At 66.6% G+C, this 51,653-nt stretch carries 55 protein-coding genes and 1 pseudogene (1 of these 56 running past the window's edge); 22 read left to right on the plus strand and 34 right to left on the minus strand.

The window, feature by feature from the left end:
* From ACMHYJ_RS13425 to ACMHYJ_RS13445, 5 genes and pseudogenes are all read right to left on the minus strand, one after another.
* On the minus strand, positions 1–302 hold the 5' portion of the coding sequence (locus ACMHYJ_RS13425) for a TOBE domain-containing protein (RefSeq protein WP_414246687.1). Its footprint begins 124 nt before the window's first position; 302 of the gene's 426 nt are visible here — the first part of the coding sequence; the start codon lies at positions 300–302; the stop codon falls past the left edge of the window.
* Positions 299–487 (minus strand): hypothetical protein, encoded by a 189-nt coding sequence (locus tag ACMHYJ_RS13430; RefSeq protein WP_414246688.1) that lies wholly within the window; start codon positions 485–487, stop codon positions 299–301. The genes ACMHYJ_RS13425 and ACMHYJ_RS13430 overlap by 4 nt, the downstream gene beginning before the upstream one ends.
* A gap of 214 nt (positions 488–701) precedes the next feature.
* Positions 702–1,310 carry a DUF2478 domain-containing protein gene (locus ACMHYJ_RS13435; protein ID WP_414246689.1) on the minus strand — a complete coding sequence of 203 codons (609 nt, stop codon included), beginning with the start codon at positions 1,308–1,310 and terminating at the stop codon, positions 702–704.
* 19 nt (positions 1,311–1,329) lie between these two features.
* The gene (locus tag ACMHYJ_RS13440) at positions 1,330–1,755 is read right to left on the minus strand and encodes a TonB-dependent receptor domain-containing protein (protein WP_414246690.1); all 426 of its coding nucleotides are present in this window, start codon (positions 1,753–1,755) and stop codon (positions 1,330–1,332) included.
* Positions 1,756–1,792: 37 nt separating this feature from the next.
* Positions 1,793–2,140 (minus strand): annotated as a pseudogene (locus ACMHYJ_RS13445) (TonB-dependent receptor domain-containing protein); the annotation flags it as partial.
* A 125-nt stretch (positions 2,141–2,265) separates the two neighbouring features.
* Here ACMHYJ_RS13445 and ACMHYJ_RS13450 point away from each other — a divergent pair.
* The 6 genes from ACMHYJ_RS13450 to hslU all read left to right on the plus strand — a co-directional run bounded on the left by ACMHYJ_RS13450 (position 2,266) and on the right by hslU (position 6,734).
* The gene (locus ACMHYJ_RS13450) at positions 2,266–3,381 is read left to right on the plus strand and encodes a CobW family GTP-binding protein (protein ID WP_414246691.1); all 1,116 of its coding nucleotides are present in this window, start codon (positions 2,266–2,268) and stop codon (positions 3,379–3,381) included.
* 78 nt (positions 3,382–3,459) lie between these two features.
* Positions 3,460–3,900: an RNA polymerase-binding protein DksA gene (dksA, locus tag ACMHYJ_RS13455; RefSeq protein WP_414246692.1), complete on the plus strand. Its 441-nt coding sequence runs from the start codon at positions 3,460–3,462 to the stop codon at positions 3,898–3,900.
* A gap of 291 nt (positions 3,901–4,191) precedes the next feature.
* The gene (locus ACMHYJ_RS13460; RefSeq protein WP_414246693.1) at positions 4,192–4,416 is read left to right on the plus strand and encodes an antitoxin MazE family protein; all 225 of its coding nucleotides are present in this window, start codon (positions 4,192–4,194) and stop codon (positions 4,414–4,416) included.
* Positions 4,416–4,754 (plus strand): type II toxin-antitoxin system PemK/MazF family toxin, encoded by a 339-nt coding sequence (locus ACMHYJ_RS13465; RefSeq protein ID WP_414246694.1) that lies wholly within the window; start codon positions 4,416–4,418, stop codon positions 4,752–4,754. Before ACMHYJ_RS13460 ends, ACMHYJ_RS13465 begins: the two co-directional genes overlap by 1 nt.
* A 106-nt stretch (positions 4,755–4,860) precedes the next feature.
* Positions 4,861–5,394 (plus strand): ATP-dependent protease subunit HslV, encoded by a 534-nt coding sequence (gene hslV, locus ACMHYJ_RS13470; RefSeq protein WP_414246695.1) that lies wholly within the window; start codon positions 4,861–4,863, stop codon positions 5,392–5,394.
* A gap of 8 nt (positions 5,395–5,402) precedes the next feature.
* Positions 5,403–6,734 carry an ATP-dependent protease ATPase subunit HslU gene (gene hslU, locus ACMHYJ_RS13475; RefSeq protein WP_414246696.1) on the plus strand — a complete coding sequence of 444 codons (1,332 nt, stop codon included), beginning with the start codon at positions 5,403–5,405 and terminating at the stop codon, positions 6,732–6,734.
* Positions 6,735–6,755: 21 nt separating this feature from the next.
* Here the strand turns inward: hslU and ACMHYJ_RS13480 are convergent, their stop codons facing one another.
* Entirely contained in the window at positions 6,756–7,115 is a 360-nt protein-coding gene (locus ACMHYJ_RS13480) for a copper-binding protein (protein WP_414246697.1), read from the minus strand.
* 177 nt (positions 7,116–7,292) lie between these two features.
* On the opposite strand from ACMHYJ_RS13480, the gene ACMHYJ_RS13485 reads away from it, so the two are divergent.
* Entirely contained in the window at positions 7,293–7,727 is a 435-nt protein-coding gene (locus tag ACMHYJ_RS13485; protein ID WP_414246741.1) for an N-acetyltransferase family protein, read from the plus strand.
* Between the two features lie 53 nt (positions 7,728–7,780).
* A complete protein-coding gene (locus tag ACMHYJ_RS13490; protein ID WP_414246698.1) occupies positions 7,781–8,320 on the plus strand; it encodes a cob(I)yrinic acid a,c-diamide adenosyltransferase in 540 nt (179 codons plus the stop codon).
* Positions 8,321–8,359: 39 nt separating this feature from the next.
* Here ACMHYJ_RS13490 and ACMHYJ_RS13495 read toward each other — a convergent pair whose 3' ends face one another.
* Both ACMHYJ_RS13495 and ACMHYJ_RS13500 read right to left on the minus strand, forming a co-directional pair.
* Complete coding sequence (locus ACMHYJ_RS13495) at positions 8,360–8,887, minus strand: carboxymuconolactone decarboxylase family protein (RefSeq protein ID WP_414246699.1); 528 nt, start codon at positions 8,885–8,887, stop codon at positions 8,360–8,362.
* A 38-nt stretch (positions 8,888–8,925) separates the two neighbouring features.
* On the minus strand, positions 8,926–10,251 hold the full coding sequence (locus tag ACMHYJ_RS13500) for an aspartate aminotransferase family protein (RefSeq protein WP_414246700.1): 1,326 nt from the start codon (positions 10,249–10,251) through the stop codon (positions 8,926–8,928).
* Between the two features lie 113 nt (positions 10,252–10,364).
* On the opposite strand from ACMHYJ_RS13500, the gene ACMHYJ_RS13505 reads away from it, so the two are divergent.
* Together ACMHYJ_RS13505 and ACMHYJ_RS13510 are read left to right on the plus strand one after the other, a co-directional pair.
* Positions 10,365–11,231, plus strand: a complete 867-nt coding sequence (locus tag ACMHYJ_RS13505; RefSeq protein WP_414246701.1) for a MurR/RpiR family transcriptional regulator — start codon at positions 10,365–10,367, stop codon at positions 11,229–11,231.
* 8 nt (positions 11,232–11,239) lie between these two features.
* Positions 11,240–12,277, plus strand: coding sequence for a C45 family autoproteolytic acyltransferase/hydolase (locus ACMHYJ_RS13510; protein ID WP_414246702.1), 1,038 nt, complete (start codon positions 11,240–11,242; stop codon positions 12,275–12,277).
* 27 nt (positions 12,278–12,304) lie between these two features.
* On the opposite strand, the gene ACMHYJ_RS13515 is transcribed toward ACMHYJ_RS13510, so the two are convergent.
* The 7 genes from ACMHYJ_RS13515 to ACMHYJ_RS13545 form a co-directional block, all read right to left on the minus strand.
* The gene (locus ACMHYJ_RS13515; RefSeq protein ID WP_414246703.1) at positions 12,305–12,622 is read right to left on the minus strand and encodes a c-type cytochrome; all 318 of its coding nucleotides are present in this window, start codon (positions 12,620–12,622) and stop codon (positions 12,305–12,307) included.
* 132 nt (positions 12,623–12,754) lie between these two features.
* Complete coding sequence (nirK, locus tag ACMHYJ_RS13520; protein ID WP_414246704.1) at positions 12,755–13,849, minus strand: copper-containing nitrite reductase; 1,095 nt, start codon at positions 13,847–13,849, stop codon at positions 12,755–12,757.
* A gap of 200 nt (positions 13,850–14,049) precedes the next feature.
* Positions 14,050–14,868, minus strand: coding sequence for a formylglycine-generating enzyme family protein (locus ACMHYJ_RS13525; protein ID WP_414246705.1), 819 nt, complete (start codon positions 14,866–14,868; stop codon positions 14,050–14,052).
* A gap of 63 nt (positions 14,869–14,931) precedes the next feature.
* A complete protein-coding gene (gene lipB / locus ACMHYJ_RS13530; protein WP_414246742.1) occupies positions 14,932–15,573 on the minus strand; it encodes a lipoyl(octanoyl) transferase LipB in 642 nt (213 codons plus the stop codon).
* Between the two features lie 11 nt (positions 15,574–15,584).
* A complete protein-coding gene (locus tag ACMHYJ_RS13535) occupies positions 15,585–15,860 on the minus strand; it encodes a DUF493 family protein (RefSeq protein ID WP_414246706.1) in 276 nt (91 codons plus the stop codon).
* Positions 15,861–15,867: 7 nt separating this feature from the next.
* On the minus strand, positions 15,868–17,103 hold the full coding sequence (locus ACMHYJ_RS13540) for a D-alanyl-D-alanine carboxypeptidase family protein (protein ID WP_414246707.1): 1,236 nt from the start codon (positions 17,101–17,103) through the stop codon (positions 15,868–15,870).
* 42 nt (positions 17,104–17,145) lie between these two features.
* A complete protein-coding gene (locus ACMHYJ_RS13545) occupies positions 17,146–17,805 on the minus strand; it encodes an alpha/beta hydrolase (RefSeq protein WP_414246708.1) in 660 nt (219 codons plus the stop codon).
* Positions 17,806–17,848: 43 nt separating this feature from the next.
* On the opposite strand from ACMHYJ_RS13545, the gene ACMHYJ_RS13550 reads away from it, so the two are divergent.
* From ACMHYJ_RS13550 to galU, 4 genes are read left to right on the plus strand one after another with little or no spacing between them, the layout of a single operon-like run.
* Positions 17,849–18,730, plus strand: a complete 882-nt coding sequence (locus ACMHYJ_RS13550; RefSeq protein WP_414246709.1) for a biotin--[acetyl-CoA-carboxylase] ligase — start codon at positions 17,849–17,851, stop codon at positions 18,728–18,730.
* A complete protein-coding gene (locus tag ACMHYJ_RS13555) occupies positions 18,727–19,542 on the plus strand; it encodes a type III pantothenate kinase (protein WP_414246710.1) in 816 nt (271 codons plus the stop codon). The genes ACMHYJ_RS13550 and ACMHYJ_RS13555 overlap by 4 nt, the downstream gene beginning before the upstream one ends.
* Before the next feature lie 55 nt (positions 19,543–19,597).
* Positions 19,598–19,774, plus strand: coding sequence for a hypothetical protein (locus tag ACMHYJ_RS13560; protein ID WP_414246711.1), 177 nt, complete (start codon positions 19,598–19,600; stop codon positions 19,772–19,774).
* A complete protein-coding gene (gene galU / locus ACMHYJ_RS13565) occupies positions 19,771–20,613 on the plus strand; it encodes a UTP--glucose-1-phosphate uridylyltransferase GalU (RefSeq protein WP_414246712.1) in 843 nt (280 codons plus the stop codon). Before ACMHYJ_RS13560 ends, galU begins: the two co-directional genes overlap by 4 nt.
* Before the next feature lie 11 nt (positions 20,614–20,624).
* Here galU and ACMHYJ_RS13570 read toward each other — a convergent pair whose 3' ends face one another.
* Both ACMHYJ_RS13570 and waaC read right to left on the minus strand, forming a co-directional pair.
* Positions 20,625–21,953 carry a 3-deoxy-D-manno-octulosonic acid transferase gene (locus tag ACMHYJ_RS13570; RefSeq protein WP_414246713.1) on the minus strand — a complete coding sequence of 443 codons (1,329 nt, stop codon included), beginning with the start codon at positions 21,951–21,953 and terminating at the stop codon, positions 20,625–20,627.
* Complete coding sequence (waaC, locus tag ACMHYJ_RS13575) at positions 21,950–22,942, minus strand: lipopolysaccharide heptosyltransferase I (RefSeq protein WP_414246743.1); 993 nt, start codon at positions 22,940–22,942, stop codon at positions 21,950–21,952. Before waaC ends, ACMHYJ_RS13570 begins: the two co-directional genes overlap by 4 nt.
* A 42-nt stretch (positions 22,943–22,984) precedes the next feature.
* Between waaC and ACMHYJ_RS13580 the strand changes: the two genes are divergently transcribed.
* On the plus strand, positions 22,985–23,506 hold the full coding sequence (locus tag ACMHYJ_RS13580) for a gamma carbonic anhydrase family protein (protein WP_414246714.1): 522 nt from the start codon (positions 22,985–22,987) through the stop codon (positions 23,504–23,506).
* An 83-nt stretch (positions 23,507–23,589) separates the two neighbouring features.
* Here the strand turns inward: ACMHYJ_RS13580 and ACMHYJ_RS13585 are convergent, their stop codons facing one another.
* The 4 genes from ACMHYJ_RS13585 to ACMHYJ_RS13600 form a co-directional block, all read right to left on the minus strand.
* The gene (locus ACMHYJ_RS13585) at positions 23,590–24,705 is read right to left on the minus strand and encodes a glycosyltransferase family 4 protein (protein WP_414246715.1); all 1,116 of its coding nucleotides are present in this window, start codon (positions 24,703–24,705) and stop codon (positions 23,590–23,592) included.
* A 10-nt stretch (positions 24,706–24,715) separates the two neighbouring features.
* Positions 24,716–26,086 (minus strand): bifunctional UDP-N-acetylglucosamine diphosphorylase/glucosamine-1-phosphate N-acetyltransferase GlmU, encoded by a 1,371-nt coding sequence (gene glmU / locus ACMHYJ_RS13590; RefSeq protein ID WP_414246716.1) that lies wholly within the window; start codon positions 26,084–26,086, stop codon positions 24,716–24,718.
* A gap of 34 nt (positions 26,087–26,120) precedes the next feature.
* Positions 26,121–26,753, minus strand: a complete 633-nt coding sequence (locus ACMHYJ_RS13595; protein WP_414246717.1) for a PhaM family polyhydroxyalkanoate granule multifunctional regulatory protein — start codon at positions 26,751–26,753, stop codon at positions 26,121–26,123.
* A 61-nt stretch (positions 26,754–26,814) separates the two neighbouring features.
* Positions 26,815–27,639, minus strand: a complete 825-nt coding sequence (locus ACMHYJ_RS13600; protein ID WP_414246718.1) for an NUDIX domain-containing protein — start codon at positions 27,637–27,639, stop codon at positions 26,815–26,817.
* Between the two features lie 181 nt (positions 27,640–27,820).
* Between ACMHYJ_RS13600 and ACMHYJ_RS13605 the strand changes: the two genes are divergently transcribed.
* Positions 27,821–28,432, plus strand: coding sequence for an SCO family protein (locus ACMHYJ_RS13605; protein WP_414246719.1), 612 nt, complete (start codon positions 27,821–27,823; stop codon positions 28,430–28,432).
* A gap of 65 nt (positions 28,433–28,497) precedes the next feature.
* Here ACMHYJ_RS13605 and ACMHYJ_RS13610 read toward each other — a convergent pair whose 3' ends face one another.
* From ACMHYJ_RS13610 to lldR, 13 genes are all read right to left on the minus strand, one after another.
* Complete coding sequence (locus tag ACMHYJ_RS13610; protein ID WP_414246720.1) at positions 28,498–31,068, minus strand: cation:proton antiporter; 2,571 nt, start codon at positions 31,066–31,068, stop codon at positions 28,498–28,500.
* A gap of 70 nt (positions 31,069–31,138) precedes the next feature.
* On the minus strand, positions 31,139–31,975 hold the full coding sequence (locus tag ACMHYJ_RS13615; protein ID WP_414246721.1) for a universal stress protein: 837 nt from the start codon (positions 31,973–31,975) through the stop codon (positions 31,139–31,141).
* A 426-nt stretch (positions 31,976–32,401) separates the two neighbouring features.
* Positions 32,402–33,307, minus strand: coding sequence for an RNA polymerase sigma factor RpoH (rpoH, locus tag ACMHYJ_RS13620; protein ID WP_414246722.1), 906 nt, complete (start codon positions 33,305–33,307; stop codon positions 32,402–32,404).
* 189 nt (positions 33,308–33,496) lie between these two features.
* Positions 33,497–34,351 (minus strand): endonuclease/exonuclease/phosphatase family protein, encoded by an 855-nt coding sequence (locus ACMHYJ_RS13625; RefSeq protein WP_414246723.1) that lies wholly within the window; start codon positions 34,349–34,351, stop codon positions 33,497–33,499.
* Positions 34,352–34,361: 10 nt separating this feature from the next.
* On the minus strand, positions 34,362–36,155 hold the full coding sequence (gene aspS, locus ACMHYJ_RS13630; protein WP_414246724.1) for an aspartate--tRNA ligase: 1,794 nt from the start codon (positions 36,153–36,155) through the stop codon (positions 34,362–34,364).
* Between the two features lie 50 nt (positions 36,156–36,205).
* Entirely contained in the window at positions 36,206–36,850 is a 645-nt protein-coding gene (locus ACMHYJ_RS13635; protein ID WP_414246725.1) for a DUF502 domain-containing protein, read from the minus strand.
* 17 nt (positions 36,851–36,867) lie between these two features.
* Positions 36,868–37,182: an FmdB family zinc ribbon protein gene (locus ACMHYJ_RS13640; protein WP_414246726.1), complete on the minus strand. Its 315-nt coding sequence runs from the start codon at positions 37,180–37,182 to the stop codon at positions 36,868–36,870.
* 44 nt (positions 37,183–37,226) lie between these two features.
* A complete protein-coding gene (locus tag ACMHYJ_RS13645; protein ID WP_414246727.1) occupies positions 37,227–38,498 on the minus strand; it encodes a putative Na+/H+ antiporter in 1,272 nt (423 codons plus the stop codon).
* 119 nt (positions 38,499–38,617) lie between these two features.
* Positions 38,618–40,231 (minus strand): GMC family oxidoreductase, encoded by a 1,614-nt coding sequence (locus ACMHYJ_RS13650; protein WP_414246728.1) that lies wholly within the window; start codon positions 40,229–40,231, stop codon positions 38,618–38,620.
* Between the two features lie 103 nt (positions 40,232–40,334).
* Positions 40,335–41,285, minus strand: coding sequence for a 4-hydroxybenzoate octaprenyltransferase (gene ubiA / locus ACMHYJ_RS13655; RefSeq protein WP_414246729.1), 951 nt, complete (start codon positions 41,283–41,285; stop codon positions 40,335–40,337).
* Positions 41,285–42,493, minus strand: a complete 1,209-nt coding sequence (locus tag ACMHYJ_RS13660; protein ID WP_414246730.1) for a PLP-dependent aminotransferase family protein — start codon at positions 42,491–42,493, stop codon at positions 41,285–41,287. The genes ubiA and ACMHYJ_RS13660 overlap by 1 nt, the downstream gene beginning before the upstream one ends.
* A gap of 320 nt (positions 42,494–42,813) precedes the next feature.
* Complete coding sequence (lldD, locus tag ACMHYJ_RS13665; protein ID WP_414246731.1) at positions 42,814–43,950, minus strand: FMN-dependent L-lactate dehydrogenase LldD; 1,137 nt, start codon at positions 43,948–43,950, stop codon at positions 42,814–42,816.
* 13 nt (positions 43,951–43,963) lie between these two features.
* Positions 43,964–44,716, minus strand: coding sequence for a transcriptional regulator LldR (gene lldR / locus ACMHYJ_RS13670; protein WP_414246732.1), 753 nt, complete (start codon positions 44,714–44,716; stop codon positions 43,964–43,966).
* Positions 44,717–45,365: 649 nt separating this feature from the next.
* Here lldR and ACMHYJ_RS13675 point away from each other — a divergent pair.
* The 6 genes from ACMHYJ_RS13675 (at position 45,366) to ACMHYJ_RS13700 (ending at position 51,506) form a co-directional block, all read left to right on the plus strand.
* Positions 45,366–45,932 carry an anthranilate synthase component II gene (locus ACMHYJ_RS13675; RefSeq protein WP_414246733.1) on the plus strand — a complete coding sequence of 189 codons (567 nt, stop codon included), beginning with the start codon at positions 45,366–45,368 and terminating at the stop codon, positions 45,930–45,932.
* Between the two features lie 18 nt (positions 45,933–45,950).
* Entirely contained in the window at positions 45,951–46,985 is a 1,035-nt protein-coding gene (trpD, locus tag ACMHYJ_RS13680; RefSeq protein ID WP_414246734.1) for an anthranilate phosphoribosyltransferase, read from the plus strand.
* Positions 46,982–47,791 (plus strand): indole-3-glycerol phosphate synthase TrpC, encoded by an 810-nt coding sequence (gene trpC, locus ACMHYJ_RS13685; protein ID WP_414246735.1) that lies wholly within the window; start codon positions 46,982–46,984, stop codon positions 47,789–47,791. Before trpD ends, trpC begins: the two co-directional genes overlap by 4 nt.
* A 13-nt stretch (positions 47,792–47,804) precedes the next feature.
* Complete coding sequence (locus tag ACMHYJ_RS13690; RefSeq protein ID WP_414246736.1) at positions 47,805–48,272, plus strand: HIT family protein; 468 nt, start codon at positions 47,805–47,807, stop codon at positions 48,270–48,272.
* A 345-nt stretch (positions 48,273–48,617) separates the two neighbouring features.
* Positions 48,618–50,285: a methyl-accepting chemotaxis protein gene (locus tag ACMHYJ_RS13695; RefSeq protein ID WP_414246737.1), complete on the plus strand. Its 1,668-nt coding sequence runs from the start codon at positions 48,618–48,620 to the stop codon at positions 50,283–50,285.
* Positions 50,286–50,471: 186 nt separating this feature from the next.
* Entirely contained in the window at positions 50,472–51,506 is a 1,035-nt protein-coding gene (locus ACMHYJ_RS13700; protein ID WP_414246738.1) for an Rpn family recombination-promoting nuclease/putative transposase, read from the plus strand.
* The last annotated feature ends 147 nt before the right edge of the window (positions 51,507–51,653 follow it).

Genomic DNA, 51,653 nt, shown 5'->3' on the forward strand with positions numbered 1-51,653 from the left:
GAATCGAGCACGACCTCGGTGTTGACCGCGCCGGTTTCCAGGCGCGTGATGCGGCCGCTCAGGCAGTTGCGCGCCGAAAACCGCGTGGGGCCGTCCTCGGCCACCAGGATGACGGAAGAAGATTTCACCAGAGCGAACACCTCGCCGCCGGTTTTGAGCGCCAAGGTCTGGGCACTGCCGCATGTGATGATCGCATGCAGTTGCTGCCCGCCGGCCAGCTGGATGCTGACCGCATCATTGACCACCCCTCGCTGCAGATCGGTGACGACGCCGGAAAAAAAATTGCGGGCACTTGTTTTCATGATATGGGTTTTTCCCAGTAGATATAGGCCCAGCGCATCGCGGCGCCGCCGGATGCGGCCTGGGCCGGGTTGACATCATACCAAGCGCGCAGGCGATCCAGCTCGTCAACGGCCAGGTCTGGATACGTCCATGACACCCGGGCGGCAAACACCTCGAAGGACGCCGCGCCGGCTATGTCGGCCACGTTGGACGCCCGCGACGCCACGGCAATATCGCAGACGGGGACTTGCGCCCAGTCGTCCTCCCAGGCCAGGTGCAGGGTTGGCGGCCGAATCGGATCCGCGCATCCCAGTCGCTGGCCTGTTTGGGCGACTGCCCGGCACGGGCCATGTGGTTGCGGTACAAGCTGGCGAAATCCAGATCCTCGATGGTCGGCGGCAACGCCTCGGCGGGGCCTGTCACAATCCACATCGACCAACGCATAAGGCACGCCGGTCTGCCGCCGCGCCCCGCCAGACGCCCCAGGAGCGGCAGCGTCCGCACCTGGGGGACGAGCCAGTCCAGCGCCCGGCCCAGGCGCGCAAGCCCGGTTCGCTGGCGGGCAATTCTTCGCCCAATCCACCGGTAAAGCGGCGCCAATCGGCGAGGAATTCCCCCGCCACGATGGTCAGCACGGGAATGTCCGCCTCGATCAGGCCCAGGATTTCCTGCACGAAGCCGCCGCCGGATGCCTCCTGGCGGCCAAAGCGGTTGACCACGGCCAACGCCGGGCGGGCCTGAATCGCCGCGCGCAGAACCCCGCTGGCCGCGGCCAGGCGCGTGATGTCCAGACAGCACGCCTGCGAACCCGCCCCCAAGTCCTGGAAAATCAAGAAGCGCTCGCCGGTGTGGACGTCCTGCAGACAGCGGCGCACCCGGCCATGGCCGGCTCCGTGCTTCACCATGGCCAGCCCCCGTACGTCCAGGCCCTGGCGGCGCAGATCCGCCACCAAGCCTTGCAGGAGTTGGTCGGCCTCATCCTCGTGATCGTGCACGATCGCGGCAATCGGTAGTGTGATGGAATCCATGACAGTGTCTCCAAGCGGGTCAGAAGCGGTAGATACCATTCACGAACCAGGTTCGGCCGGGCATGGGATAACCATCCGAAAGCTCATAATACTTGTCCAGGGCGTTGCGCACACCAGCGCTCACGCTCACGTCCTTGCGCGGTTCGTAGGTCGCCTTCAGGCCCAGAATCGCGTAGCCCGCCAGATCCATATGGGTCTTGTCGTAGGCGACCGTCCGGCCGGATTCCGCCTCGACCGTCGCTTGAGCGCTCCAGCGGGCGGCGGGCTTCCAGTCCAGGTGGGCAAAGACCCGGTGGCGCGGCACATCGGTCAACGGGACATTGGGATCGCTCAGGTTGTCGCGCTGCATCCAGGTATAGGCCACGCCGGCCGCCCAGCGCTCGCCGAAGGCTTGCGTGAAATCCAGTTCGACACCTCGGATGCGCGCGGCCGATATTGTTCGCATGGCTGCACAGCCCCGGCACGCCCTTGTTGTCGACGCAAGGCCCGGGGATCAGCTCGTTCTGGATGGGATCTTTGACATCGCTGTAGAACAAGGCGATTTCGGCCTGCGCCCGGGGCCAGGGCGTCCCGCGCCAACCCAGTTCCACATGGCGGGCGACCTCGGGGCGCAAATCCGGGTTGGGCAGCGCCGTCCCCATGCCGGCGGAATAGCGGTTCTTGATCGTCGGAAAGCGCGTCTTGTGGGCGACACTGCCATAAACTTCACTGACATCGGACCAGTCATAGACCAATTCGGCCAGCCCAACGGGCGCTAGTCCCGGGCAGCATAAAGCAGGCCCTGTTTGCCCTAAGCCACAGCCTATGATGTAATCGCAGGCTGGCATCATGGCCCGAAATTGTTTGCCCTAGCGCGCGGCCTATGATGTAATCGAACGCTTGTCGCACGGCCCCCTGGCAAGGCCCAAAACCCCTAAGCCTTTTGGCAGCTCGTCGCATCGCACAGAGAAAACCCATGAACGCCGCAACCCCCGACAAATCCACTGACGCCATGATCCCCGTCACCGTCCTGACCGGGTTCCTGGGGGCGGGCAAGACCACCTTGCTGCGCCGCATCCTGACCGAATTCCACGGCCAGCGCATCGCGGTCATCGAGAATGAATTCGGCGAAGAAAACATCGACAACGATGTGCTGGTGCAAGACCGTGACGAACAGATCATCGAACTCTCCAACGGCTGCGTCTGCTGCACGGTGCGCGGCGACCTGATCCGCACGCTCAACGACCTGGCCGACCGCCGCCGGAGCGGCGCCATCCAGTTCGACCGGGTCATCATCGAGACCACCGGCATGGCCAACCCCGGCCCCGTGTGCCAGACCTTCTTCATGGACGACGACATCGCCGAAACCTACCGGCTGGATGCCGTCATCACCGTGGTGGACGCCAAGCACGGCATGGCCACGCTGGATCGCCAGGAAGAAGCCCAGCGCCAGGTCGGTTTCGCCGACCGCATCCTGATCTCCAAGAAAGACCTGGTCAACGAGGCCGACTACGACGCCCTGCGCGCCCGCCTGGTGCGCATCAATCCGCGCGCGTCCATCACCCCGGCGCACTTCGGCGAGACCGATCTGAATACCTTGCTGGATGTCAGCGGCTTCGACCTGGACGCCATCCTGGACATCGACCCGGAATTCCTGGCCGAAGAAGACGCCCACGGCCACGCGCACCACGACCATCATGATCATGGCCACCACGACCATGACCACGACGACGAGGACGGCTACCACGAATGCGGCCCCAGCTGCGGTCACGACCATCATCACGCCCACCACAGCGACGAGATCGGCGCCTTCGTGTTCCGCTCCAACAAGGCATTCGACCCCGAACGCCTGGAAGACTTCCTGGGCGGCATCGTCCAGGTCTACGGGCCCGACCTGCTGCGCTACAAGGGCATTCTCTACATCAAGGGCATCAACCGCCGCATGATCTTCCAGGGCGTGCACATGATGATGGGGGCCGAACCCGGCAGCCCCTGGAAAGCCAGTGAAAAGCCGAATACCCGCCTGGTGTTCATTGGCCGTAAACTGCCTCAAGACATCTTTACCCAGGGGCTTGAACAATGCCTGGCCTGACCGCCCCCCCGCCCCGCGCTGCCCCGCTGTATCCACGGGATGCGGACGACCGGCCTCGGCACATAAAAAGGACACCACATGGCTAACAAATCCAGCACCAAACCATCGGCCAAGATACTGACCGAAAAGGAACTGTTGGCGATGCCCGAACAGGACTACATGAACGACGCCCAGCTGGCTTTCTTCCGCGAACGCCTGCACCAGCTCGAACACGAAATCCTGACCAACGCAGGCGCCACCACCGAAAACCTGCGCGAAACCCAATACGTGCCCGACCCGGCAGACCGCGCCACCATCGAGGAAGAACACGCGCTGGAACTCCGCACCCGCGACCGCGAGCGCAAGCTGCTCAAAAAAGTCCAGCAGTCCATCGCCCGCATCGACTCCGGCGAATACGGCTGGTGCGAAGAAACCGGCGAAGCCATCGGCATCCCGCGCCTGCTCGCCCGGCCCACCGCCACCTTGTCCCTGGAAGCCCAGGAACGCCGCGAAATGCGCCAGAAGCTGTACGGGGATTAACCAAGCGCTCCCCGGTGTCTGGCACGGACGGCCCCGTGCCAGACACGCACAAAAAGACCCTCACGCGGCACGGGCTGCGCCCGCTTGCTGCCCCCCGAGGGGGCCGTTTTTGCCTTGGGGCGGCCCGGCGGCAAAAAAGACCCCCACGCCGCGCGAGCGATGCCCTCGCCCTGCCCTGCGGCGACCGGCAGGCCCTGAACAAACGCACATCGCGGAACGGCACCAATCCGTTGCATGTAACGAACGGGCCAAGTAACATGTTTCATGTCACGCAATACAGGGAGTCAAACGATGGCGGCCGCACATGTCAACACGCGCGTGCAAAAGCACCGGAAGACCCTGCGCAGGGCCGGACTACGGCCGGTGCAACTCTGGGTTCCAGACACGCGACAACCCGGTTTTGCGGAAGAATGCCGTCGCCAATGCCGCTTGGCGGCTGAAGCAGACCGGGCCGACGCGCACTTGGACGAATTGATGAGTGAAGCCATTGCCGATATAGACGGCTGGGACGATTGATGGCGCATCAAAACCTGCGTGGCGCGCTCGTGACCATTGCGACGCAAGGCGATTTTGGCAAGCCAAGACCTGCCCTGGTGATCCAGGCCGATCTGTTCGCCGAGCACACCAGTGTGACCGTGCTGCCGATAAGCAGCACGCGAGTCTCCGCGCCACTGCTTCGCATCGACGTCGACCCGGATGCGGAGAACGGCTTGCAAAAGCCCTCGCAAGTCATGATTGACAAAGCGCTGACGGTACGACGCAAGAAAATAGGGACGGCCTTTGGCCATCTCGACACGGCCACGCTGGTTCAAGTCGAGCGCTGCCTGGCCGTTTTCCTGGGTATCGCCAAATAAGATTTCCCAAGAAAGCATCCAGGCCGCGCCCGCTTCGTCCAGCCGGCCACGCCTTGAATTTCCCCATTCCGCCCCCATGTCCATGGTCTTGGACCAAGAGAACACCATGGAACAATTTCACGCCACTACCATCGTCTGCGTCCGCCGCGGCAACGAGGTCGCCCTGGGCGGCGACGGCCAGGTCACCCTGGGCAATATCGTCATCAAGGGCACTGCCCGAAAAATCCGCCGCCTGTACCACGACAAGGTGCTGGCCGGCTTTGCCGGCGCCACCGCCGACGCCTTCACCCTGCAGGAACGCTTCGAGGCCAAGCTGGAAAAACACCAGGGCCACCTGATGCGCGCCGCCGTCGAGCTGACCCGCGACTGGCGCACCGACCGCGTGCTGCGCCGCCTGGAGGCCATGCTGATCGTGGCCGACCAAGAGCACACCTTGATCCTGACCGGCAACGGCGACGTGCTGGAACCGGAACACGGCATCGCCGCCATCGGCTCGGGCGGGGCCTATGCGCAGTCCGCCGCGCGCGCCCTGCTGGAGGCCACCGACATGACGCCCGCCGAGATCGTCAAGAAATCCCTGGAAATCGCCGGGGAGCTGTGCATCTACACCAACCTGAACCACACCGTCGAAACCCTATAAGGCCCGCCATGTCTGCCACCCCCATGACCCCAAAAGAAATCGTGTCGGAACTGGACAAGCACATCGTCGGCCAGGACAAGGCCAAGCGATCCGTGGCCGTGGCGCTGCGCAACCGCTGGCGCCGCCAGCAGGTGGCCGAGCCCCTGCGCCACGAAATCGTCCCCAAGAACATCCTGATGATCGGCCCCACCGGCGTGGGCAAGACTGAAATCGCCCGCCGTCTGGCGCGCCTGGCCAACGCGCCCTTCATCAAGATCGAAGCCACTAAATTCACCGAGGTCGGCTATGTGGGCCGCGACGTGGACACCATCGTGCGCGATCTGGTCGAAGTCGCCGTCAAGCAGACCCGTGAAACCGAGACTCGCCGCGTGCGCACCCAGGCCGAAGACGCCGCCGAGGATCGCATCCTGGACGCGCTGCTGCCGCCGCCGCGCAACGCCCACGGCGAACCCGAGCGCGAGGAAAACGACACCCGCCAGAAATTCCGCAAGCGCCTGCGCGAGGGCCGGCTGGATGACACAATGATCGACATCGAAGTGGCCCAGGCCCAACCGCACATGGAAATCATGGCCCCGCCGGGCATGGAGGAAATGACCGAGCAGCTGCGCGGCATGTTCGCCGGCTTGTCGCAGGGCAAGACCAAATCGCGCAAGCTGCCGGTCAAGGAAGCCTTCCGCCTGCTGGTCGAGGAAGAAGCCGCCCGACGCATCAACGAGGACGATCTGCGCACCCAGGCGGTGACACTGGTCGAACAGCACGGCATCGTGTTTTTGGATGAAATCGACAAGATCGCCGCCCGCCAGGAAACCGGCGGGGCGGACGTGTCGCGCCAAGGCGTGCAGCGCGACCTGCTGCCACTGGTGGAAGGCACCACCGTCAACACCAAATACGGTATGGTGCGCACCGATCACATCCTGTTCATTGCGTCGGGGGCGTTCCATTTGTCGCGGCCTTCGGATCTGATCCCGGAGCTGCAGGGCCGCTTTCCCATCCGCGTCGAGCTGGATTCCCTGAGCACGGATGATTTCGTGCGCATCCTGAGCAAGACGGACGCGTCCCTGACCAAGCAATACTGCGCCCTGATGGCCACCGAGGACGTGGCTCTGGAATTTACCGACAGCGGCATCCGCCGCCTGGCGGAACTGGCCTTCGAGGTCAACGAGCGCACCGAGAACATCGGTGCGCGGCGGCTGTACACCATCATGGAAAAACTGCTGGAAGACCTGTCTTTCGAAGCCGCCAACCCGGGCGAACAGGCCGTGGTGATCGACACCGAATACGTCAATGACAAGCTATCGGAAACCGCCGGCAGCCAGGATCTGGCGCGCTACGTGCTGTGAAAACACAGTGGCCGGCGCCGCCTATTTTTTCTTCAGGGCGATGATCCGGTACTGCTGATTGGCCCGCTGGGCGGTGAATTCGACTATATCGCCCACGACGATCCCGTCCAGCAGGACGACATCCAGGTGGTACACCAGCGTCATGGCGGGCAATTCCAGCTTGGGGATGGCCCCATGCCGGATGGCGATCTTGCCCGCCGTCGGCGTGATACGCACCACCTGGCCGCTGGCCCGGGCCTGCACGGGCTGGGCCTGGGCCACCTGGCCCAGCACCTGAAGGTTCGGCACGGACGGGGCGGCGGCCCGGGCCTGCGCGGCGGGGGCCGACAGTGCCAACGCCGCCAACGCCGGCAGGGCCATCGAAAAAAAACGAAGCATCATGGGATAAACTCTAGCCTCTTGGCACCGGGCGCCGCCACACGGCAGGCCACCCCGCCGGCCAACGGCCCCTTTGCCGCCAAGCATAACGTAAAACCGAGCCCGACCTTGCCCAACGCCATCCCTGGTTACACCCTGCGCCCCGCCACCGAAGCCGACATCCCCGCCATCCACGCGCTGATGATGGAAATGGCCACCTTCGAGAAACTGACGGACATTTTCAAAGCCACGCACGACAGCCTGCGGGCCAGCTTCTTCGGCCCCCAGGCGGCCGCCCACGCGCTGGTGATCACCCCCGACACGGCGCCCGGCGCCCCGGTCGCGTACATCATGTGGTTTCACAACTACTCCAGCTTCCTGGATCGCCGGGGCCTGTACCTGGAGGACGTGTATATCTCGCCCGCCCACCGGGGCCGCGGCCTGGGCGGCTGGGTGCTCAAACACCTGGCGGCCCTGGCGGTGGAACTCGGCTGCGGCCGCTTCGAGTGGGTGGTGCTGGACTGGAACCAGAACGCCATTGATTTCTACAAACACCACGGGGCCGAAATCCTGGACGACTGGCGCGTCGTGCGCGTCACGGGCGAGGCCCTGCAGCGCCTGGCCACGGACGACTGATCCACCGCCCCGGCGGCAAGCCCCGGGGCCGCCCCCTATCCAAGGAAGACACCATGTCGCTGCGCGTTTCCATCGTCGCCACCCGCACCGGGGATGACGGCACCACCGGCCTGGGAGACAAGACCCGGGTATCCAAGGACGCGCCGCGCATCGCGGCGCTGGGCGACGTGGATGAGCTGAACAGCGCCTTGGGCGTATGGCGCACCCATCCCCTGCCCGATGACGTGGACGCCCTGCTCAAGCGCATCCAGCACGATCTGTTCGATCTGGGCGGCGAACTGTGCATCCCCGGCTGGACGGCCCTGACGGACGCCCACACCCAGCGGCTGGATCAGGCCCTGCAGCATTACAACGCCGCGCTGGGGCCGCTGCAGGAATTCATCCTGCCCGGCGGCTGTCCGGCGGCGGCCCAGGCGCATGTGGCGCGCACCATCGCCCGCCGGGCCGAACGCGCCGTGGTCACCCTGTCCCGCCAGGACACGGTCAATCCGCCGGTGCTGCATTATTTGAACCGCCTGTCCGACCTGTGCTTCGTGCTGGCGCGCTACCTGAACCGCGCCGCCGGGGTCGGCGACGTGCTGTGGGAGCGATAGGCCCCTGCGCCGACAAAGCGGGCGCGGACGGCGCGGGGATCAGCGGGCGTCGTCCGAATGCACCTGCAGGGCTTCCAGAAACCGCGACACCATGTTGTAGGCGGCGACAGTGGCCGTCAGCTCGATCAATTCCTGGTCGGAAAACGCCTGCCTGACGGCGGCGAACACCTCATCGGGCACCTGCACCGCGAGGGTCATGGCATCGGCATAGGCCAGCACAGCGCGCTGGCGGCCATCGAACAGCGCCAGCGGCGGGCGCGCCGCCGCCAGCGCATCCAGCTGATCCTGGCGCAACCCTTCGCGCAGGGCGATGGGGGCGTGCTGGTCGGCTTCGTAGGGGGCGCGATTCAGGTGGGCGATGCGCATGATGACCAGTTCGCGCAGCGCGCCATCCAGGCTGCTTTTCTGGCGGATGGCGGTCAGGTAGGTCAGCCAGCCTTCGGCAACCGAAGGGCTGTGCAGCAGCATCTGGTACAGGTGCAGGACACTGCCGCGCTCGGCAGCGATGCGCTGCGCCAGGCCGGCCGCCGGGCCGTGCTTCAAATCTGCGTAGGAAAGTCGGGCCATGGAAGCATCCTGAAAACAAAGCGGTCTGGACAGCAAGACTACGCGGGCAGCACCTGGCGCACGGTGCGATCCAGCCGCACAACGATCTCGTCGATATCGGCGGGCGTGCAGATGAATGGCGGTGCCAACAGCACATGGTCACCATGCGCCCCATCTATCGTACCGCCCATGGGGTACATCATCAGGCCGTTTTCCATGGCCTGCCGCTTGAGCCGGGCGTGGGTCTTCAGGGCCGGATCCAGCACCGTCTTGGCGGCGCGATCCTGCACGAACTCGATGCCCACGAACAGGCCGCGCCCCCGGATGTCCCCCACGTTGGGATGATCGGCAAAGGCTGCCCGCAGGCTGGCGCGCAGTTGGTCGCCGCGCGCCAGCACATTGGCCAGCAGCCCGTCGCGCTCGATCACCCGCTGCACGGCCAGGGCGGCGGCGCACGCGGTGGCATGCCCCATATAGGTGTGACCATGCTGGAAAAACCCGCTGCCCCGCACGATGGCGTCGTAAATGCGGCGGCTGGCCAGCATGGCCCCGATGGGCTGATAGCCGGCCCCCAGGCCCTTGGCGACCGTCAGGATGTCGGGCGCGACCCCGTCTTCGGCGCAGGCGAACAAATGCCCCGTGCGCCCCATGCCCGCCATGACTTCATCCAGGATCAGCAGCACCCCGTGGCGGTCGCACACCTGGCGGATGCGCTGCAGATAGGTGCGCACCGGCGGCACGGCCCCCGCCGTGGCCCCCACCACGGTTTCGGCGACGAACGCCGCCACCCGGCCCGGGCCGACGGATTGAATCATGGCGTCCAGTTCGTCGGCCAGGCGCTGGGCATAGGCTTCCTCGGTTTCGCCGGGGCGCTGATCCCGATAGGCATAGCAGGGCGAGACATGGTGCGCCGGCACCAGCAAGGGCAGGAACGGTCTGCGCCGCCAGGCATTGCCGCCAATGGCCAAGGCCCCCAGGGTGTTGCCATGATAGCTTTGACGGCGGGCGATGAACTGGCTGCGTTCGGGCTCGCCCTGTTCCACGAAATACTGGCGCGCCAGCTTCAAGGCGGCCTCGACCGCTTCGGAGCCCCCGGAGACAAAATACACATGATCCAGGTCGCCCGGCGCCCGCTGCGCCAGGAAATCGGCCAGGTCTTCGCAGGCCTGGGTGGTAAAGAAGGACGAATGCGCATAAGCCACCTGATCCAGCTGGGCCTTGATGGCGGCGATCACGTCCGGGTGGCCATGTCCTAGGCAGGACACCGCCGCGCCGCCCGAGGCATCGAGGTAAGCGCGGCCATCCGCGTCGAACAGGGAAATCCCCTGCCCGCGCACCGCGCGTTTCAGCGTATGCTGGGGATTACGATGGAATACATGGGTCATTTCTGGTCTCTCTACTGGCGCACTCGCCAGGGACATCAACAGATGTTTCGTATATCATATATCAAGAAACATTCGATTCATATCCTTTTCAGTCAACCTGCGTGGTTTCTGTCATGTCCTCCCCACACTCCCCAGATGAACTGATCCAGCACATCCAGGCCCAGTACGCAACACTCAGCCCCCAGTTCAAGGCCAGCGCGCGCTACCTCATCGACCATCCCGCCCAGGTCTCCACCCTGTCCGCCCGCAAATTGGCCCTGCTGGCCGGCGTGCAGCCCGCCACGCTGGTGCGCCTGGCCCAGCATCTGGGCTTCGCCGGCTGGGACGCCCTGAAATCCGTGTTCACGCGCGACCTCCAACAGCGCCCCGGCGGCTATGCGGCGCGGGCGCAATCCCTGGTGGATCGCACCGAACCCGATCAAACCGCCTGGCACAACGCCATCCACCAGCAAACCCACAATCTGCACGCCCTGGAACCCGGCAACCGCCAGGCCATGCAACGGGCGGTCAGCCACCTGCTGCAGGCCGGCCGCGTACTGGTGGCCGGCTTTCGCTCCTGCCATGCCCCAGCCTTCAGCCTGTACTATCTATGCAGCCTGTTTCGCCGGGACATCGGCCTGCTGCACAACGCCGGGGGTACACTCAGCCTGGATCTGCACCACCTGCAGGCCGGCGACACCGTGCTGCTCATCAGCTTCGCCCCCTATTCACGCGAAATCCTGCAGGTCGCCGAAACCGCCCGGGCGCGAGACTGCACGGTCATGGCGCTCTGCGACAGCCAGGTCGCGCCCATCGCCCTGCAGGCCGACCACATCCTGACCTTCCCCACTCAGGGGCACTCTTTTTTTCCCTCCACGGTAGCCATCCAATCCCTGGTCGAAATGCTGGCCCAGCAATGGCTGGCGCGCAGCGGCGAGGCAGCCATCACGGCCTTGGCGCAAGCCGAAGACCACCTGCAGAAAACCGGGGCTTACCTTTAAAACCACTTATGTTCAACGCTGCACACTGCCCATTAGCCTGGGTCGACGCCCACGGCACCCACTACGAAATCGGCATGGCGCTGGGGCGCTGGGGCGCCGCCGCCTGCCAGCGGCACCTGGTGCATTCCCCCGCCTGGGCGCAAGTCATGCGGTTCCGGGGCGCCGCCGACATCCAGGCCGTCCAGGCGCTGGTGCATCAGCACTTCCCCTGGATTCAACGCGAGCTCGCCGGCCTGGCCGACGGCCTGGGTCTGCCCTACGAGGACGTCTTTCTCTGGAATTGCCGGGGGGATCTCTGGGCCATGGCCCCCGATGGCTGCACCACCGTGCTGGCGCCCCAGCGCCTCAGCCACAACGAAGACGGCGACCCGGGCTTCGCGGGGTTCTGCGGGCTGGGCTGGGTGCGGCCCATCGACGCCCCCAGCTTCATCTCGTTTCTCTATCCGGGGTCGCTGCCCGGACACACCCTGGCCGTCAACCAGGCGGGTCTGGGGGTGACCGTCAACAACATCCGCGCGCGGCGCGCGCGGGCCACAGGCCTGCCGCGCATGGTGCTGACGCGGGCCGTGCTGGCCACGCAAAGCCCCGCCCAGGCCATCGCCCTGCTGCACGCGCAGCCCCGCATGGGCGCCTTTCACCTGGGCCTGGGGCAGCCGGGCCCGGCGGGCATCTACAGTGTGGAATTCAGCCAGCAGGCCGTTTCGGTGCAGCGGGTGCGCCAGGCCCGGCTGCTGCATGCCAACCACGCCATCCACGACAGCCAGCAAGACTTGCCGCAGGTGGTCACGGCCTCGTCGAGCCGGCGCCAGGCGCGGGGGGACGAACTCCTGCGCCTGGACACGCCGGCCCTGGACATTCTGGCCGACACGGGCGACGCCCAGGAACCCATCCTGCGCCTGTCGGCTCACGACACCGACCAGGAAAACACCCTGGCCACCGCCGACATGGACTTCAGCGGCGACGCCGTGCGCTGGGACGTCTACGCCCCGGGCCAGCGCACCGCCGCCTTCAGCTTCCAGGGCCTGCACCGCCTGGCGGACGACTGATCCGCCTTAACTTAACTCAACTTAACTTTACTTGACGCGGCTGACCATGTATTCCACGGCTGCGCGCAAAGCGGCGTCGTCGGCCTTGGTGCCGCCCCGCGCGGGCATGGCGCCTTTGCCGTTGGTGGCCACCGACATCATCTCGTCCATGCCGCGGGCGATGATCGGATCCCAGGCCTTTTTATTGCCGAGCTTCGGGGCATTGGCCGCCCCGGTGCTGTGGCAGGCCACGCACGACGACTTGTACAGTTTTTCACCTTGCTTCAAGGTGCCGGCATCGCTGGCCATCGACAGGGCCGGGGCCAGCGCCAGGCTCAGGGCGGCAATACTCAGGGTTTTCAACATGGTTTCCTCCGGTAGGGGCGTCTTGCTTTTGTCCAGGCGCCCTGGGTCGGCCAATCGGCCGGCGGTTCGATCAAAAACAGCCCTTGCGGCGGCGCCCGGGGCCGCAAGCCATCGGACGCCGCCCTGGCCGGGCTACTGCTTGGCGGCCGGGATGGGGCCCGGGGCCTGCACCTGCTTCATCAGGTCGTTGTCCCACTTGCCGTCCACCTTGACGTGGCCCGCGGCGCCCAGTTCAAAGGCCTCGATCAGGTTGTGGTTCACATAGGCATACACACCGGGCTGTTTGAAGGTGTACATGGCCACGCCGGCCGCGCCGCCCGGGATGAACCAGGTTTCCAGGTTCTTCAGCGGCGCATTGGCGAACTTGCCGCCATCCCAGACATAATCCCCATGGCCGCCAATAAGGTGGGGGCGCGTGTCGCGGTTGGCCGACGAGTGGACAAACACGACGGTTTCACCCACCTTCGCGGGCAAAGCGCCTTCGCCCGTCAGGGCGCCGACCTTGCCGTTGAACACCACGTGCGAGGGCACCAGGCCGCGCATCACCTCCACCGTATCGCCGTAGCTTTCCAGCGGCGTGTCGTAGGATTTGAAGTTGCCGTCTTCGTCCTTGGGGATGTAGAGATCGAATTCACCGATGGTGTACATCTTGTCGTAGGCCAGCTTCTTGCCATGGCCATCGGTCAAGCCTTCGCGCGGCAGCACCACCAGGGTGCCGCTCATGCCCGAGACTACGTGCCAGGGCACCATGCCCTCGGGGGCGCAGTGATAGACGAAGGCCCCGGTGCGGTCGGCCTTGAAGCGCAGCACGGTCTGCTCGCCCGGTTTGATGACGGTCAGGCCGCCGCCGCCCAGCGCCCCGGTCGAGGCATGGAAGTCGATATTGTGTTCCAACGTATTGGACGTGGGATTGATCAGGGTCAGCTGCACATAGTCGCCTTCGTGCACCACCATGGTGGGGCCGGGCATCGTGCCGTTGAAGGTCATGGCCTGCAGCGTGGTGCCGTTTTCCTCGTCGATGACGATTTGTTTTTCTTCGATCGTCATGGTGAATTCGACGACACGCGGCTTGGCCGTGGTGGCCTGTTCGTGTTCCATCACATGAGGCGGCGCAACCAGCACGGGGCGGATGTGCTCCAGCTGGTCGGCGGGGTCGGCCACCGCCACGCCACCAGCCAACAAGGACGCCAGCGCCGAAGCAGCCAGACACAAACGAAATGCCTTCATAGATAACTCCCTTTGGTTACGTCGTTTTCTTCGACGATTCCATCTTGTCATGCCTGGGGTTAACCCTGGTTGCGCTAGATCAAACGCGTTCAGCCCAGATTCAGATGTCTTTGCAAAGACTTGATGTGGCGCAAACAAAAGGGCGTCCTGCGGCCTGGCGCGGGCCGATGCCGCCCGGCGGGCGGCCATGCGCAACGCGCCTATGCGTCGCGCACCAGGCGAAACCCCAGATTGGCCGGCGGCAGGCCGATGGAGCACGCCCCATTGCGCGGGTCGCGGATGAAGTCCGGCATCGCGGCGACGTGCGCGCCCGCCAGGATGCGCACACCGCAGTTTTCCCTGGGGGCCAGGGGCAGCGCGCCCACGCTGTGGCTGGCGAAGCAGGTGTTGGTCCATTCCCAGACATTGCCGCCCATGTCGCTCATGCCCAGCGTATTCAGACCGAAATGGCCAAAGGGCTGGGCGGGCTTGACGCGGCCCCGGCGGCGCACGATTTCACGGTCGTATTCGGCCAGCCAGCGCACGGCGGGGTTGTCGGGATCGGAAGGCAGCGCCCCTTCCTCGCGGTAGCGGTCGGCCGCCGCCCGCACCCATTCGGTGTAGTCCGGCAGCCGCCAACGCTGCCCGGTTTCCCGCGACAGCCAGGCGGCATACGCCGTGGCATCCGCCCAGCTCACCCCCACGGCCGGCAAATCCGGCGACGCCAGGTGCCGGAAACCCTTGTCCAGCCGTTTGCAGGCCCCCGCCTGGACGCACTGCGCGTATTCCGCCTGGCTGACCTGGCGCCGCATCATGACCCGGCCGTCGGGCACCCGGCCCTGAACCCGGGGCGCATCCACCGGACGGCCCTGATCCAGGAACTCGCCCGCCGCCTGGTAGCTGAAGACCCCGGCGGGGATGGCCACCACCTCGACCCGGGGCCGATCCGCCCCCGCGGCGGCCCAGGCCGCCGCGCACGAAACCGCCAGCAGCGCGGCGCCCAGGCGGGAGAAACGGAACAGGGATCGGACAGCGGACATGGCGGCACCTCGCAAAGAGGCTTCTATTGAACGCCGAACCGGGTTTACCCGTATTGAGGCGTATCAAACAGCCTGCCAGGCCGCCATGAAATGCCGGGCTAGGCCGTCACCAACAGCGGCCACCTCGGCCCGCACGCCGCAGGCGCGCAGGTCGACCGTCTGCAAGCCGGCATAGCCGCAGGGGTTGATCCCGGCAAAAGGCGTCAGATCCATGGCCACGTTCAGGGCCACCCCATGGTAGGCGCAGCCGCGACGGACTTTGATCCCCAGGGCGGCGATCTTGGCCAGGGCGTCGCCCTGAGGTTGAAGCAAGGCCGATTGCGGCACATAGATGCCCGGGGCCCCGGGCTTGCGGCACGCCTGGGACACGCCGAAGTCCGCCAGCACGGCCAGCACGGCGCGTTCGAGCAGCGCCACAAAGTCGCGCACGAAGACGCCCTTGCGGCGCAGATCGACCAGGGTGTACAGCACGACCTGGCCCGGCCCGTGATAGGTCACCTGCCCGCCCCGGTTGCAGTGCACCACGGGAATGCCGTGCGGATTGAGAATGTGCAATTCCAGGCCCGCCTGGCCCAGCGTATAGACCGGCGCGTGCTCGACCAGCCACAGTTCGTCCGGGGTGTCGGGCTGGCGCCGCTCGGTGAAGTCCTGCATGGCCTGCCACACCGGCAGATACGGCGCGGGGCGATCCAGATGACGCAACAACATGGCCGGCTTTACAGCACGACGGAGACCAGGTCGTGCCCGTGCAGGGCGCGATACAGCGCATCCAGCTGCGCGCGCGACTCGACCCGGACGGTGAGCGTCAGCCCCAGGTAGTTGCCGCTGCGGCTGGGGCGCACCTCGATCGAGGCCGGGTCGAAGCCGGGGTCGAAACACCGGACGATCTCGGCCATGGCGGGCAGGAAGGCATCGTGCGACTTCCCCATTACCTTGATGGGAAAGTCGCAGGGATACTGGATCAGGGAGTCTTCGGGGGGGATTTCCGGCATGCCGCGCCTATTCGAACATCAGGCGAACCTTGTCCACCAGGCGACCGAAGAAGCCGGCCTCGGGCACGGACTGCATCACCCGCAAAGGGGCGTCCTTCAGGGGCTTGCCGTCCAGCGACACCAACAGCGTGCCGGCCTTGTCGCCTTCGGTCAGGGGAGCCATCAGCGGCTGGGTGTAGCGGGCCTCGGTCTTGATGTGCTCGGCTTGCCCGCGCGGCACCGTCACCCACAGGGGGTGCTCAACCCCCAGATTGACCGTATCGGCCTCGCCTTCCCAGACGCGCGCCGCCACGGCGGGCGTGTCCTTGTCCAGAAGCTTGAGGGTGTCGAAATTCTTGAAGCTCCAGTTGAGCAGCTTGAGGCTGCTTTCGGTGCGGGCGGCATCGCTGTTGGCGCCGACGATGACCGACACCACGCGGCGGCCATCGCGCAAGGCCGTGGCGACCAGGCAATAGCCGGCGGACTGGGTGTGCCCGGTCTTCAGGCCATCGACGGTTTCATCCGCCCACAACAGGCGATTACGGTTGCTTTGCTTGATCTTGTTATAGGTGAATTCTTTTTGGCTGTCGTAGTGCCGGTACTGGGGAAAGCGCTGAACCAGCGCGCGCGACAGCACGGCAAGGTCTTCGACCGTGGTGGTGTGGTCGGGATCGGGCAGGCCGGTGGAATTGACGAAATGGGTGTTGGCCATGCCCAGCGCCTTGGCCTGCTGGTTCATCAGCGCGGCAAAGGCGGATTCGCTGCCCGCGACGGCCTCCGCCAGGGCCACCGTGGCGTCATTGCCGGACTGCACCAGCATGCCCTGCAGCAGTTCGTCCACCGAGACCTCGGTGTTGGGGTCGATGAACATGCGCGAGCCTTCGGTTTTCCAGGCTTTTTCGGATACGCGAACCTTCTGATCCAGCTGCAGGCGGCCGTTTTCCAGGGCCTGGAAAATCACGTAGGCCGACATGATCTTGGTCAGCGAGGCGGGCTCGACGGGCATCTCGGGATTTTGCGCGGCAATGATCTGCCCGCTGGTGGCGTCCAGGGTCAGCCAAGCCTTGGCGGCCAGGGCGGGGGCCGGAATCGTGGAGAACGCGCTGACCCCCACCGGGGCGGCCGGCGCGGCTGTTTCGGCGGCCTGGGCGGCCGGCTGGGCCGGCGCATCGGCCGACCAGACCGCGCCAGGAACCATCAAGGCCAGGCCCAGCGCCAAGGGGGCGAGGCGGAAACGGGAAAACTTGGGCAAGGTAAAGCGCATGGGCGTCGTCGTATGAGGGGATTGAAACAGGCGTAGCGCCCATTATAGGCAGGCCGTCGGCAGCCCAGCCAGCTGCGACAGCACGATCTGACGTAACACCAGTAACTTTCCGTGGAAAAAATGCCCTGCGTCCGGGACGACCGTCATGGGCAGCTGGTGGGCGCGGGCAAAATCCATGCCTTCGGACAGCGGCACGACTTCATCGGCCTCGCCATGGATCATCAGCGTATGAGCGGGCATGGTCAGAGGGCGGTAGCGAAAACGCTCGACGGCGCAGCCGATCAGCATCAGCTGGGCGGGCAGGGGCAGGTCGTGGTCGGACAGTTCGGCATACAGCTGGGCGGCCACCGCCGAACCGAAGGAAAAGCCCGCCAGCACCCAGGGCGCCCGGGCCAGCTGCGGCCAGGCCCCTAGAACATGCTGGACGCAGGCCTGCATGTCGGCCGTTTCGCCCACGGCGTGGTCGAATTCGCCTTCCGATGCCCCGACCCCCCTGAAATTGGGCCGGATCGCCATCAGACCACGTTGCACGCAGGTGCGCGCCACCGTGGTGACGATCTTGTTGTCCCGGGTGCCGCCATGCAGCGGATGAGGGTGCAACACCAAGGCCCAGCCAACAGGTGACTGGTCGGGGTAGTCCACGGTATATTCAAGCAATCCAGACAAACCCTGGAAAGAGGATTGTTTGGTCAGTAAGCTCATGCGCCAGATTCCCAATCAGATTTCCACCCCCTATTCTACTCACATGACAGGCCCCGACTCCGGCAGCGGCACCGTGCTTCCCGACCCCGCCGATATGACCTCGGCATTGCAAGCCGCCCTACCCCAGTTTCGCCAAGTGGCCTGGGTGGCCGAGACCAACTCCACGAACGGTGATCTCATCAACCGCGCGCGCTGGTCCGTCGACGACCCCGGACAGACCGCCCGTCCCTGGCTGCAAGGCGCCCATCTCCAGGCCCAGGGCCGGGGCCGGGCCGGGCGCACCTGGCAAAACCGCGTCGGCGCCAACCTGATGTTTTCCTGTGCCTTCGACGTCTTCCTGCCGGCGCGCCAGTTGCCCACCCTGGCCCCGCTGGTCGGCATGGTCGCCACGCAAGCCCTGCGCCGGCACCTGGCCGACCAGCACCAGTCGCGCCTGAACATGAAATGGCCCAACGACCTGCAATGGGATCAGGCCAAGCTGGCCGGCATCCTGATCGAATCCACCCGCGCCGGGATGGCGCAAGTGGCCGACCACCATTTGATCATCATCGGCATGGGGCTCAACCTGCTCGATGCGCGCGCCCTGTCCCAGTCGCTCAACCGCCGCGTGGCCGACTGGGCCGGCATCGCCGCCCAGGATCCCGTGGCGGCCCGCACCCGGGCCTGCGACCTGGTCGCCAGCGCCGCGCGGGCCTGGTATCAAGCCCTGAACGACGTCACCGCCCACGGCTTCGCCGATCTGCCCACCCGCTATGCCCAGGTCGACGGCCTGGCCGGCCAAGTCGTCGACGTCATCGACAACGGCAGGCTGCGCCACACGGGGGTGGCCTGTGGCATCGACGCCGCCGGCCAGTTGCTGCTGCGCAACGACCGAGGGCTCCAGGCTGCCTCGGTCGGCGAGATTTCCGTGCGCCTGCACCAATGATGCTGCTGCTCGATGCGGGCAACACACGCGTGAAAATCGCCTGGCTGGCGGCCGGCGCTGCAGCGCGCACAACGGCCCGGACGCTGGATTACGCCCGGCTGGACGCCCTGGCCGGCCTGCCGCCCGCACCGCCCAGCCGGATTCTGGCCTCCAATGTCGCCGGCCCCGAGGCCGCCCAACGCATCCAGCAGGCCTGCCGGGACGCCTGGGGGCTGACCGTGCGCTGGTGCACGCCCCTGGATGGCCGGGATCGCCTGCAGTCGGCATATACCGACCCCGGCCGCATGGGGGCCGACCGCTGGCTGGGCCTGCTGGGGCTGTTGACCCACCTGCGGGCGATCCCGGCCTGGCGCCGGGGCCACCCCGCCCTGCTGGCCAGTTTCGGCACCGCCACCACCCTGGACGCCCTGGTGCCGGCGGCGGGCCATGAGCTGCCCGGCTTCATCGGCGGGCTGATCCTGCCGGGGCCTTCCCTGATGGCCCAGAGCCTGGCGCGCGGCACGGCGCAACTGCCCCTGGCCGAGGGCCAATGGACGGACTTCCCATGCACCACCCAAGACGCCATCGCCAGCGGCATCGCCGCCGCCCAGGCGGGGGCCCTGCTGCACCAGTGGCAGCGCCTGCGGCGGCGCGCCGGCGGCCGGACGCCCTGGGTCTTCGCCTGCGGCGGGGGTTGGCCCGCCCTGCGCCCCGCTGTGCAGTCCGGGCTGGATCAGGCTCGACACGCCCTGCGGCTGCCCGCCCAGGCCATCCAGACCCTGGACAGCCCGGTGCTGGACGGCCTGGCCAGCCTGGCCGCCCAGCCCAATTGACTCAGCCCAATTGATATACTGCCCCTTGCTTCCCCATCGGCGCCCCGAACCCATCATGCGATTTCTGCTGACCCTTGCCGTCATTGCCAACCTGGCCCTGCTGGCCTATGGCCAGGGTTTCTTCGGCCCGCCGCCCGCCGAAGACGGCCGCACGCCCCGCCCGCTGTCGCAGCGCAGTCAGCAAACCCTGGTTCCCGGCCAGCCCCTTCCTCCCGAATTCACCACGCGATGAAACCAATCCGCAAAGCCGTCTTCCCCGTGGCCGGTCTGGGCACCCGCTTTCTGCCGGCCACCAAGGCCATGCCCAAGGAAATGCTGCCCATCGTCGACAAGCCGCTGATCCAATACGCCGTCGAAGAAGCCCTGGACGCCGGGATCACCGAACTGATCTTCATCACGGGCCGGCACAAGCGCGCCATCGAGGATCACTTCGACCGCGCCCCCGAACTGGAGGCCGAGCTGCAGGCCAAAGGCAAGCAGGCCCTGCTGGACTGCGTCCGCAACGTCCTGCCCGCCCACGTGCACTGCATCTATACGCGCCAGCCCCAGGTGCTGGGCCTGGGCCACGCGGTATTGTGCGCCGCCCCGATCGTGGGCAACGAGCCGTTTGCGGTGCTGCTGGCCGACGACCTGCTGGACGCCGGCACTTCCGTGACCCGGCAACTGGTCGACGCGGCCCACCAACACAATGGCAGCGTGCTGGCCATCCAGGAAATCGACCCCCGGGATTCGCACAAATACGGCATGGTGGCCGGCGACCCCATCGACGCGCGCAACACGCGCGTCAATCGCATTATCGAGAAACCGGCCCCGCAGGATGCGCCGTCCAACCAGGCCGTCGTCGGGCGCTACGTGCTGGAACCCGAAATCTTCGATTTCCTGCGCCAGACCCAGGCCGGGGTCGGCCATGAAATCCAGCTGACCGACGCGATTTCCGCCATGCTGACGCAGCACGCCGTCATTGCCCACCGCTACCAGGGCGAACGCTACGACTGCGGCAGCAAAGAAGGGTTCTTCCAGGCCACCATCGCGCTGGGCCAGAAATACCACGGCCTGCACATCCCCGGATAAGCCGCCGCGGCTCAGTCTTTCCGCAACAGCGCCTGGATGCCGTCCAGCACCCGGACGACCGCGCCCTGGTGCCGGCCCACCCAGTGGCGCCCCGCCTCGCCCACCCGGGACAGGGCCGCCGGGTCGTCCAGCCAATCCAAAGCCTGGCGCACCGCCTGATCGGCGTCCCGCGCCTGCACCAGCGCCCCCGCGTCCAGGGCGTCGGCCACCGCCTGCTGGAAATTGGCCACGTGCGGACCGACGATTACCGGGCGACCCAGGGCGCTGGCCTCGATGAAGTTCTGTCCGCCCAGGTGCGCAAAGCTGCCGCCCACGATGGCCACCTGGCTGCAGGCGTAATACCAGGGCATTTCGCCCAGGGTATCCCCCAGCAGCACCGCCATCCCCCGGCACGCCGCCAGGGCCGAGCTGCCGCCATCCCCCAGGGCCAGCAACTGCGACCGGCGCACATAGGGCAGCCCGGCGGCGGCCAGCTGCGCGGCGGCCTGCTCGAAGCGCTGGGGATGGCGCGGGATCAGCAGGAACAGCACCGGCGGGCCCGGCAGGCGGGCCGGGGACGCCGCCGCCAGGCGATGCTGCACGGCGCGGATGAAAGCGTCGTCCTCGCCCTCCCGGGTACTGGCGATGGCCACCACGGGCCGCCCCAGGCGGACTGCGAACTCGCGCCCCAGGCTGATTCTGTGCGCATCCAGCGGCAGATCGAACTTGAAATTGCCCGAGACGCTGACCTGGGGGGCACCCAACCGCTGCAGACGTCGCGCATCGGCCGGCGTCTGGGCATAGACCCGCGTCAAGCCCGCATACGTCTGGCGCATCAACCCGCCCAGACGCAGATTGCCTTGCAAAGAGGCCGGCGACAGGCGGGCGCTGGCCAGAACCAGGGGCACGCCGGCCCGCCGGGCGCCCCGCACCAGATTCGGCCACAACTCGCGTTCGATCAGCACCCCGACGACGGGCTGCTCATGGCGCAGGAAGCGCCGCACGGCCCCGGGGAAATCGTAGGGCAGCCAGACCTGGCGCACGAGGCCCCGGCTGATTTCATCGGCATACGCCCGCCGCCCCTCGGCCCGCCCGGAAGCGGTCAAATGGGTCAGCAGCACCCGATGACCCTGCGCCAGCAAGGCCCGGATCAGCGGGTGGGCGGCGCGGGTTTCGCCCAGACTGACGGCATGCACCCAGACCGCGCCCGCCCGGGGCGGCGCGGACGCGGGGTAGACGCCGAAGCGCTCGGCCCCGAGGACGTCCCATCGGCCGCCGGCGCGCCGGGCCCGCAGTCCCATCCAGGCCAGCAATGCGGGCGACAGCAGCCGCAGCAAAACGGTATACAGCCAGCGGGTCATGAGGCTGCCGGAACAGCGGGCGCCACGGGATCGCGCGCGCTGTCCAGGGCGGCGTCGATGGCCGCCATCACCTGCCCGGCATCGGGCGCCTGGCCGCGTTCGCCCAGGCTGGCGGTATAGGCGGGGCCCTGCAGGGGCGTGCGCACGGGCGTGGAAGCCTTGTAGATGCCGATGGTGGGCCGCCCCAGCCCGGCGCTGAGGTGCGTCAGGCCGCTGTCCAGACCGACCATCAGGCGAGCCTGCGCCAAATGCCCGGCCACCTGGCGCAAGCCCAGCCGGGGCAGGACCTCGGCCTGGCTGCGCCCCTGGATCAAGTGCCGCGCCCGATCCTGCTCGGCCGCATTGCCCGCCAGCAGGCGCAGGCCCAGCCCCCGCGCCTGGAGGTGGTCGAACACCTGCCGCCAGTGGTCTTCCGGCCAGAGCTTGTCGTCGCGGCTGGCCGAGGGCATGATGAGCGCCACCGGCTGGACCTGGACATCCGCCGTGATGGCCTGCAGGCCGAAATCGGGCGGCCCCTGGACGGCGTAGCCAAAGGCGGCGGCGGCCAGCGTGCGCTGACGGATGATGGCGGGCTGCCAGAATTCCACCCGATGACGCACGTCGTAGAACAGGGACGCCAGGGGTTCGCGGGCGGATTTCCAGTCCAGCCCATGACGGCGGCCCCGCGCCTGGCGCACCAGCCAGACGGATTTCAGCAGGGCCTGCATATCCAGGACGACATCGTAGCGGCGTTCGGCCAGCCGCTGGCGCAAGGCGGCGCGTTCCTGGCGCGTCCGGGCGTCCCACCAGTGCTTGCGCCAGCGCCGGTGCGCCACGGGGATGACCTGGTGAACGGCCGGATGCCAGGCGGGAATCTCGGCAAAGGATTCTTCGGCGATCCAGTCGATCTGCGCGCCCGCGACGTGCCGGGCGATATCGGTGATCGCCGGCAGCATATGCACCAGATCCCCCAGCGAGGACGTGCGAACGATTAGGATACGTGTCATCATCATGCGATTATAGGCGTCCAATACTCGAAGCCGGAGACCCGAATGACCTGTTATGCCCTGGGGGACCAGACCCCGCAAATCGACCCGAGCGCCTACATCGCCCCGGAAGCCACCCTCATCGGCGCGGCCACCCTGCAGGCGGGCGCCAGCGTCTGGCCGGGGGCGGTCATCCGCGCCGACAACGAACCCATTGTCGTCGGCGAACAGTCCAATATCCAGGAAGGCGCGGTCCTGCACGTCGATGCCGGCAAGCCGCTGACCATCGGCAAGCAGGTCACGGTGGGCCACCAGGCCATGCTGCACGGCTGCACCGTCCAGGACGGGTCGCTCATCGGCATCCAGGCCGTGGTGCTCAACGGGGCGGTCATCGGCCGTCACTGTCTGGTGGGGGCGGGGGCGCTGGTCACCGAAGGCAAGGCGTTCCCGGACCGCTCCCTGATCCTGGGGGCGCCGGCCAAGGTCGTGCGCACGCTATCGGACGAAGAAGTCGCCCAGTTGCAGCACAGCGCCCAGGACTACGCCGCGCGGGCGGCCCGCTACAAAACCGCGCTGCGCGCCCTCTGAGCCGCATGGGGCGGCCGGGGTCTGCGTGCCTTGCCCAGGCCCGCATCGCGCCGCTGCCCGGCTGCGCGATGCGGCGGGCGGGTTCAGCGCCGCGCCAGGCAGGCCGCGTACAAGCGGACGTAGGCCGCCACCATGGCCGGGACCGAATACTGCTGCGCCACATGGGCCTGGGCGCGCCGCGCCATGGCCTGCGCCGCCCGGGGGTGGCGCAACAGCCAGGCGATGCGCCGGGCCAAGGCCCGGGGATCGCCCGCCGGCACCAGCAAGCCACGATCCGGGGCCAGGATTTCCGGGTGCCCGCCCACGGCGGTGGCCACTACCGGCAAGCCCGCCAGGCAGGCGTCCAGCACGCTGGTGCCCAGGGCTTCGGCCAGGGAACTGCTGACATAAAGGTCGGCCAGGGCAAAATAATCCCCCACCCGGGCCTGGAACCCCTGCAATAGCACCCGGTCTTGCAAGCCCAGGGCCTGGATCTCGGCCCGGACGGCCGAAGCCGCTGCGCCATCCGCGCCGCAGTGCAGGCAGATCAGCCCCGGGAAATCGGCCTGCAGGATCTGCACGGCACGGACCAGCGTCAAGGGATCTTTTTCGGGACTCAGGGCCGCCGTCGTCAGCAATACCGGCGGGCGCGGCGCGGCACCGGCTTGGCCACCCCGGGTGGGCGGCAAGGCGCCCACCGCCGGCGCGGCCAGGCCCAGCCGATGGCGCAGGGCCTGGGCCCGCTCCGGGTCGGCCGCCCAGGGCTGCACGGCGCTGGGGATGACGGCGACCGCCAGCCCCAGGGCCCGGGGGCCGGCCGCCGCCGCCTGGCTGATGGCCACCAGGGCATCCGCCCGCGACCATTTCCAGCGCTGGCGCCGGGCGCGGCCGGGCTTGTCGAACGCGGTGCGCCGCGTAAACACCAGCGCAGCCGGCAGGACGGGGCGCAACAGCGCCAACAGGCTCATGGCCTGGGCGGTGTGCGCGTGGATGAGATCGTCGGCGCCGCGCCGCGCCAGCAGCAGGCGCGCCAAGGCCGCGCCGCCCCGGCAGTCCAGCACCGGGATATCCGCGTCCCGGGCGCGCTGGGCCAGCGGCGCGCCGGCGCGGGCGGCCAGCGTCACGGCGTGGCCCGCCGCCCGCAGGCCCTGCAAGAGCAGCAGGGTCTGGCGTTCGCCCCCGCGCCAGCCTTTTTCAAGATTGATGTGCAGCACGCGCATGGCGCGGGCGTCAGCCCTTGCGCACCGGCCGCGTCCAGCCCGCCACGGTCTGCTGCCGGGGCCGCGACAGCGTCAGCTGGCCCGCCGGAGCATCGCGGGTCAGTGTCGTGCCCGCCCCCAGGGTAGCGCCCTGGCCCACGCGCACCGGGGCCACCAGCTGGGAATCCGACCCGATGAAGGCGTCGTCCTCGATGACGGTCTGGAATTTATTGACCCCATCGTAGTTGCAGGTGATGGTGCCCGCCCCCACATTGACCCGGTCGCCGATCTGGGCGTCGCCTAGGTAAGCCAGGTGGTTCGCCTTGGAGCCGCGCCCCAGGCGGGTTTTCTTGAGTTCGACGAAGTTGCCGACATGGGCCTCCGGGCCGATGTCGGCCCCGGGCCGCAGCCGGGCATAAGGGCCGATGCGCGCGGCGGCCCCCACCAGGGCGCCATCGACATGGGTATAGGCATCCAGCACGGCCCCGGCGCCGATGCGCGCGGCGCGCACCACGCAATGCGGCCCGATGCGCACGCCGTCGTCCAGCTGCACATCGCCTTCGAAGACGCAGCCGACGTCGATGAACACATCGCGCCCGCAGCGCAAAGCACCGCGCAGATCGAAGCGGGCGGGATCGGCCAGGGTCACCCCCTGGTCCAGCAGGCGGCGCGCCTGTTCGGCCTGCCAGATGCGTTCGAGCTGGGCCTGCTGCACCCGGCTGTTGACCCCCAGGGTTTCCCAGTGGGCGGCGGGCTGCGCATGCGCCACCGGCACGCCGTCGCGCACGGCCAGGCCGACGATGTCGGTGAGATAGTATTCGCCCTGGGCGTTGCGGTTGTCGATCTGCCCCAGCCACTGGCGCAAGGCGGCGGTGGGCGCCGCCAGAATGCCGGTATTGACCTCGCAGATGGCGCGTTCGGCCGCGCTGGCGTCTTTGTGCTCGACGATGCGCCGCACCCGGCCCTGGGCGTCGCGCACGATCCGTCCATAGCCGCCGGGATCGTCCAGGGTTTCGGTGAGCAGGGCCAGGCCCGCCCCCCGGGCCTGCAACAGGGCCCGCAAGGTATCGGCCTGCACCAAGGGCACGTCGCCATACAGCACCAGGGTGGTGTCGCCCGCGTCCTGGGCTTCCAGCAAGTGGGGCAGGGCCTGCATCACGGCATGGCCCGTGCCCTGCTGCGGCTGCTGCAGGGCGAAGGCCAGCTGGCCATCCGCAAACGCGGCCTGGACCTGATCCGCCCCGTGGCCCACCACGACCACGATGCGGTCCGGCGACAGGGCCTGGGCGGCATCCAGGACATGGCCCAGCATGGCGCGCCCGGCGATGGGATGCAGGACCTTGGGCAAATCGGACTGCATGCGCTTGCCCTGGCCGGCGGCCAGGATGATGATGTTCAGCATAAATCGCGTACTGTGGGAATCGGAAATCGGGAAATCAGGCGCCACGTTTTTTGGAACTGGCGGCGGGCTTGGCGGCGGCCGGTTTCGCCGCCCTGGGCTTGCGGGCGGCGGGCTTGGCCGCGCCGGCGGCTTCCGGGGCCGGTTCGGCGGCCTGCTGCTGGGCGGCTTGCTGGGCGGCTTCCGTCACCTGCTCGAAGCTGGCCGCCGTGGCGTCGCGCAGTTGGTTGAACTGCTGCTGCACCAGATTCCACCAGTCGCTGGCCGCCTGGGCGTAGGCCTGGCCGGAATCCTTGGCCGCCGCGGCGGCCTGCGCGGGCTGGGCGGCAGCCGGGCCCGGCGCGGCCGCCATCCCGGGGAAACCGCCCCCCGCAAAGGACTGCAGCGTCTGCAGGGTGCTGCGCTGGATTTCCAGCCCCTGGATCGTGCTGGCCAGCATGGTGGCGTTCAGCTGCAGCCAGTTCTGCACCGTCTGCAGTTCGCGGATGCGGCGGTCCAGGTCTTCGGCGGACAGCGTCGGCATGGCCGGCGCGTCCAGGGGGCCGCCGCCGGCCAGGGTCTGCCAAGCCTGGCGCATCATGTCCAGGCCCGCCAGCAGGGGATTGCCCGCCGCATCGCCGGCCTGGCCAAAGCCGGGCAACACAAAGGGATTGGTTTTGTCTTGTGCCATGAGGTGGTCTCCTGTGCCGGCATCCGGGCCGGCGTCAAGCGCTGCTGAATAAAGCCGCTGCCTAAACGGCAGGCAGGCGGCGCTGCAATGAATCCAGAATACAGAGTTCGGCTTCCAGTGTGAAGGCCCCATGCAGAAGCATATCGCGCAAAGCGCGCATCTCGACGCAACGGAATTCCATGACTTCGCCATCCAGGCTGGCGGGCGCCGCTGCGGCATCCAGCACGCAATCGCTCACATGCACGGTTTCGACCTGATAGCCATCGGGCAGGCGCCGGTGCATGCGCAGCACCGTGCGCAAAGGGCCATGGGCGGAGAGCTCGACCGGGGCCAGGCCGGCTTCTTCGTGGGATTCGCGCAGCAGCGCGGAAGCCGGGTCTTCGCCGGCGGAGACCAGCCCCCCGGACAGCGTGTCCCACAGGCCGGGGTCGGTGGATTTCCCCAGGGCCCGGCGGGCCACCCACAGGCGGCCATCGGGCGCCCAGGCGTTCAGGTGCACGGCATGGGTCAGCAGGCCCAGGGGACGCACAGCCCCGCGCTCGATGCGCCCCAGCACGCGGCCTTCGGCAAAAACGTCCAGGAGTTCGTCGCGCCAGCTGCGGATGTGGCCGCAATCGCGCAGGAGGAGGGCGATTTCCTTCAGGACGGCATCCATTCCCAGGCGCCGGGCGGGAACGGGTGCCAGATGGGCGGCTTCGGGTTCGAGGCGGACACCGGGGTGATGCGCAATGGCATCCAGGACAGCGGGGGCGACCCAGCCCGCCACCCGGCCGGACACCGTGACCGGACGGGCCCCCGAAGGCGGCAGCTGCTGCGCCCGCTTGACCAGGCGGGCGCGACGGGCGGTGAGTTCATCGGGAGCAAATGCCGCAGCGGTGGAGTCCATCGAAGTATTGTAGTGGATGCCGCCGCCTTTGCGGCGGCCCGGGACCGACCCGCGAAATCGGCTGCCGGGGCCGATCGCCGGGGTGGGTCGCCGGCCCCGGCGACCGGGACCCAGGCCGGGTAAACCCGGGTAAACTATCCGATCACACAGCTCATTCTTCCGCTTGTTCTCAGGTAAGGCCATGTCCATTCCATTCTCCGCGCCGCGCCGCGCCGCGCTGGCGGGCGCCCTGGCGGCGCTGTCCCTGGCGCTGGCGGGCTGTTCGCCCAGCACCGCCACTCCCCTGCCCTTCGAAGGCAACGACATCAGCGGCAGCGGCCTGGGCCGCGACTTGGCCATGGTCGATACCCAAGGCCAGGCGCGCACCCTGGCCGACTACCAGGGCAAGGTGCTGCTGATCTTCTTCGGCTATACCCAATGCCCCGACGTCTGCCCCACGGCCATGGCCCAGGCCGCCCAGGCGCTGGAACTCCTGGGCCCGCAGGCCCGGGACGTCCAGGTCATCATGATTTCCGTCGATCCCGCCCGCGATACCCCGGAAATCCTGAACACTTATGTCCACGCCTTCGACCCCTCGTTCGTGGGCCTGACCGGCACCCCCGGGCAACTGGAAAAAACCGCCCGCTCCTTCAAGGCGTTTTACGCCAAAGAGCCCGGCCCCACTCCCGAGCAATACGCCATGAATCACTCGGCGGCGTTCTACCTGATGGACCAGGACGGCAATGCCCGCGCCCTCCTGGGGCCCTCGCTGACCCCGGAAGACATGGCTCACGACATCCAGTTGCTGCTATGAAATAAGCGCGGCCCAAGCGTCCGGCCGCCGGCGGCCGACCGGGCCGCGCCCAGGCACTGGGCGGGTCAAGCGGCCCCGGGATTGTCCTTGCCGGCCGACGGGGCGCCGCCCAGGTCCGGCAGGGGTTCGTGCTGGCGCTCGCCGGACTCAAACTGCCGCCAGACTTCCACCGCCCGCAGGCGCTGGCGCACGATGGCGTCGATTTTTTCGTTCAGCGCCGGAAACCGGCCCAGCAGCTTCTTGAAATCTTTTTCGTGCAGCATCAGCAGGCGGCTGTACCCCAGCGAACGCGCCTGCGCCTGGAAATCCTGGTGCAGCACCAAGGCCATTTCGCCAAAAATCTGGCCGCTGCCCAGTTCGGCGGTCGTGCCATCGGGCAAATCCAGGACGACGGCGCCGGACGCCACGAAATACATGGCCCGGCTGTTGCGTCCGACCCGAGTGGGGATTTCCTGCCCCGGCACGGCCAGGCGGGGCTTCAGCACCTTGCTGATGGCGGCCATCATGGCGTCGTCCAGCCCCTCGAACAGGCTGACCCGCTTGACCAGATCGGCCGCGCTCAGGGAAATATCCAGGTCGTTTTGTTGTTCCAGCGGCCCCCAGCGGGTTTCCACCTGTTTGACCAGATCGGCATAGGTTTCCCCATTGATCAGGTTTTGCGCCAGCATGTCCCGATAGCGGGCCAGCTCCATCGAGCGCGCCATGCGCGCCAGGTAGGAGGCCTGCATGTGCTGGGCGTAGCTGGGATATTGCAGGGCCATGGCCTGCAAGGCCCCGTCCAGCAGGGCCAGACGGCGCTGGTGCGCGGCAATGATGGCATCGGTGACCTCGGCACCCAGCAAGGGCTGTACGTCGGTGCGGGCAAACTGGATCAGGCGGCGCGCCACGGCCCATTTGGACATCAGGTTGGTAAAGCGCTGGGCCAGGGCCCGTCCCAGCCAAAAGGGGCGGCCGGTCAGGTGGTGCAGCCGCAGGGCCAGGCGCAGGCCCTTGGCATAGCGCAGATCGGCTTCGATGCCCGCCTCGAAACCCGCCATGCCGCCTTGCCGCACGGCATCGCCCAGGCGCTCCGCGCGCGCCAGCAGCGATTCGGCGGTGCGCCAGTCGACCACCTGAGCCTTGAGGGCGGCAAAGAACATTTCTTCCTCGCGCCCGGCCAGGATGCCCATGCCCACGGCCACACGTTCGTCCATGGACAGCTGGTGCACCTGGCTGGCATCCACGCTGGCCTGGCTGGCATCGAAAACCGTATTCAGGCGGCCCAGGACTTCCTGGCCGACGTGCTCGTTGTGGGCGACCTCGGCGATGCGCAGGCGCAGGGATTCCAATTCCACCACCTGCGCCTGATCCCGCAGAATGCGGTCCACCGGCGACAGCTGGTTCAGGCCCAGACGCGCAATCAGGGGCCGCAGCGTCAGGCCATTGATGAACAGGGTCATCAACACGAACCCGGTGGTGGCCACGGCGATGAACTGGCGGGCGTCGTGGGGGACGGCGTGCTGTTCGGTGACCGCCAGCGCCAGCGCCAGGGAAACTGCGCCCCGCAGCCCGCCCAGCAGCATCACCGCGCGATAGGAGCGGCTGACCCGGGTGGACAGCCGCAACCGCCCCAGCACGGGCAGCAGGCCGTAGATGATCACGGCCCGCGCGGCCAGGGTCACGACGAAAAGCACCAGGATCAGGAAGACTTCCATCCAGGTGATTTCGGCCATCATGCGCGGAATGAGCATGGCGGCGAACAGGAAGATCAGCGAATTCGCCCAGAAGCCGAACTGCGCCCAGGCGCCTTCCAGCTGCTCGAAGGTGGTGGGCGACATGCGCGTGCGCCCGCTGGACCCCACCACCAGGCCCGCGATCACCGTCGCCACCACCCCGGATACGCCCAGATAGTGCTCGGCGACGAAGAAGGTCAGATAGGCCAGGGCGACGGTCAGGGTGACCTCGGCGGCGGGCCAGCCCCGCAGCCAGCCGAACAGCGCGGTCGCTAGACGCCCCATCGCCAGGCCCGCCAGCCCGCCGCCCAGAAAGCTGATGAGAAAGCTGCGCGCGACTTCGAGGGCGGAGGGTTCGCCGCCGGTGAACAGCACGCCCAGCAGCACGGAATACAAGGCGATCGACGCCGCGTCGTTGAACAGCGACTCGCCCTCGACCAGGGTGGTCAGACGCCGGGGCGCCCCGACCTCGCGGAAAATCCCCACCACGGCGACCGGGTCGGTGGTGGCCACGATGGCGCCCAGCATCAGGCAGACCACCAGGCCATAGGGCGAAATCGCCGCCAGCGAGAAGCCCACCGCCAGGGTGCACACCACCACGGCGACGATCGCCATCACCAGGATCGGACTGATGTCGTCCAGCAGGCGCCGGATATTCATGGCCAGCGCGGTCTCGAACAACAACACCGGCAAAAAGACGAACAGGAAGGTCTCGGAGGAGATTTCAAAGTGCTGCAGGGAATCCAGGAAATCCCCCACGACCCCCGGCGCCCAGCCATGGACATGGATGACCACCCCCAGGACAAAGCCCGCGATGGCCAGCAGCACGGAATAAGGCAGCCGCAAACGCCCCGCCAACGGCGGCATGAAGGAAATCAGGGCCAGCAAGCCAGCCAGGCCAAACACCAAAAGGCCGATTTTCATGATGACGAGAAAGATTCCAGTGCATCAAGTATGCCATGAGAATGGCGGCATCGTTGCTGGCTGGCGGTGCTCAGTTGGACAGCAGCACAGGCACCGTCATGGAAGACAGCAGGGTGCGCGATGCCCCGCCCATGACCCACTGGCGCATGCGGCTGTGGCCATAGGCCCCCATGACGATCAGGTCGCTGGCCAGGTCCGTGGCGGTGTTCAGGATGACGTTGCCCACCCCGAAGCCCTCGCTGCCTCTGCGCAGGCTTTTGGGTTTTGGATAGCCCAGGCTGACGCAATAACGGCTGAAGTCGTCATCGCGGAGGTCCTGCGACTGCAAGGTGTCCGCCTCGCGGTCGATTTCCAGCACGGCGAGTTCCCTGGCCTCGCGCAGCAAAGGCGCGGCATCGCTGAACGCCCGCGCGGCTTCGCGGCGCTGGTCCCAGCAATACAGCACCCGCTGCCCGATGGTTTCGATAGCGCCGAAATTCGGGATCATCAGCACGGGACGCCCCGCCGCCATCATGACGGCTTCGGGCAGATTGGGCATGAAAGCGGAAAAATTGTCCGACTGGCCGCCCTTGCTCATGATGATGAGGTCGCAATAGCGGCTGTGCAGGCTCAACGCCGCATCGGTCTCGCCCTTGGGCACGCGCCAATCGGCCCGGACGCCGGCGGCGGCGGTCTTGTCCGCAAAAGCCTGCTCAACCGCGGCGCGGTCTTCGTCGTAGCGGCTGCGCAGCAGCTTGCTGACATCGGGCGGCATGATGCTTTCTTCGTAGGTGCGGCCAATGATCCCCCCCGGGGCATACACGCCGACCAGTTCGGCCTGATGCGTCTTCGCCAGCAAGATGCCGGCCTCGATGCGGCGTTCGCACGCCTTATCATCGCTTAAATGGATAGCAATGCGACCTAACATGAAAAACCTCCTGTGAGTTACCCACCGGCCAGGCAGGGTTTGCCCAGCTACTGCCATCATATCGGCAAGCGGCGGAAATCGGGAGGCCGCAATAACCACAATCACAAAGCAGGTTTGACGCAGATCAAGGCTTGATCCGCCTTCATTCGCGGTGATCAGCTGAGGGCGGAACTTGCACCCCAATCATTAACCGTCCAACTTTATGGGGTCAGTTCATGCTGGGCGCACAAAAAAAACGGGATACCGAGGAGGTATCCCATGAACATCCGCTTCGATAGGGAGGGGAAGAGGAGAAGATGAAGCGGACGACAGGGCGGTGCGGCCAGGGAGCCGGATATCCACCCATTGATCGGTTAGTCCGGCTTGATCAAGAAAAGTTCAGCATCACGAAAACCATGATGTAACAAATAAATTCAATGCCGGCGCTCAGGCCTCGATGAAATCGGCCTGGCGTTCGGCCAGGGCGGTTTTCAGTTTCTTGAGGGCGGCGGCTTCGATCTGGCGCACGCGTTCGGCCGAGATGCCGTATTCGGCGGCCAGCTGATGCAAGGTGGCGCCGCCCTCGTCGGTCAGCCAGCGGGACTGGACGATATGCTGCGAACGCGCATCCAGCGTATCCAGGGCCTGGGCCAGACCTTCGGTCTGGAGGGTATCCATGCGACGCCGGGCAAGCACCTGATCCGGCGACTGAGACTCATCGGCCAGCCAGGCGATGGGCGCGAAGCGGTCTTCGTCGTCGGCCGGGGCGTCCAGGGCGCAGTCGCCCCCGGACAGGCGGACTTCCATCTCGGCCACGTCTTCGGGGCGGACATCCAGGGCCTGCGCGATGTCCGTGACCTGGTCGGGCGCCAGCGCATGGCCGTCGGGCCGCATGCGGCGCAGATTGAAGAACAGCTTGCGCTGGGCTTTGGTGGTGGCGATCTTGACCAGACGCCAGTTGCGCACGACGTACTCGTGGATTTCGGCGCGTATCCAGTGGACGGCAAAGGTGACCAGACGCACGCCGCGCTCGGGATCGAAGCGGCGCACGGCCTTCATCAGGCCGATATTGCCTTCCTGGATGAGATCGGCGTGGGCCAGGCCGTAGCCCAGGTACTGCCGGGCCACGGAGACCACCAGCCGCAGGTGCGACAGAATGAGTTCGCGGGCGGCGGACAGGTCGTTCTCGTCGCGCAGGCGGCGGCCAAGGCTGGTTTCTTCTTCGGCGCTCAACAGGGGAAGCCGGTTGACGGCGCTGATGTAGGCTTCGATGGAACCCAGGGCGCCCGGATTGGAGATGGCCTGCGCAAGCTGGGCCGGCGCCAGCGCCAGGGATGACGAGGAGTGGCTCATGGGGCAATGTCCTTGATGATGGCCTTATCTTAGCACTCTAAGACCAAGAGTGCTAATTTCTTGGCAACCTAGGTTAGACGGCGGTATCGGCAAAAAGTTCCTTTGCGGCGCATTGGCCAGCCGACAGTCCAGGGCCGGCGGCCCGCCGCGTCCCGAACCAGACGGGACGGCCCACGGCCGCAGGCGGAATCAGGGCAATTCCAGCTCGGCGACCAGGGGGGCGTGATCGGACAGGTGTTTCCAGGGGGCGCCATGCAGCACGCGCGCCCGGCGCACGGCAAAGCCGCGCTGATAGATGCGGTCCAGGCGCAACCAGGGAAACATCGAGGGAAAAGTGCGCGGCGGCGGGGTCAGGCGGGCCGCCAGCCCGGTCATGGACAAGGCCGGCGTGGCCCCCTGCGGCTGGCCGCGCAGCCAGGACATGCGCTGGCGCAGCTGGGCCACGCGATGACGCAAGCGGTAGATTTCGTCCGTGCCCTGCGGCGCGGCGGCAAAGACCTCGACCAAGCCCAGCTGCTGGACAAACAAAGGGGCCAGGCGGTTCGCCCAGTCGTTGAAGTCGCCCGCGATCAGCAGGGGTTCGTGATCGGGCACCAGCCGGCGGATACGGTCCAGCAGGGCATGGACCTGACGCGAACGCCCGCCGGCCAGCAGGCCCAGATGCACCACCAGGCAGTGCACCGGCGTGCCTTCGACCTGGATCACGCCATGCAGCAGGCCGCGCTGCTCCAGCCGGTGGTCGGAGATATCCTGATTTTCGTAATACAGGATGGGGTAGCGCGACAACAGGGCGTTCCCGTGGTCCGTGGCGGTGTGCACGGCGTTGCAGCCATAGGCCGCATGCATGTGCATGGCTGCCGCCAGCGATTCGTGCTGGGCGTCCAGGCTGCCGCGCCGCTGGTTGCGGCCCTGGACTTCCTGCAGGAACAGGAGATCGGGCCGCAGGCCGTACAGGCCCAGGCGCAGATCCGCCAGCGACTCCCGTCCTCCGGTGGCGGAGCGCCCCTTGTGGATGTTGTAGCTGACGACCCGCAAGACCGACATGCCGCCGCCCTTATTTGGGCTCGACCTGGCGCAGGCGGATGTGCAGCTCGCGCAGCTGCTTTTCATCCACCGCGGACGGGGCCTGCACCAGGAGATCCTGAGCCCGTTGGGTCTTGGGAAAAGCGATCACATCGCGGATCGACTCGGCCCCGGCCATCAGGGTGACAAGGCGATCCAGGCCGAAGGCCAGGCCGCCGTGCGGCGGCGCGCCGAATTGCAGCGCGTCCAGCAGGAAGCCGAACTTGGCGCGGGCCTCGTCCTCGTCGATTTTCAGCGCCTTGAAGACCTTGGTCTGGACATCGGCCCGGTGGATGCGCTCGGAACCGCCGCCGACTTCCCAGCCATTGATGACCATGTCGTAGGCCCGCGCCAGGGCCTGCCCCGGATCGGATTCGAGCAAGTCCTCGTGACCGGGCTTGGGGCTGGTGAACGGATGGTGGGCAGCGGTGTAGCGCTGGGCTTCCTCGTCGTATTCGAACATCGGGAAATCCACCACCCACAGGGGCTGCCAGCCGGCCTCGAACAGGCCGTTGCCGCGGCCGAATTCGCTGTGGCCGATCTTGACCCGCAAAGCCCCGATGGCATCGTTGACAACCTTGGCGCGATCCGCCCCGAAGAAGATCAAATCGCCGCTTTGGGCGCCCGTGCGCTGGATCAGGCCGCGCAGGGCATCGGCGTGGATATTCTTGACGATGGGCGACTGCAGGCCCTCGGGGATGGCGCCGGCGTCGTTGACCTTGATATAGGCCAGGCCGCGCGCGCCGTAGATGCCCACGAACTGAGTATAGGCGTCGATTTCGCTGCGCGGCAGGCTGGCCCCTCCCGGCACCCGCAGAGCCACCACCCGGCAGGCGGGGTCTTTGGCGGGCCCGGCGAAGACCTTGAAGTCCACATCCCGCATCAGATCGGCCACATCGACGAATTCGAGCTTGACCCGCAGGTCGGGCTTGTCGGAGCCGAAGCGCCCCATGGCTTCGGACCAGGGCATCACCGGGAACGGATCGGGCAAGGCCACATCCAGCACCTGGCGGTAGATGTCGCGCACCATGCCCTCGAAGATTTCGCGGATCTGGATTTCATCCAGGAACGACGTTTCGCAATCAATCTGCGTGAATTCGGGCTGGCGGTCGGCGCGCAGGTCTTCGTCGCGGAAGCACTTGGTGATCTGGTAATAGCGGTCGAACCCGGCCACCATCAACATTTGCTTGAACAGCTGGGGCGACTGCGGCAAGGCAAAGAACTCGCCGGGATTGACCCGCGAAGGCACCAGGTAATCGCGCGCGCCCTCGGGCGTGCTGCGCGTCAGCATGGGGGTTTCGATGTCGATGAAGCCGAGTTTGTCCAGGTGGTTGCGCGCCACCATGGACACCCGGTAGCGCAGCATGAGATTGCGCTGCATCAGGGGGCGGCGCAAGTCCAGCACGCGGTGCGTCAGGCGCGTGGTTTCCGACAGATTGTCGTCGTCCAGCTGGAACGGCGGGGTCAGGGAGGCATTGAGGATTTCGATCTCGCGGCACAGGATTTCCACATCCCCCGAAAGCAGATCGGGATTGCGCGTGCCTTCGGGGCGCAGGCGCACCAGGCCGGTGATGCGCAGGCAGTATTCGTTGCGGATGCGCTCGGCGGTGGCGAAACCTTCGCGGTTGTCGGGGTCGACCACCACTTGCGCCAGACCGGCCCGATCGCGCAGGTCGATGAAGATGACACCGCCGTGGTCACGGCGGCGATGCACCCAGCCAAACAAGGTGACGGTCTGATCGAGGTGGGCTTTGGACACCTCGCCGGTGTAGCAGGTACGGTTCAAGAAAAGCTCCGGTATTGGATATTATTTGTAGACAAGACAGCGCTGGGATTTTACTGAGAGGGCCTGTCGATGGCCGGCGCGCCGGGCGCATCCGCCACAGCGGCCAGAGCGGGCGGCGCCACGACCCCCATGGAAACAATGTACTTGAGCGCGGTTTCCACAGACATGGCCAGCACCTGCACATCGGCGCGCGGCAGCATCAAAAAGAACCCAGAGGTCGGATTGGGGGTGGTGGGCACATAGACACTGACGTAATCGCCCGCCAGCAGGGCCGCGATTTCGTCGCACGGCGCGCCGGTCAGGAACGCGATGGTCCAGGCCCCCCGCCGGGGATACTGCACCAGCACGGCCTGGCGAAACGCCTGGCCATTGGGCGCGAAGACGGTATCGCTGACCTGCTTGACCGAATTATAAATGGAACGCACCAGGGGAATGCGGCCCAGCAGGGCTTCCCAGCGCGACAGGATCGCCCGGCCGATGAAATTGGCGCAGAACAGGCCGGTGAACAAAATGACGGCCAGCACCAGGCCCAGCTCGAAGCCGGGAATCGCCACCCCGAACAGGGATTCGGGCGACAAAAACGCGGGCACCATGGAATCCAGGGTGCGCGCCAGCATCATCAGCACCCAGATCGTGGCCACCAGGGGCAGCCAGATCAGCAGGCCGGTAACGAAATAGCGTTTGAAGAATCGCATGAAGCCCGGGACGCGCGTCAGCGGGAAGCCGCCGCAGCGGCGGAGGCCGCGCCCGACGCCGGAGCCGACGGGCCGGCCGCCGCCGGCGCGGCGGGGCCGGCGGGGGATGCCGCGCCCAGCACGCCATCGGAATGTGCACCGGATTTCCCCGAACCGCGGAAATCGGTTTCGTACCAGCCCGAGCCCTTCAGGCGGAAGCCGGCGGCCGTGACCTGTTTTTCGTAGGCATCCTGCCCACAGGCGGGGCAGGTGGTCAGGCGGGGATCGGAGATTTTCTGCAATACGTCCTGCTGATGGCCACAATGGCTGCAGCGATACACATAAATAGGCACAACGAATGTCCTGTAAGTCTCAACTGGTTGAATTTTAGTCCTTTTCAGACAAAGGAGGTGGGCAGCAGAAACAGAACGGCCGCCACCAGGGTGGGCACGGCCGCCGAGGCCAGCAGCCGCAGAGGCGAGATCGTGCCATCCCCGAAGCAACCCTTCAGGATGGAAAAGCCTGCGGGGTTGGGCGCATTGGCGATGACGGTCAGCCCGCCGCCCGTCACGGCGCCCGCCACCAGCATGTAGCGCCAGAGATCGCTGGTGCCTTCGACCAGCGACCCCAGATAAGTCAGCGCGGCATTGTCCGTCACGGCGGTCAGCGCCGTGGCCCCGGCAAACAGCACATAGGGCGACAGCCCCCCCAGCAGGTCTTGCAGCCACCACTGCTGCAGGCCGCCCAGCACCACCAGCCCGGCCAGGAAGAACCCCACCATCAGGCCCTCGCGCAGCAACAGAGGCGACTGATGCCGCTTGTAGGCATGGGCATAGCCGATGAACAGCACCAGCAGCGCCAGGAAGATCTTGATGTGGTGCGAGGACAGCACCACACCGACCAGGAACAGCACATGCACGGCCATGACCACCCGCGACACCGGCGGTCGCGGATCGTCCTGCTCGACGCCGATTTCGCCATTGAGCAGGAAAGGCCGGCACAGCCAAGTCAGCACCAGGCTGTTGAAGACGACGGCCACCACGGCGCGCCAGCCGAAGTGCGTGGCCATGAAGGCGGAGTCCCAGCCAAAGGCCTGGGCGACCATCAGCACCGGCGGCGCCGCATAGGCCGTGAGCACCCCGCCGATGGATATATTGACGAACAGCACCCCCACCGTCAGGTACTTGAAGCCGTCCTGGCCGGGGCGGCGGAAATACGCCTGGCGCAGCAGCAAGGCGGCCAGGGTCATGGCGGCGGGTTCGGTGATCAGGGACCCCGACAACGGCACCAGGGACATGACGACGAAAAACCGGGCCAGTTCGGCGCGCACGGGCAGGACCCGCGCCACCCCGTCGACCACCAGGTGGACGAGTTCGATGATGGGCCGGCTGGCCGCCACGACCATGATCACGAACACAAAGGCGGGTTCGGTGAAATTGCGGGTGTCCAGATATTCGACCGCGCCGCCGGCCCCGAGCGTCAGCCCCATCCAAATGAACAGGACACAGGCCCAGACCCCGAAGACGGCTTCGACCTCGGAGAGCAGATGCCATAAGCCCGCATGCCGCCCGCCCCGATTGGCCAGGCGCGCAAAAACAGGCACCGAAAAGGTGTGGATGATGGCAATGGCGAACAGTACGCTGGCCACTGCCTCGGTGTGACTGACCATATCCGAGTCCAAAAATAGTTAAACAACGGGCCGGCGGCCCGGCGCGATGCCGACCGACCAGCCCCGATAAAAATCCGGCAACCGCATCCGGTGCGAACGCCCAGGCCGCCCTGACGGAGTCAGATGCCCTCCAGCATCAGACGCGCGCCTTTTTCGGCAATCATGATGGTGGGCGAATTGGTATTGCCCGAAGTGATGACCGGCATGATCGACGCATCGACCACCCGCAGGTTTTCCACCCCCCGCACCCGGAGCGCCGGGTCGACCACCGCCAGCGGATCGACGCCCATTTTACATGTCCCCACGGGATGGAAAATGGTGGTGCCGATATCGCCCGCCGCCGCTTCGAGATCGGCCTGGCTTTGCACGGCGGCGCCGGGCAGGTATTCCTGCGGCTGATAACGCGCCAGCGCGGCCTGGGACATGATGCGGCGGGTCAGGCGCAGGGCATCGGCCGCCACCTGGCGGTCGTCCGAGGTCTGCAGATAGTTGCACAGGATGTCGGGCTGATCGGCCACATTGGGCGAGGTGACGCGGACATGGCCGCGGCTGCTGGGCTGCAGATTGCAGACCGACGCGGTCATGGCCGGGAAGCGATGCAGCGGGTCGCCGAATTTATCCAGCGACAACGGCTGCACGTGGTATTCGAGATTCGCCCGGGGCCGCGCGGGATCGGAGCGGGCAAAGGCCCCCAGCTGGGATGGCGCCATGGACAGCGGCCCCCGGCGCAGCAGGGCATATTGCAGGCCCATCCAGGCTTTGCCCCACCAGGCGTTGGCCAGGGTGTTCAGTGTCAGCGCCCCCTGCAGGCGATAAATCATGCGCAGCTGCAGATGGTCTTGCAGATTTTCGCCCACCCCGGGCAGATCGTGCACCACGGGAATCCCCAGCGGGCGCAGGCGTTCGGCGGGCCCGACGCCGGACACCTGCAGCAGCTGGGGCGAGCCGATGGCCCCCGCCGCCAGCACCACCGCCCGGCCGGCCTGCGCATAGCGCCGCTGGCCATCCTGCACAAACGCCACCCCGGTGACGCGGCGGCCGGAAAATTGCAGGCGCTCGACCCGGGCCCCGGTCAGCACCTGAAGATTGGCCCGCCCCCGAACGGGATGCAGAAAGGCCTTGGCGGCATTCCAGCGCACCCCCCGGCGCTGGTTGACCTCGAAATAATTGCAGCCGGCATTATCGCCCTGGTTGAAATCGTCCGTGGGCGGGATGCCGGCCTGCCCGGCGGCCTGCCGGAAGGCGTCCAGCACGGCCCAGCGCAGGCGCTGCGGCTCGACCCGCCAGGTGCCGGCCGCCCCGTGGAACGCGCTGGCCCCCGCGTGGTGGTCTTCGACGGCCTTGAACAGGGGAAGGACATCGTCCCAGGCCCATCCGGGGTTGCCCAGCGCGGCCCAGTGGTCGTAATCGGCCGCCTGGCCGCGCACATACAGCATGCCGTTGATCGACGACGACCCGCCCAGCACCCGCCCACGCGGATAACCCAGGGAGCGGTAGTTCAGGCCGGGATCGGGCTGCGTGTGATAGCACCAGTCGGTGCGCGGATTGCCGATGCAATACAGATAGCCCACGGGGATGTGTATCCAGCGCCAATCGTCTTCCCCCCCGGCTTCGAGCAAAAGCACGCGGTGCCTGGCCGACAGGCGGTTGGCCAGCAGGCAGCCGGCGGACCCGGCCCCGACGATGATGTAGTCGGCGGCGAGCGATGTCTCGGTGTTGGCGGCGTCGGCCATGATGCGATGTCTCCCCGGGCTCGGCGTCCCGTTTGGTGCTGTCGGATCAGTCTAGCCGAATTCGGTTTCTTGCGGCAGGCGCGGGGCGGGCGGCGCGTCCGGCTCAGACCGGCAGAACCGTCCCGGCCAGGGCCGCCACGATCAACAGGACGCCGACCTGCATATTGGAGCGGAACAGCCGCAGGCCGCGCTCGGGACGCCGCACATCGAAACACGCCATCTGCCAGACAAAGTGACCGGCGATCACGGCCATCACGAGGTAATAAGGCCAGGCCATCCCCATGCCCCAGCCGGCCGCCAGCCACAACGCCGCCGTGGCGGCATAAAATCCGCCGATCCAGGCGCGGCCCCGGTCGCCAAAGCGCATGGCGACCGATTTGAGCCCCAGCATCCGGTCGTCGCGCAAGTCGATATAGGCATAGATGGCGTCATAGCCAATCTGCCACAACACCGCCCCCAGCCACATGGCCGCCCCGTACCAGGGCAGGATGTCGCGGGTGTCGGTCCAGGCCATCAGCATGCCCCAGTTGAACGCCATGCCCAGCACCGCCTGCGGCCAGTAGGTGAACCGCTTGCACAAAGGGTAGACGATGACCAGGGGCAGCAGGGCCAGGGCCAGCCAACGGCTGTAGGCGTTGATGGCCAGCAGCAGGCTGGCGCACACCAGCAACTGGGCCAGCACGAACCACAAAGCCGCCGACAGGGTCAGCTGGCCGCTGGTCAGCGGCCGGAAGCGCGTGCGCTCGACCCGGTGATCGAAATTGCGGTCGAAAATATCATTGAAACAGCAGCCCACCCCGCGCATCAGCAAGGCGCCCAGCGAGAACACCACCAGGCGCCACACGGTGGGCCAGCCATCGGCCGCCTGCACCAGGGCCGCCAGCGCGGGCAGCAGCGTGAGCCAGGTGCCGACGGGACGATCCAGGCGGCACAGGCGCGCATACGGCCCCCAGGCGGCGGGCAGCCAGCGGGCCACCCAGTCGTCCAGGTGCATATCGGACAGATCGGGCGGCGCGCCCTGGGCGTGTCTGGCGGTGGGAGACTCTCCCGCCATCAGACCTGCCCGGCGGGGCCGATCAATTGCCCCAGCACCTGGATGCCGCTGCGGATGCGGTCTTCGGGCACCGTGACGAAACTGAGCCGCAGGGTGTTGGCGGGGGCCTTGACCCCGGCATAAAACGGCGCGCCGGGGACAAAGGCCACGTTCTGGGCAATGGCCTGCTGCAGCAGCTGGGTGGTGTCGATGCCCTCGCGCAGCGTCACCCAGATGAACATGCCGCCCTCCGGGCGCGTCCAGTGGGCATCGGCGGGGAAATACCGCTGCAGAGCGTCCAGCATATAGCCGCACTGGCGTTGGTACAGATCGCGCACCAAAGGCAGGTGGCGCTGCAGGAAGCCGTCGCGGATGGTTTCATAGACGGCCATCTGGGTGACGGTGGCCGTGTGAAGATCGGTGGCCTGTTTGATCTGGACGAGCTTGCCGATGATGTGCCGGGGCGCCACCACATAGCCCAGACGCATGCCCGGGGCCAGCACCTTGGAGAAGGTGCCCAGGCGGATGACGGTGGCCCCCGCCGGGCGGCCGAGTTCCAGCAGGCCGGGCTGGGGCTGGCCCGCGTAGCGCAGTTCGCCGTAGGGATCGTCCTCGATGATGGGCAGGCCCAGGGCGGCGCAGCGGTCGACCAGGGCCTGGCGGCGGGCGCGATCCAGGGTTAGCCCGGTGGGGTTCTGGAAGTTGGGCAGCACGTAAATGAAGCGCGCATCGCGCACAAGCGCGTCATCCAGGGCATCGGGCACCAGGCCCTGGGCATCGGTGGGCACCGCCTGGAATTGCGGCTGGAACTGCGAAAACGACTGCAACGCCCCCAGGTAGCTGGGCGCTTCGACCAGGACTTTCGAGCCGGGGTCGATAAAGAGCTTGCCCAGCATGTCCAGCGCCTGCTGGGAACCGGAAACGATCAGGACTTCTTCGGGGTCGATGGGCGCGCCTTCGCGGGAAAGATCCTGGGCGACCCATTCGCGCAGCGGGGTATAGCCTTCGGTGCGCCCATACTGCAAGGCCGTGGCCCCCTGGGTATCCAGCACACGGTCGAACGCGGCGCGGAGCTCGGCAATGGGGAAACCAGCCGGAGAAGGCAGGCCGCCGGCAAACGAGATGACCTCGGGGCGTTCGGTGATCTTGAGAATTTCGCGGATGGCCGAACTGGTCAGCTGCATGGCGCGTTGAGAAAAAACAGCGGGAGTATTGGTGTGCGTGTCCATGGGGAAGCCCGAATGTAAGCCTGCCTTTTGAGCCGGCTGATTGGCAAATTGCCGGTCAGCCCGGATCGGCGGGCAGCCGGCGCGGTATGACAGGGTGAATCCGCCCAGGGCCATGCTGGCTTAGGGTGGGAGATTGACCCTAAACCGCTTATCTTAGATCAAATATTGCTTGCCGAAAATGCGGATCAACGCGGATGTTGTTTTGCGGCCCGGCAATGGCGGCCCGGCGTCTGCATTCCGACGTTTGCATTCCGGCGGCCGGCGTTTTTTCGGCACGGGGCCGGCGGCGGCCCGGATCTGTGCCCCCGGGCCGCGCCGCATTAGTCCCGCACCAGGGAATCCCGCGTGATGTCGGCAATCGTGCGGGCTCCCGTCAGCGTCATGGCGACGCGCATTTCTTTTTCGATCAGCGCCAGCAAATTGGCGACCCCGGCCTGGCCGCCCACCGCCAGGGCATACAGCCAGGCGCGGCCCAGCAGCACCGTATCGGCCCCCAGGGCCAGCATGCGCACGACATCCAGCCCGGTGCGCACGCCGGAGTCGGCCAGCACGGCGATCTGGCCCTTGACCGCGTCAGCGATGGCCGGCAGCGCGCGGGCCGTGGACAACACCCCATCCAGCTGGCGCCCGCCATGATTAGACACCACGATGCCATCGGCCCCGAAGCGCACCGCCTCGCGGGCATCGTCGGGATCCAGAATACCCTTGATCACCATCGGCCCCTGCCAGAAATCCCGAATCCACTGCAAATCCTTCCAGGAAATGGAAGGATCGAAATTATTGCCCAGCCAGCCGATATAGTCTTCCAGCCCCGTGGGCTTGCCCAGGTACTTGGAGACATTGCCCAAATCATGCGGCCGGCCCCACAGGCCCACGTCCCAGGACCAGCGCGGATGCAACACGGCCTGCAGGTAGCGGCGCCAGGCGGCATACGGGCCGCTCATGCCGGCATGGGCATCGCGGTAACGGGCGCCGGGCACGGGCATGTCCACCGTGAACACCAGGGTAGACACCCCGGCGGCCTGGGCGCGTTCCAGCACGCTTTTCATGAAGCCGCGGTCTTTCAGCACATACAGCTGGAACCACATGGGGCGGCTGATGGCCGGCGCGACTTCCTCGATGGGACAGACCGACACCGTGGACAGGGTGCAGGGAATGCCGTGGCGGTCGGCGGCGCAGGCGGCCTGGACCTCGCCGCGCCGGGCATACATGCCGGTCAGGCCCACCGGCGCCAGGGCCACGGGCATGGACAAGGTCTCGTCGAACAGCCGCGTGGTGAGATCCAGGCTGGACATGTCGTTCAGCACGCGCTGGCGCAGGGCCACACTGGCCAGGTCGCTGACGTTATGCCGCAGGGTGTATTCGGCATAGGCCCCGCCATCGGCATAATGAAACAAAAACGGCGGCAGGCGGCGCCGGGCGGCGGCGCGATAATCGGTGGAGGCGGAAATAATCATGGGCTTGACGCATTCAGAGTAAAGAGGAGAGGCGCGATGAGCGCGCGCGGCGGGCGTCGTCTTCGTCCAGGGCGCGAACCATCGTGTGAACAAATTCCAGGTGCTGCCAGACGGCGGCGCGCGCCGCCGGCGCGTCGCCGCGCAAAATCGCCTGCAACACGGCTTCGTGCTGGCCGGCCAGTTGCTCCTGGGTATGCTGCACGGTGTACAGGCGCTGACGGCTTTCGCTGACATTGGCGTGCAGCAGCTGAAACAGGCCATGCATCATCTGCAGCAGCACGGCGTTGTGCGAGGCTTCGGCAATGGCCAGGTGGAAACGCGCATCCGCCTGCGCCAACAGGCCGGCATCATCGCGCCCCTGCTGGCGCAGCAGGTCGTCGAAGCAGGCGCGGATACGGGCGCGATCCCGGTCGGTGGCGCGCAGCGCCGCGTGCCAGGCCGTACCGCCTTCCAGGGCGTGGCGGGCTTCCAGAACATCATAACGATAGCCCGGGTCGTCGGACACCAAGCCCCCCAGGGCCTGGGTCAGGCGCCGGCCGGGCCCGGCGTCGTCTTCCGCCGGAGGCTGCAGGTAATGCCCCCCGCCTTGGCGGCTGCGCAGCAGGCCGCGGCTGGCCAGCTGGTGGATGGCCTCGCGCACGGAAGGCCGCGAGGCGCCCAAGTCCACGGCCAGCCGGCGCTCGGGCGGCAGGCGGTCGCCGGGCCGCAGGCCCCGATCGGCGATCAGATCCAGCAACTGCTCGGCAAGGCGGTCTGACAGGCGCATCGGATGTTTCCAGCGCCGTCAAGCAACCGCAATCATCCAGGGCGGACGGGCCGCCCGCCCTGCGGGGCCATGGGTTTGTTGCCAAAAAGGGGACATTGCCATTGTGAAATGATAGAAAATCCGCAACAGCCGACAAGCATGCTGCCACTGTATTGGTAAGACCACTTAAATGAAATAGGTTTTGTCGTTGAATTATAGAAATCTCGATCCAGACAAGTCAATAATAATATCGCAAACCGCTGTTTTAAAATCGAAATAACAAAAACCGATTGAATCGTGAACATGCGATTAATCAAGTAGTTAAACCGCCTTGCCCGGCGCTCATCGCCGATTTCTCAAGCCGTGACATGACGGCAGAATATCCAAACTGGTATGACCAATAAAGCCGTTTGCCATCGGCGGGATGCCTGCCGCGCCGCCCGCCCCGGAACGGTTCGTATTAACCCTGCTCGACAGCGCCGGGCGGCCACAGTAGAATGCCGCCATGACATTTCACGCGATCCCTCACGTTTCCACTTGGTGGCGCTCCTAATCGGGGCGGCACCCTGATGCGTGTTTCATCGCATTTTGCCGCCGTTCTGGCTGGCAAAGTTCTTCTCCCCCCTCTGTCTCCCAGCTCGGCGGCGCCTGACCAAGGAAGCACTTGATCATGAAGCTCCTGATGCTCGACAACTACGACTCGTTTACCTATAACCTGGTGCAATACTTCGGCGAACTGGGTGCCCAGGTGTCGGTCGTGCGCAACGATCAGACCGATCTGGCCGGCCTGGAAGCCTGCCAGCCCGACCGCATTTGTGTCTCGCCCGGGCCCTGCACACCGGCCGAAGCGGGCATTTCCATCGACCTGATCCGGCACTTCGCCGGCCGCGTCCCCATCCTGGGGGTCTGCCTGGGACACCAGGCCATCGGCGCGGCCTACGGCGGCCAGATCGTGCGCGCCAAGACCCTGATGCACGGCAAAGTCTCCCCCATCACCCACACGGGCACGGACGTCTTTGCCGGCCTGCCATCGCCTTTCCAGGTCACGCGCTACCATTCCCTGGCCATCGACCGCACCACCCTGCCGGACTGCCTGCGCATCACCGCCGAGACCGAGGACGGCGAAATCATGGGGGTGGCCCATACGGCTCTGCCGATCTACGGCGTGCAGTTCCACCCCGAATCCATCCTCAGCGAACACGGCCATGCCTTGCTGCGCAATTTCCTTGAACTCTGACGCCAAAGGACGCCCCTCATGCCTCTGATCACCCCCAACGAAGCCCTGGTGCGCTGCATTGAACACCGCGAAATCTTCCACGACGAGATGCTGGAACTCATGCGCATGCTGATGCGCGGCGAGATGTCGCCCCAGCTGGCCAGCGCCCTGCTGATGGGCCTGCGCGTCAAGAAGGAAACCGTGGGCGAGATCACGGCGGCGGCCCAGGTAATGCGCGAATTCGCCCTGAAGGTGCCCACCCCCTACCCGGACGAACTGCTGGACATGTGCGGCACCGGGGGCGACGGTTCGCACACCTTCAATATCTCCACCGCCGCCCTGTTCGTGGCGGCCGCCGGCGGCGTGCGCATCGCCAAGCACGGCGGGCGCAGCGCGTCGTCGTCATCCGGCAGCGCCGATGTCCTGGAAGCCCTGGGGGTGCGGATCACAGCCACGCCGGAACAGGTGGCCGAATCCATCGAGGCCACCGGCATCGGCTTCATGTTCGCCCCCGCCCATCATGGCGCCATGAAAAACGTGGCCGCCGTGCGCCGCGAACTGGGCGTGCGCACGATGTTCAACATCCTGGGGCCGCTGACCAATCCCGCTGGGGCCGGCAACCAGCTGATGGGGGTCTTCCACCCCGACCTGGTGGGCATCCAGGTGCGGGTGCTGCAGCGCATGGGGTCGCGCCACGTGTTGATCGTGCACGGCAAGGACGGCATGGACGAAGCCTCGCTGGGGGCCGCCACCCTGGTGGGCGAGCTCAAGGACGGCGAAATCCGCGAATACGAAATCCATCCCGAGGACTTCGGCATGGCCATGGTCTCCAACCGCAGCATCAAAGTGGCCAACCGGGATGAATCCGCCCAATTGGTGCGCGCCGCCCTGAACAACCAGGCCGGCACCGCGCGCGACATCGTGATCCTGAACGCCGGCCTGGCGCTGTATGCGGGCAACCGGGCCGATTCCATCCAGGCGGGCATCGCCCAGGCGGGCGAACTCGTCGCATCGGGTGCCGCCCGCGACAAACTTGAACAATTCCGCCAATACACGCAGAGGTTCGCAGCATGAGCGACATTCTCAAGCAAATTCTGGACACCAAGCACATCGAAGTCGCCACGGCGCGACAGATGCGCAGCGAGGCCGAGCTGCTGCGCGAGGCCCGCAGCCGCCAGGACATCCGCGGCTTCGTCCGCGCCATCGAAGACAAAATCGCCCAGGGCAAGCCGGCCGTCATCGCCGAAATCAAAAAGGCATCGCCCTCCAAAGGCGTGATCCGGGCCGACTTCAACCCGGCGGAAATCGCCAGCAGCTATGCCTGCCACGGGGCAGCCTGCCTGTCGGTGCTGACCGACGTCAAATACTTCCAGGGCGGCTACGATCATCTGCGCCAGGCGCGGGCCGCCTGCAGCCTCCCGGTGCTGCGCAAGGATTTCCTGATCGACCCCTACCAGGTCATTCATGCCCGGGCGCTGGGCGCCGACTGCGTGCTGCTGATCGCGGCGGCCTTGTCTCCCAGCCAACTGCTCGAACTCGAAGCCGTGGCCATCGACCTGGGCATGGACGTGCTGGTGGAAATCCACGACCGCAGCGAGCTGGACGCCGCCCTGGCGATGCAGACCCCCCTGCTGGGGATCAACAACCGCAATCTGCGTACCTTTGAAACCCGCCTGGAAACCACCCTGGACATGCTGGCCGACCTGCCCGCAGGCAAGCGGGTGGTCACGGAAAGCGGCATCCTGCTGCCCGAAGACGCGGATCGCATGCGCGAACACGGCGTGCAGGCTTTCCTGGTGGGCGAGGCCTTCATGCGGGCCGATGACCCGGGCGCCGCCCTGCACGCGCTGTTTTTCCAGCGCGAACAGCCCGCCGCGTAGAGGCTCGAAGCTCATGCCGACCGCCATCCCCTCGCCGCAGCCTGCTTGCCCCCTGTGCCCGGCCCACGCCGCCGGGGCGCTCTGGGAAGACACCCGGCTGCGGGTCATCGCCGTGGACGAGCCGCTGTTTCCCGGCTATATCCGCGTGATCTGGCGCGAACACGCGGCCGAAATGACGGATTTGCCCGCCCCGGACCGCGACCACCTGATGGCGACGGTGTACCGGATCGAAGCCCTGCAGCGCAGCATCCTGCAACCCGACAAAATCAATCTGGCCAGCCTGGGCAATCAAGTGCCGCATCTGCACTGGCACTTGATCCCCCGCTGGCGGGATGACCCTTGCTTCCCCAACGCGATCTGGGCCGCCCTCGCCTCCGAAAAACAAGCCGCCTGGGCGCGGCGGCTGCCGGAACTGCAGGCGCGGGCGCGGGGGTTGCAGGACAGGATTCGCCAAACCATGGGCGCAGCGCGTCAACCATGACACGCCTGCATGTTGGCCAAACAAGTATCGCTGTAGGTAAAGCCTTCCAGATTCAGCCAAGCGAGACAGCTGTCATCGACGGCCCGGCTTGTCGGGCAATCTCTCGCCAATCAGGCCATTTCGCCCCGCCGCCCCATTGCCCGATCATGTCTCGGCCATGCCCAGTGCACGAAACACCCGGGCGATGACAGGGTTGTGGAATGGCCAACATTGCGGAAGGCGGCACCGCCCGCGGTGCGCGGCCTCACTGCGGATGGCTATCGCCTCCATTTATTAAAACAATTAGATTTTGACCTTTTATAGCCATAGACTCATACACAATCAAGGAGAGTCAAAGGAGCCCCCATGTCCAGCACGCATACGTCCGCCCTGCCCGCTGTGGCAGTCTCTCATCGCCCGGCCGGCGTCGCGGCGGATCATCGACGCATTCAGGCCGCCCGCCCGGCCGCACGGGCGGCGCGCCACTGGTCCGTGCGCGCCCGGCTCTACTTGTGCTTCCTGCTGGTGCTGTCTTTCATGGTGCTGGTCGCTGCGGCGGGCGTCCACGAAGTGGACAAGATCGACGCCGGGCTGACCCGCGCCATGGACGTGGCCGCCGCCCAGCAGCGCCATGCCGTCAACATGCGCGGCAGCGTGCACGACCGGGCGATTGCCGCCCGCGACTTGGCGCTGCTGCCCGCCCGCGACCCGGCCCGCGCCGCGCAGCTGCAAACCACCATCCAGACCCTGGCGAACAGCTATGCCCTGAACTGGCGGCAAGCCACGGCCATGCCCACCGGCGGCCCGCAGGATCAAGGGCTGCTGGATCGCATCCGCGACAGCGAGCACCAGGCCCTGCAGGCATTGACGCGCCTGAACGATGCGCGCCTCGGCCATTCGGCCGACACCGCCGCTATCGTGCTGGACGATCTGGGCCCCGCATTCGTCGGCTGGCTGGCCAGCATCAACGCCTATATCGACCTGCAGGAAGCACGCGTTCGCACCGACGTGGCGCTGGCGCGGGACACCGCCACCGATTTCACGCGCTTCATCGCCATCATGACGGCGGTCGCCATGGTCATGGGCCTGATCATCGCCACCCTGATCGCCCGCAAGCTGCACAGCGAATTGGGCGCGGAGCCGCACGAACTGATCACCTTCGCCCGGGAAATCGGCCAGGGCAACCTGAAGGCGCGGCCCTTCGCCGAACATCGCGCCATCCCCGCAGGCAGCGTGACCGATCACCTGCTGGGCATGGCCGACCATCTGAGCAGCATCGTGACCGGCGTGCGCGATACGGCGCAGGCGGTCTCCCAGGCCGGCGCCCGGATCGACCAGGCCACCGCCGAGCTGGCCCAACGCACCGAGGCCCAGGCGGCGGCCGTCGCGCAGACCGCCACCGCCGTCGCGCAATTGAACCAGACCGTGCACCAGAACGCCGACACCGCCCGCGAAGCCGCCGGCCGCGCCGCCCAGGCCGCCGACACCACGGTTCAGATGCGCGGCGCCATGACCCAGGTACGCGAAACCATGCACAAGATCGACGCGGGCGCCAAGCAGATCGGCGAAATCACCAGTCTGATCGACGCCATTGCCTTCCAGACCAACATCCTGGCGCTGAACGCCTCTGTGGAAGCCGCCCGCGCGGGCACCCATGGCCGGGGCTTCGCCGTCGTGGCCACGGAGGTGCGCAATCTGGCCCAGCGCAGCAGCGAAGCGGCCAGCCATATCAGCACGCTCATCGGCGAGAACCTCGGGCTCGTCGCCGAGGGCGCCCAGTTGGTGAACACCGCCGACCAGCACACACGCGCCTCCATGGAGACCGTGCAGGAGGTTTCGGAGCTGATTCAGGGCATCAGCCAGGGCAGCCTGGAACAAGCCGCCGGGGTGGAGCGCATCAGCGAAGCCGTAACGCAGATCCACACCATCACACAGGACAACGGCGGCATGGTGCGCGACAGCACCGCCATGGCCAGCGCCCTGCGGCACGAATCCGGGCAGCTCGACACCGACATGCAGGTGTTCAAGGTGTGATGCCACCGCGAGGCACATCGGCGGCCCGCGCCGCGTTTCATGCGGCGGGCCTGCCGATCACTTCTGTTCATCCCATTGCCCGGAAAATCAGGCTTTCCCCCATGCGACGAATCTGTCCGAACATCGTCCCCGCCGACGCATCCATCGCCCATCATGGGATCTTTCCAATGCAATCGGAAGGTCACCATGGGAAAGCTGGATGCGGCGTACCGCCGCCTGTTTGAACACAAGGAACTGCTGGGCGACATACTGGCCTGCGTGATGAGTCCGGCCTTGTTCGATGCCCTGGATTGGCAGCGCATGCAGCCAATCGCCACCGCACACATCAGCGACCGCCTGAAACAACGCACCGGCGACTGCGCGTGGCTGGTCCCCTGGAAAAAACAAGAAAACGCTTCCGCAGCCGATGCCGCGCGCCCTGCGCCGGCTCATGGCCTGTGCATCCTGCTGATCTTCGAGCAGCAATCCCAGCCCGACGACACCATGGCGCTGCGCATCGCCACCTATACCTGTCTGAGCTATCAGACCATGCTGCGCAACCGGCAAACCCGCTTGCCGCTGCCCCCGGTGCTGCCGGTCGTGTTCTACAGCGGATCGCGCCGCTGGGCGGCGGCGCGGGATTTATCCGACCTGGCAGGCCGCATCCCGACGGCCTTGCGGGCGTATCAGCCGCAAATGCGCTACCTGTTGGTTCAAGAGCGTGATCTGCTGAAGGCCGTTGGCCGCCCCGGCCACAACCTGGCGACCCTGTTGTTTCGCTTGCGGCATGACCGTAATATAGCGCAATGGCAAGCGGCCTTGCACGCCTTGACCCAAGCCATTCTGGCCCTGCCCGAAAGCCAGGAACTGAACCGCAGCCTGACGGCATGGCTGGTGCTGATGATCGAGCGCAACGCCAATTTACCGGAACCCCTCCCCCCCACCAAGACCTTGCAGGAGTTGGATATGATCATTACCGAAAAACCTGGCATCTGGGCCAAACAGTGGCTGGAGGAAGGCCGTGTCGAAGGCCACGCTGAAGGTCGTGTTGAAGGTCGTGTTGAAGGCCGCATCGAGGGCCATGCCGAACTGCTGTTGCTGCAGATGGCGCACCGCTTTGGCAAGATTCCCGCCTCGATCATCGAACGCATACATACGGCACAGGCCGCACAACTGAAAGCCTGGGCGTTGAATTTTGCGGATGCCCGGGTGCTGGATGATGTGTTCAAGCCTGAACGGTAATGCTCGCCTGACGAAGTCGCCCTGAACCAAACCAGGGGGTTTGCCCTGACGGCTTCCCCCCGCATCACCCACAAAAAAGTGCCGGTGTCAAGTCTTTCGCGCAAATCACGCAGGGCTTGAAACCGTATATGGGACAGTAGGTTAGCT

This window comes from Castellaniella hirudinis, from assembly GCF_047468865.1.
GTDB lineage: Bacteria > Pseudomonadota > Gammaproteobacteria > Burkholderiales > Burkholderiaceae_B > Castellaniella > Castellaniella hirudinis_A.

Excerpts from the sequence above, each read along its gene's own strand:
- ACMHYJ_RS13435 (WP_414246689.1), bottom strand. The coding sequence starts at position 1,310 with ATGGATTCCATCACACTACCGATTGCCGCGATCGTGCACGATCACGAG.
- ACMHYJ_RS13440 (WP_414246690.1), bottom strand. The coding sequence starts at position 1,755 with ATGCGAACAATATCGGCCGCGCGCATCCGAGGTGTCGAACTGGATTTC.
- ACMHYJ_RS13450 (WP_414246691.1), top strand. The coding sequence starts at position 2,266 with ATGAACGCCGCAACCCCCGACAAATCCACTGACGCCATGATCCCCGTC.
- dksA (WP_414246692.1), top strand. The coding sequence starts at position 3,460 with ATGGCTAACAAATCCAGCACCAAACCATCGGCCAAGATACTGACCGAA.
- ACMHYJ_RS13460 (WP_414246693.1), top strand. The coding sequence starts at position 4,192 with ATGGCGGCCGCACATGTCAACACGCGCGTGCAAAAGCACCGGAAGACC.
- ACMHYJ_RS13465 (WP_414246694.1), top strand. The coding sequence starts at position 4,416 with ATGGCGCATCAAAACCTGCGTGGCGCGCTCGTGACCATTGCGACGCAA.
- hslV (WP_414246695.1), top strand. The coding sequence starts at position 4,861 with ATGGAACAATTTCACGCCACTACCATCGTCTGCGTCCGCCGCGGCAAC.
- hslU (WP_414246696.1), top strand. The coding sequence starts at position 5,403 with ATGTCTGCCACCCCCATGACCCCAAAAGAAATCGTGTCGGAACTGGAC.
- ACMHYJ_RS13480 (WP_414246697.1), bottom strand. The coding sequence starts at position 7,115 with ATGATGCTTCGTTTTTTTTCGATGGCCCTGCCGGCGTTGGCGGCGTTG.
- ACMHYJ_RS13485 (WP_414246741.1), top strand. The coding sequence starts at position 7,293 with ATGATGGAAATGGCCACCTTCGAGAAACTGACGGACATTTTCAAAGCC.
- ACMHYJ_RS13490 (WP_414246698.1), top strand. The coding sequence starts at position 7,781 with ATGTCGCTGCGCGTTTCCATCGTCGCCACCCGCACCGGGGATGACGGC.
- ACMHYJ_RS13495 (WP_414246699.1), bottom strand. The coding sequence starts at position 8,887 with ATGGCCCGACTTTCCTACGCAGATTTGAAGCACGGCCCGGCGGCCGGC.
- ACMHYJ_RS13500 (WP_414246700.1), bottom strand. The coding sequence starts at position 10,251 with ATGACCCATGTATTCCATCGTAATCCCCAGCATACGCTGAAACGCGCG.
- ACMHYJ_RS13505 (WP_414246701.1), top strand. The coding sequence starts at position 10,365 with ATGTCCTCCCCACACTCCCCAGATGAACTGATCCAGCACATCCAGGCC.
- ACMHYJ_RS13510 (WP_414246702.1), top strand. The coding sequence starts at position 11,240 with ATGTTCAACGCTGCACACTGCCCATTAGCCTGGGTCGACGCCCACGGC.
- ACMHYJ_RS13515 (WP_414246703.1), bottom strand. The coding sequence starts at position 12,622 with ATGTTGAAAACCCTGAGTATTGCCGCCCTGAGCCTGGCGCTGGCCCCG.
- nirK (WP_414246704.1), bottom strand. The coding sequence starts at position 13,849 with ATGAAGGCATTTCGTTTGTGTCTGGCTGCTTCGGCGCTGGCGTCCTTG.
- ACMHYJ_RS13525 (WP_414246705.1), bottom strand. The coding sequence starts at position 14,868 with ATGTCCGCTGTCCGATCCCTGTTCCGTTTCTCCCGCCTGGGCGCCGCG.
- ACMHYJ_RS13535 (WP_414246706.1), bottom strand. The coding sequence starts at position 15,860 with ATGCCGGAAATCCCCCCCGAAGACTCCCTGATCCAGTATCCCTGCGAC.
- ACMHYJ_RS13540 (WP_414246707.1), bottom strand. The coding sequence starts at position 17,103 with ATGCGCTTTACCTTGCCCAAGTTTTCCCGTTTCCGCCTCGCCCCCTTG.
- ACMHYJ_RS13545 (WP_414246708.1), bottom strand. The coding sequence starts at position 17,805 with ATGAGCTTACTGACCAAACAATCCTCTTTCCAGGGTTTGTCTGGATTG.
- ACMHYJ_RS13550 (WP_414246709.1), top strand. The coding sequence starts at position 17,849 with ATGACAGGCCCCGACTCCGGCAGCGGCACCGTGCTTCCCGACCCCGCC.
- ACMHYJ_RS13555 (WP_414246710.1), top strand. The coding sequence starts at position 18,727 with ATGATGCTGCTGCTCGATGCGGGCAACACACGCGTGAAAATCGCCTGG.
- ACMHYJ_RS13560 (WP_414246711.1), top strand. The coding sequence starts at position 19,598 with ATGCGATTTCTGCTGACCCTTGCCGTCATTGCCAACCTGGCCCTGCTG.
- galU (WP_414246712.1), top strand. The coding sequence starts at position 19,771 with ATGAAACCAATCCGCAAAGCCGTCTTCCCCGTGGCCGGTCTGGGCACC.
- ACMHYJ_RS13570 (WP_414246713.1), bottom strand. The coding sequence starts at position 21,953 with ATGACCCGCTGGCTGTATACCGTTTTGCTGCGGCTGCTGTCGCCCGCA.
- waaC (WP_414246743.1), bottom strand. The coding sequence starts at position 22,942 with ATGATGACACGTATCCTAATCGTTCGCACGTCCTCGCTGGGGGATCTG.
- ACMHYJ_RS13580 (WP_414246714.1), top strand. The coding sequence starts at position 22,985 with ATGACCTGTTATGCCCTGGGGGACCAGACCCCGCAAATCGACCCGAGC.
- ACMHYJ_RS13585 (WP_414246715.1), bottom strand. The coding sequence starts at position 24,705 with ATGCGCGTGCTGCACATCAATCTTGAAAAAGGCTGGCGCGGGGGCGAA.
- glmU (WP_414246716.1), bottom strand. The coding sequence starts at position 26,086 with ATGCTGAACATCATCATCCTGGCCGCCGGCCAGGGCAAGCGCATGCAG.
- ACMHYJ_RS13595 (WP_414246717.1), bottom strand. The coding sequence starts at position 26,753 with ATGGCACAAGACAAAACCAATCCCTTTGTGTTGCCCGGCTTTGGCCAG.
- ACMHYJ_RS13600 (WP_414246718.1), bottom strand. The coding sequence starts at position 27,639 with ATGGACTCCACCGCTGCGGCATTTGCTCCCGATGAACTCACCGCCCGT.
- ACMHYJ_RS13605 (WP_414246719.1), top strand. The coding sequence starts at position 27,821 with ATGTCCATTCCATTCTCCGCGCCGCGCCGCGCCGCGCTGGCGGGCGCC.
- ACMHYJ_RS13610 (WP_414246720.1), bottom strand. The coding sequence starts at position 31,068 with ATGAAAATCGGCCTTTTGGTGTTTGGCCTGGCTGGCTTGCTGGCCCTG.
- ACMHYJ_RS13615 (WP_414246721.1), bottom strand. The coding sequence starts at position 31,975 with ATGTTAGGTCGCATTGCTATCCATTTAAGCGATGATAAGGCGTGCGAA.
- rpoH (WP_414246722.1), bottom strand. The coding sequence starts at position 33,307 with ATGAGCCACTCCTCGTCATCCCTGGCGCTGGCGCCGGCCCAGCTTGCG.
- ACMHYJ_RS13625 (WP_414246723.1), bottom strand. The coding sequence starts at position 34,351 with ATGTCGGTCTTGCGGGTCGTCAGCTACAACATCCACAAGGGGCGCTCC.
- ACMHYJ_RS13635 (WP_414246725.1), bottom strand. The coding sequence starts at position 36,850 with ATGCGATTCTTCAAACGCTATTTCGTTACCGGCCTGCTGATCTGGCTG.
- ACMHYJ_RS13645 (WP_414246727.1), bottom strand. The coding sequence starts at position 38,498 with ATGGTCAGTCACACCGAGGCAGTGGCCAGCGTACTGTTCGCCATTGCC.
- ACMHYJ_RS13650 (WP_414246728.1), bottom strand. The coding sequence starts at position 40,231 with ATGGCCGACGCCGCCAACACCGAGACATCGCTCGCCGCCGACTACATC.
- ubiA (WP_414246729.1), bottom strand. The coding sequence starts at position 41,285 with ATGGCGGGAGAGTCTCCCACCGCCAGACACGCCCAGGGCGCGCCGCCC.
- ACMHYJ_RS13660 (WP_414246730.1), bottom strand. The coding sequence starts at position 42,493 with ATGGACACGCACACCAATACTCCCGCTGTTTTTTCTCAACGCGCCATG.
- lldD (WP_414246731.1), bottom strand. The coding sequence starts at position 43,950 with ATGATTATTTCCGCCTCCACCGATTATCGCGCCGCCGCCCGGCGCCGC.
- lldR (WP_414246732.1), bottom strand. The coding sequence starts at position 44,716 with ATGCGCCTGTCAGACCGCCTTGCCGAGCAGTTGCTGGATCTGATCGCC.
- ACMHYJ_RS13675 (WP_414246733.1), top strand. The coding sequence starts at position 45,366 with ATGAAGCTCCTGATGCTCGACAACTACGACTCGTTTACCTATAACCTG.
- trpD (WP_414246734.1), top strand. The coding sequence starts at position 45,951 with ATGCCTCTGATCACCCCCAACGAAGCCCTGGTGCGCTGCATTGAACAC.
- trpC (WP_414246735.1), top strand. The coding sequence starts at position 46,982 with ATGAGCGACATTCTCAAGCAAATTCTGGACACCAAGCACATCGAAGTC.
- ACMHYJ_RS13690 (WP_414246736.1), top strand. The coding sequence starts at position 47,805 with ATGCCGACCGCCATCCCCTCGCCGCAGCCTGCTTGCCCCCTGTGCCCG.
- ACMHYJ_RS13695 (WP_414246737.1), top strand. The coding sequence starts at position 48,618 with ATGTCCAGCACGCATACGTCCGCCCTGCCCGCTGTGGCAGTCTCTCAT.
- ACMHYJ_RS13700 (WP_414246738.1), top strand. The coding sequence starts at position 50,472 with ATGGGAAAGCTGGATGCGGCGTACCGCCGCCTGTTTGAACACAAGGAA.